This window comes from Pseudoalteromonas sp. G5_S1_54_S4 (genome assembly GCF_054968565.1).
This window is the reverse complement of record NZ_JBQKUL010000008.1, coordinates 1-57,671: the sequence shown is the minus strand read 5'-3', so window position 1 is coordinate 57,671 and position 57,671 is coordinate 1. Positions and strand designations below refer to the sequence as shown.

The window sequence follows — 57,671 nt, the reverse complement described above, 5'->3', positions numbered from 1 at the left end:
CTGAATCTCAACAGTTTTACCTTCGGGGCCAAATACTACGGTATGAATAGACTGGTAGCCGTTTTGTTTTGGGGTCGCAACGTAATCGTCAAATTCTTTATTTAAATGGCGCCAATTAGTGTGCACTATGCCTAGGGCGCCGTAGCAATCTTGTAATCGTTCAACCACAATTCGCATCGCGCGTATGTCAAACAGCTGATCAAACTCGTAGTTCTTTTTCGCCATTTTTTTATAAATGCTGTAGATATGTTTTGGCCTGCCGTATACCTCAGCTTTAATACCCGCTTCATGTAGGCGCTGTTTTACTTGCTCAACCATATCAGCCATATACGCTTCACGGGCAAGGCGCTTATCATCAAGTTGTTTAGCTATATTTTTATAAATATCTGGGTGTAAATAGCGAAAGGCTAAATCCTCTAGCTCCCACTTTAATTGGCCAATACCAAGGCGATTAGCAAGCGGTGCAAATATATCCGCAGTCTCTTTGGCTGCAATCACTCGCTCTTCTTCAGCGGCATCTTTTACGTTGCGTAAATGGCACACCTGTTCGGCTAATTTAATCACCACGGCACGCACATCTTCCACCATAGCAAGCAACATACGGCGAATATTATCGACCTGCACGGTACCATTGCCTTGATGAGCTAACGTACTTATGGTGGCCATTTGCGACACACCCGTTAATAACACCGCAACATGATTTCCTAAATGCTCTTCGACAGCGTCAATGCTCACTACATCATTTAAATAATAAGGGGTTAAATAGGCGGTGGCTAACGAGTCAGCATCTAAATTTAGCTCAACCAAAATCTCCACCATCTCTATGGCGGTATTTTGGCGTTCGCTATTATCGCAAGTTTGGCAAAGTTGCTGTGCTTTATTGAGTAAGCTAATTTTTTCCTGAGACAAATCAAGAGATTCTACGCGTGAAAAAAAATCACCCGCTTTGTCATGTTGATGAGATTGACGTGTCGCTACCATAATGCGCTTTACCTCCGTTGAAATAACGCCATAGTTTCGATATGCCCCGTATGAGGGAACATATTCATTAGCCCTATTTTATTAAGTTCAAAGCCGGCTTGCGAAATAATAGCGCTGTCACGGGCTAAAGTAACAGGGTCGCAAGAGACATATAAAATCGCTTTAAACTGCGTTAATGGAAGCTGCTCTAAAACTGCCATAGCACCAGTGCGAGAGGGGTCGAGTACTAAAATATCTAACTCTTTATTAAACCACGGCGCTTTTTTAATACTCGTGGTTAAATCAAAACAATGAAATTGAGTATTTGTAATAGAGTTAGTGTGCGCATTTTGCGTCGCTAATGCAACCGCCGAAGTAACGCCTTCAATTCCTGTTACTGTTTTAGCCTGCTTTGCTAACACTAAAGAGAAGTTACCAATACCACAAAATAAATCCAGTACATTTTCGTCACCTTGTAATGCTAACCAGCTCGCCGCTTGAATTAACATTGCCTGATTTACATTCGCATTGACCTGAATAAAGTTATTTAGTCCAAATTCAAATTTTATATCTAACTGATCAAGCTTATAAAATGGCATCGCTAAATGGGCATGATCAATCATATCGCTATCACTTTGCCACACTAATTGCCAATGATGCGCCGAGACACTTTGCTCAACAAACGCTTTATCTGTGGGCGAAATGGCTTTTGTATGACGAATAACAATAAAGTGTTGCTCATCTGCAGCGCATAACTGCAAATGACTTATACTGTGCAGCGCCTTATTATGATTAATTATGTTATCAAATACGTTAAATACCTCTGCAAATACGTCACTTAATACTGGGCACTGATTAATGCTAACAATACTTTTAGAGCCACGCGCTCTATAGCCTACCCGCATTTTTTTTGCTGCTTTGTCGAACATTACGGCAATGCGGGCACTACGTCGGTAATGCGTTGCTTGGCTTAGCAGCGGAGCTTGCCAGTTCAAATCAGTTAATTTTGCAAACTTGGCAAATAATTGATTTACCGCTGCTTGCTTTTCAATGACTTGTTGTGTGGCATCTAAATGCTGTAACTGGCAACCACCGCATTGGCTGTAGTGTTCACAAATGGGTGTAGTGCGATATTCACTGGCTTTGAGTATTTTAAGCGTGTCAGCTTGGCTGTAACGCGCTTTATCATCAACTAACTTGGCTTTTACTCGCTCACCAGGTAATGCCCCACTGACAAAACACACTTTATTATTATGCTTAGCAATACCACGTCCGTGGTGATCCATAGCCGTAATATCAAGTTCAAGTGATTGCTGTTGAAGTGGTTTTTTCTTTGCTTTAAATATTTGTGCCATTAGGCATTACCTTAAAAGGTTGATGAATCACGTCTCTACCTAGATACTTTGAGAATAACTATGAGTATGTATATACTCACATTCAATAAAAATGATAATAATGCTCAGATTATGACCAAACTAGGCTTGCGCGATTCTGTTTTAACACTCACCCTGATCCCTACAGTGATCATCGGGCTATTACTAGGTGGTTATTTTACAATAAATCGTTACATTGAGCTTGATGAAATTTTATATCAACAAGGCACAACGATTGCTGAACCTCTGGCTATTGCACTTGAACAACCTTTACTGGAAAAAAATAAAAAACTGCTTAATCGCATTATTCGCTATACACACAATAAACACTCCCCTTCGATTAAATCGATTGCCATCTTTAATGATAACAACCAACTTATTATAACCAGTAATTATCATCGCTCATTCGACACTTTAATTGAGCAAACGCAATTAAATGGCTTTAAAGCCACCTATGTTCAGCAAAGTGAAGACTTAGTAACCTTTTTCACCCCTATCATTAACCATACAACCCCCAATAGCGACTGGAATACTTCTGAGTTTCAAACCTCGTTAGGCACCGTTGTGATTCAGCTTAACCGCGACAAAGCTGTTATTGGCCAACAACGTGCATTATTGGTCAGCGGTATTATTATTATTCTCGCCTTAGTGTTAGCGGCTATTTTAGCGCTAAGACTTAGTCGTATGTTTATGACCCCGCTTAATAAGTTAGTACTTGCTACCGACAGATTGATTGAAGGTAAAAGACAAACCGGATTAACTGAACCCATGAGTGGCGAGTTTGAGTTATTACGTGAGGGGCTCAATACCATCTCGCATTCTATGGTGATGCAAAAAGATGAAATGCAAAAAAATATTGATCAGGCAACCAGCGATTACCGCGAAACGCTTGAACAATACGAAACACAAAATATCCAGCTCACCATGGCTAAAAAAGAAGCGCAGGATGCTAACCGCGTTAAATCTGACTTTTTAGCTAAAATGAGTCATGAGTTACGCACACCACTTAACGGGGTTATTGGATTTACCCGCCAGCTTTATAAAACGCCTCTGAATAAAAACCAAAAAGATTACCTTGATACCATTGAGCTTTCGGCTAACAGCTTAATGACTATTATTAGCGACATATTAGATTTCTCCAAGTTAGAAGCAGGAGCCATGGAGCTTGAGTCTATTCAGTTTCAACTGCGCGATAGCGTAAACGAAGTAATGACCTTACTGGCACCTAGCGCACACGACAAACAACTTGAGCTTTCTATTTTTATTAATCCTCAGGTGCCCGATCATTTAACTGGCGACCCCACACGGTTTAAGCAAGTGCTGATTAACTTGTTAAGTAACGCGATTAAATTTACTGAAAAGGGCGCGATAAAAGTTGATATTAGCCATCGTTTACTTGATGAAGAGCGCACCTCTGTCTTAGTGTCAGTCGCAGATACTGGGGTAGGTATTCCAGCAGATAAACAAGACGCGCTATTCACCGCCTTTGGTCAAGCCGACTCCAGTATTACCCGCAAATTTGGCGGTACCGGCTTAGGGCTTATTATTACTAAACATATCGTTGAAGCAATGAGCGGCCGTATTACCTTAAATTCAGCCCCTGGTAGCGGTACTTGTTTTACCTTTAATGGCGTATTTAGATTACCAAATCATGTATTTATCAACGATTTGCCTACCCAGTCATTAATTGGTAAACGTGTTCTTTATTTAGAGCCGCATAAGCATACCCATCATGCTGTTGCCTCATTATTACAAGAGTGGAAAGTCAATGTCACTCCTTGCTATAACGAAACCGAATTTTTAGAGTGCATAAAAAATTCAGAGATCAATTTTGATATTTGTCTTATTGGCCACATGGCATCAGTTGACGATATGCAGCGTTTAAAAAGCTATGTAAAAGCGGTTAGAGAATCAACCGATTATTTATATTTAATGCTCAATACCGTATCGCACAACATGCGCGAAGCCTTCATCGGCAGCGGCGCTGACGCCTGTTTGAGTAAACCTCTTAATCACCGAAAGCTATGTGAGCTATTAGCTGCGCCTTATCGACTCGACCACCCGGCACATAATATAGAACAGCATGAACAAACCCTGCTGCCGCTAAAGGTGTTAGTGGTGGATGATAATGACGCTAATTTAAAATTAATTTACACCCTACTCAACGAGCAAGTTGAATTAATTGATACCGCACATAATGGGTCACAAGCGTATAGTTTAAGCAAAAGCCATAAATATGATGTGATTTTTATGGATATTCAAATGCCGATAATGGATGGTATTACAGCCTGTAAACTCATTAAAGAGTCATCTTTGAATGAAGATACCCCTATTATTGCCGTGACGGCGCATGCACTTAATAGTGAAAAAGAACAGTTATTAAAAGATGGTTTTGAAGGTTATTTAACTAAGCCTATCGATGAAGATATGCTAAACCAGATTATTTGCGATCATAGCCCGCAATTACCAGTGAGTCGTGATAAGTCAAAAAGCACATTTGAACATAGCCCTGCCCCTTTTGATAGCACTCGCCTTGATTGGACGCTGGCATTGCAACGTGCAGGCGGTAAAGCAGAATTAGCCAATGAAATGCTTAATATGTTACTGCTAAGCGTGCCCGAAACCCTGAACTTACTAAATCAAGCAATAACCAGCGAAGATTGCCCTCAAGTACTTAGCGTTATCCATAAATTTCATGGCGCATGCTGCTATACAGGTGTACCAAAATTAAAAACATTGGCTGAAACGATCGAAACATCACTTAAAAATGAATGTACGCTTGAGAATATTGAGCCCGAGTTATTTGAGTTGCAAGACGAGCTTGAAAACTTACTTGTTGATGCCAACATTGATATCACTAATAAATAAGCTCGTCTTTAATATCGTTAATTATAACTCTAAGCGCGAGCTTCAAGCATTAAGCGTTTCATATCACGAACCGCTTTATCTAAACCGTCAATGGCTGCGCGGGCAATAATAGCGTGGCCAATGTTTAGCTCATAAATCTCTGGCATCGCTGCAATTGGTTTTACATTGTGATAATGCAGACCATGGCCAGCATTAACAATTAAACCAATACTGGCTGCATATTTCACCCCTTGGCGAATGTGCTCAAGCTCTTTGGCGGTGTCTTCATCGTTGGTGGCATCTGCGTAAGCCCCAGTGTGAATTTCAACATAAGGTGCACCACACGCTTTTGCTGCATCTAACTGCGCTTTATCAGCATCAATAAACAGTGATACTTTAATTCCAGCTTGGGTTAATGTTTTAGTCGCAGCGGCTATTTTATCGATATTTCCTGCCACATCTAAGCCCCCTTCAGTGGTAAGCTCTTCACGTTTTTCAGGCACTAAGCATACATATTCAGGTTTAACCTCAAGTGCAATAGCAATCATTTCATCGGTTACTGCGGTTTCAAGGTTCATACGTGTTTGAATGGTTTTAGCCATTACATACACATCGCGGTCTTGAATGTGTCTGCGGTCTTCGCGTAAATGAATAGTAATGCCATCAGCACCGGCATGCTCTGCAACACTGGCTGCATGGGCAGGATCAGGATAAGAAGTGCCTCGTGCTTGGCGAAGCGTTGCAATATGATCTACGTTCACGCCTAGAAGAATATCTTTCATTTTTGTACCTGTGAAATTTGTTTATTGAGAGGCCGTAAATAATTCACGACTTTTTAATGGCTTGTTGCCCAACAATGGTTTTAATAAATAACGACTTAATTGCTTTGCCATATATAACACATCCGCTTGGCTAAAGTCATGATTTGCTATGGCATTGAGTTGTGAACCAGTAAACCCAGAACGCGAGTCGTGTTGCACCGCAAAGCCCACTTCTGCAAAGTAGCTATACGTTTGCGTGTCATCAATTGGCTCACCATCCGCATCAAAACTAAAATCAACCCCATAACCTAGTAGCTCTAGCAATTGAAACTCATAAGAGCGAAGCACTGCTTGCATGTCAGTCCCGCTATTAAGGTTTTCTAGGTGAGTTTTATAAAGTTGAAAAACCTGATCAATGGGTTCATTAATCGGCACAATTCGGTTGGTTAATTCATTTAAATAAAAGCCACAGTAAAGCTTATCACCGGTTAAAAATAACGGATTACCATGAAGCTCAAATTTATTGATGTACTTTAAATCGTATTTGCCATTGTAATGGACGAGTAAGGCTTGAAATGGTTGGAGTTGGGCTTTGTATTTAGTGGCCTGGCGGCCACTAACTCGTGCGAGCATTCTAAGCTGGCCAACGCCTTCTACTAGCATATCGAGCATTACTTGCGAGTCGCTATATGGACGCCGATGTAATAAATAAGCTTTATAGAAATCGCTGTCCATAAATTATGCTGCGTATAAAATGTTAATCTTCACCGTAACCTAAGCTTCTTAAGGCACGCTCATCGTCAGCCCAGCCCGATTTAACTTTAACCCACAGTTCTAAAAACACTTTATTTTCAAGCATTTCCTCTAAGTCTTTACGCGCTTCACGGCCGATTACTTTTAGCTTTTCGCCTTTGTTACCAATTACCATGCGCTTTTGCGTTTCACGCTCAACTAGTATCAGGCCATTAATATGCCAAATACCGTTTTCTTGCCATTTAAACTGCTCTATTTCCACAGTCACTGAATACGGTAACTCTTCACCCATAAAGCGCATTAGCTTTTCACGGATCACTTCAGCAGCCATAAAGCGCATTGAGCGGTCAGTAACGTAGTCGTCTGGAAAATAAAATTCGCACGGCGGTAAGCGTTTAGTCACTTCATCTTTGATCAGGTTAATGTTTTTACCCTGAGTCGCAGATACAGGCATAATGCCTATAAAATCAAACTTATCGCCTAACCACTTCATATGTGGCAGTACAAGGTCGCGATCTTTCACTTGGTCAATTTTGTTAATAACTAACAATACCGGCTTGCCACTTTGGCTCACTTTGTTAAGTACCATCTCGTCATCGGCATTCCAATGAGTGCCTTCAACCACAAAAATGATCAGCTCAACATCACCAATTGAGCTAGACGCTGCACGGTTCATTAAACGGTTAATAGCACGCTTTTCTTCAACGTGCAGGCCTGGGGTATCGACGTACACCGCTTGGTGCTTACCCTCAGTATGAATACCCATAATACGGTGGCGCGTGGTTTGTGGCTTACGTGAGGTAATACTGACTTTTTGCTCAATAATTTCATTAAGCAGTGTTGATTTACCCACATTAGGACGGCCAACAATCGCAACCATGCCACAAAATGTGTCTATTTCGCCTTCATGAGGCTGTATTAAGGTATCAAGATTCATTTTTAAGTATCTTCAATGCTTTTTCGGCCGCTTTTTGTTCGGCTTTACGCCGTGAGCTGCCAACAGAAATAATGCTATCCATTCCATCAACGATACATTCAACCGTGAATGTTTGATTGTGTGCCTGACCTTTAGTATCAACTACGGTGTAGCCTGGTAATGATAGCTTACGAGCTTGCAAATACTCTTGCAGCAGGGTCTTAGGATCTTTTTGGTTAAGCCCTGGTGAAATAGCATCTAAACGTGATTCATACCACGCTAAAATAAGCTCGCCGCAGCGATCTATGTCTGAATCTAAAAATACAGCGCCAATAATAGCTTCAACTGCATCCCCTAGGGTTGACTCGCGTCTAAAACCACCACTTTTTAGCTCGCCTGGGCCTAAACGTAGGTAATCACCTAGCTCAAACTCAAGGCCAAATTCAGCTAACGTCTGGCCGCGAACTAAAGTCGAACGCATGCGGCTTAAATCGCCTTCACGTGCTTTAGGAAATTTAGCGTACAAGGCATTGGCAATGACAAAGCTCAAAATTGAGTCGCCCAAAAATTCGAGTCGCTCGTTGTGTTGACCTTTATGGCTGCGGTGCGTCATTGCTTGCTCAAGTAGGCCTTGATCAGCAAATGTGTAGCCAATTCTTTTGTATAACTCTGTTACATTTTTTTTCATTGTTACTGAATATTACCTAGGCGTTCAAAACGAACACCAGTTGGAACCCATCCTGGTAAAATGTCATCTGGGCCATTATCAAATTCAAAACTCATCCATATAAAGACAGCTTTACCCACCAAGTTTTCTTTTGGTACAAAGCCCCAAAAGCGACTATCTTGGCTGTTATCGCGATTGTCACCCATCATAAAGTAATGATCAGCAGGCACCACCCATTCATCCGCAGGAGTGCCCAATTGCTGGTAGTAACGCCCTTTTCGTTCAGGCGATTTTGGGTTAATTAAAATATCATGGCTAGACGTAGTTAAATCTTCATTTAAACGCGCTAAAGCCATTGGGCCTTGCATAAATTCATCATCATTAATTAATTTAAAATCAATTTTATTGAATTCGTTGCAAAGAAACGCGCCTTTTTGAACTTCGCCTTCTTCACATTTTGGTTGAATATATAAACGCTTATCGCGGTAAACAATTTTATCGCCAGGTAAGCCTATAGCACGTTTAATATAATCAACTCTTTCATCTAATGGGTATTTAAAAACAACAATATCGCCACGCTCTGGTTCGCTCACATCCACTAACTGGCTGCGCCATACTGGGTCTTTAATTCCATAAGAATACTTTTGCACTAAAATAAAATCGCCTACTAATAAGGTTGGCATCATTGAACCCGATGGGATCTGAAACGGCTCAAAAATAAACGATCTAAAAATAGTGATAGCAGCAATCATCGGAAAAATCGACTTTGCTGTTTCAGTAATGACTGGCTCAGGCGCAATCAATGCTGCTGTTTCTTCATCAAGTTGGCCACCGGCAGAAGTTTGTGCAATTGCCAAACGCTCCTGCCTTTTAGGGGCAAACATTAAGTGATCTATTAACCATATTAGGCCTGAGCCTAAGGTTAATAACACCAATAAAACTGAAAAGTAGCCAGCCATTTATTATCCTTTATTTTTATTTACCAACTTTTAAAATGGCTAAGAACGCTTCTTGAGGCACTTCAACGTTACCAAGTTGCTTCATTCGCTTTTTACCATCTTTTTGTTTTTGAAGTAATTTTTTCTTACGACTCACGTCACCACCGTAACACTTCGCGATTACGTTTTTACGTAGTTGCTTTACAGTTGTACGGGCGATTACATGCTGACCAATTGCTGCCTGAATCGCAATATCAAACATTTGACGCGGTATAAGCTCTTTTAACGCATCAGCAAGCTGACGACCACGAGACTGCGCGCTTTCGCGGTGTACAATAATAGCTAGAGCATCGACGCGCTCGCCATTAATAAGTATATCTACACGTACCATGTCTGAGGTTTGGAAGTGCTTAAAGTTATAATCAAGCGACGCAAAACCACGACTGGTTGATTTTAACTTATCAAAGAAATCCATTACCACTTCAGCCATTGGCAGTTCATACGTTACTGCAACTTGCTTACCGTGATAGCTCATTTTAGTTTGCATACCGCGCTTATCAACACATAAGGTGATTACGCTGCCTAAGTACTCTTGTGGAACTAAAATATTAGCTTCTACTACTGGCTCACGTATTTCTAAAATATCGTTTACGGCTGGTAGGTCAGACGGGTTATCTATTTGTGTAGTGCCCTCTTTAGTCACTACTTCATAAATAACCGTTGGTGCTGTGGTGATTAAGTCAATGTCGTATTCACGCTCTAAACGCTCTTGAATAATTTCCATGTGCAGCATACCTAAGAAGCCACAACGGAAACCAAACCCTAACGCGGTTGAATTTTCTGGTTCAAAGAATAACGACGCATCGTTTAAGCTTAGTTTGTTAAGTGCATCACGGAACGACTCGTAATCATCTGACGCAATTGGGAACATGCCCGCGTAGACTTGTGGTTTAATTTTCTGAAAACCAGGTAAGCGCAGTGGTGCCGCATTTTTTTGATGAGTAATAGTATCGCCTACTGGTGCACCGTGTATTTCTTTAATACCGGCAATAACAAACCCTACTTCACCTGTGCGTAAAACACCGGTGTTAGTTTGTTTAGGCGTAAAAATACCCACATGATCTGCGGTATGTACGTTCTCGTTTGACATGATTTTAATTTTGTCGCCAGCGCGTAATTCACCATGCTTAATACGCACTAGCGATACAACGCCTTGGTACGGGTCAAACCAAGAATCGATAATTAGCGCTTGTAATGGCGCGTCTTTATCACCAACTGGTGGCGGTACATCTTTAACGATCATTTCAAGTACTTCAGCAATACCTACACCTGTTTTGGCGCTACATTGCACGGCATCAAGGGCATCAATACCAATAATGTCTTCAATTTCTTCGGCTACACGTAATGGATCAGCTTGCGGTAAATCAATTTTATTAAGTACCGGTATAACTTCTAAGTCCATTTCAATGGCGGTGTAACAGTTTGCTAATGTTTGCGCTTCTACGCCTTGACCAGCATCAACAACGAGCAGTGCCCCTTCACAAGCCGCTAACGAACGCGATACTTCATAGGTAAAGTCAACGTGCCCAGGGGTGTCGATAAAGTTAAGCTGGTAAGTTTCACCATCATTCGCTTTATAATTTAAGGTTACACTTTGTGCCTTGATGGTAATGCCACGTTCACGTTCAATATCCATTGAATCCAGAACTTGCTTCTGCATTTCACGGTCGGTTAAACCACCACAAACTTGGATCAAACGGTCAGAAAGGGTCGATTTACCATGGTCAATGTGGGCGATGATCGAAAAATTACGGATATGCTTCATAAACTGGATTCTAAACTTCTATTTTAAAGGACTAAGGTCATATGCCTAAATAACTTGAAAATACTTGCTGTGTATTTTCAAGTTACTGTGGCATAAAAACGCAATTTTACATTTAATTGGCGTCAATCACCATCTATTTGAGTTAAAGGGAGGCTAATTGGATGAATTTTTATCACTTTTATCTCATGTCTTAATGATTTCACCCATGTTTTAGCAATTAAAAAGCCGGTGATCCCACCCAATATCGCGGCTAAAATTTGCCAGCCTTCGGCCAATAATATTAATTCACTGGTTATTAAGGCAAAGATTAAACTCAAAAATAAGGGGAGCATGTAAACGGCAAAAGCATGTTTTACAACATGGCTATCATCCAGTGACAAGGTCACTTTTTGTCCAACTTCTAATTGCGTTTCGAATTTATAGGGCAAGGTTTTTTTGGCGGTACCAAATAACTTGCTAAACACCTGTGAGCCACAACGTCCATTACAGCCTTCACAGGCTTGTTTTTGTTGGGCTTCTAAATGCGCAACGTAGCCACTAAGGGCCACGACGGTTAACGTTTGTTCTATCATAATTTAGATTCTATAATGCCCGTGATACCGACTCTGCAATCGCTTTAGCACTCGTTGTTGGGATATTCCCCACCACAGACACATCAAAATTTCCGCCGTTGTGCACATATATAGTGGTTGCACCCGAGGTCAGTGCTCCGCTTAAACGCTTGCCCGGTAGTGGTCGTTGTACAAATACTGATACCTCAACGAATCCATCAGAAAATAAATAGTAGTCTGTTAATTCATTGTTTAAGTCGAGCTTATGTCTATCTGACTTGAGTAGTTCAAACCCTTCAGGTAGCCAACCAATAGTCCAATTCATAGCATTTGCTTTGCTCTGTTCAGCAATTGAATTAGCCGGTAATGGGGTTGGAAAATTACGATTAAGTACTTCTAATAATAAGCTTGCCGGTTGCTCAGTTACACTGATATGGGTAAGTTGAAATTGCTCAAGTGCTTCGCCTTGATGATTAACATAAGCGGCTTTTAATAATAACGAAGACTCAGTATCAATCCAAATCCAATAGTTATATTTGTCATCGTTTTTAGATTCAATTCGAACCAGCTGAGCAGGACGCCCCGCAATACGGCCTTTACCACCAAGCACAAAATCATAATGCGCACTTAGGCGATTAATATCTTTAAATAAAACTTCTGGGATGGGACCTGCAATTGAGTCGGTTGTTAACGAGTAAGGTTCTGATTGTGGCTCAAAGTAGGTAACTTGGTCGTCAATACGGATCATTTCAAGGCCAGCGCCATTAAGCAAACTTAAATGCTCAAGCTCTATATCACCTTGTTTAGCATGCACCCAGCGGTAGGGCTCCATACTTTTACCTTTAACAACAACAAAAGAGGCGTCGAAATTACGAGTGTGAACTGCACTGGCCATTTCAAGCAGTAAATCTTTAGCGGGGTTTGTGTCATTGGCAAAAGTGTTAAAACTTAACACCAATGACATAATAAAAGTGATTACTTTCATCTAATTAGTTTTTTTCCTCTGGCGATGTTTCATCTGTTTTAGCTGTTTTTAACGAATGAGCAACACGCGCTTGACGCTGATGTTCAAGTACTAATGCGCCAATGCGTTGCTGTTGAAGCTCGCGCAAGCCTTGCTCTGCGTTATCAAGTGCTGGTGCTGATGAGTAGCTTACTGGCGACGCCATGCCGGTTAACGGCGTGGTTTGCAGTAAAGGAATTTCATTTTGTGGAGCATCTTCACCTTGCGGTAAGGTGTTCACGCCAACAATAGTAAACATTGCTACACTTGCTGCAATTGCCAATTGGGCAACCGGTTTACGCCAATTAAACGCCACTACTTTGTTGTCTGTTTCGGTGCTTGAAGGGGTTGCCACACTGTCAGACTGGCTAAAGTCTGCATAAACGGGCTCACTCTCAAGTGCTAATGAAATGCGATCGCTAATATCAAAATCCATATTATTGTTATTTTCTTTAGCTCGCATTGCATCACCGATTAACGCGTAACGGCCAAACGTAGCAACATCATCTGATGCAATAGCGGCATCATTTAAAGTTTGCTCACCGTCAAGTAATGCTGATAACGATTCGTTATCTAAGCGGTTAACGTGTGCTTTTGTCATACTAAGACTCGCCTATCAATGGGTTTAATTTATTATCAATTGCTTCACGGGCACGAAAAATACGCGAACGTACCGTCCCGACTGGGCAATCCATCACCACGGCTATTTCTTCATAGCTCATACCCTCAATTTCTCTAAGAGTAATCGCGGTTTTTAGATCTTCAGGCAAACTATCAATCGTATTAAAAATAACAGCGCGTACTTCTTCGCTTAATAGTAAATTTTCAGGTGACGCGTTAGAACGCATTGAATCTGCACCTTCATAAAACTCGGCATCGTCAGCATCTATATCATTTGCTGGCGGTTTACGCCCTTGAGCCACTAAATAATTTTTAGCACAATTAACGGCGATACGGTAAAGCCAAGTATAAAAAGCACTGTCACCACGAAAGTTTGGAAGGGCACGGTACGCTTTAATAAACGCCTCTTGTGCTACATCAGCAATGTCACCTTGATTTGATACATAACGTGAGATCAAACCGGCAATCTTGTTCTGATACTTCTTAACTAATAGGTTAAAGGCGTTTTTATCTCCCTGCTGAACCCTTTTCACTAACGCTAAATCTAATTCCTGCTCGCTCATTCGAGCCGGTACTCCTCTGATTGATTCTTGCTTATTATTCATAGTGTCGCCATTGTTCACACCTACTCTGACCCTTAGATGAATAAAAAGTTCTGACTCATATTGTTTTTTTATAAAATAGCTACAAATTACGCGTTTATACGCTAAAACCACTTAGTAGTAGTTCAACAAATATGGTACAACTATAAGTATTAAAAATAAATATTGCTCTATCTGAGCATTGTAACCGCAAAGTACCTCACAGATGAACCAAAATAAACATCACATTACCGATGTCGCTATTATTGGTAGCGGCGCAGCAGGCTTATCACTTGCTTTATCTTTGGCTAATTACTGTAACGTTACCGTGATCAGTAAAGGTGAATTAACCGAAGGTTCTACTCTTTATGCCCAAGGCGGAATTGCCGCTGTTTTTGATAAAAAAAATGACAGTATAGAGTCTCACGTTGAAGATACCTTAGATGCCGGTGGCGGTTTGTGTGACAGAGAAGCTGTTCATTACACTGCCAGTAATGCGCATGACTGCCTACAATGGTTGATTGATCAAGGCGTACCTTTTGATATGGAATTTGATAGTAAAGGTAAAGAGCGCTTTCATTTAACCCGCGAAGGGGGTCATAGCCATCGACGCATTTTGCATGCTGCCGATGCCACTGGCAAAGCAGTGCAAACAACGCTGATTAGCCAAGTTCAAGCGCACAACAATATCACCTTGTTAGAGCATTACAATGCGATTGATTTAATTACTGATAAAAATATCGGTAAAACGGGGTCACATGTTCACGGTATGCATGTGTGGAATAAAAAAGCCAAAAAAGTAGAAACTATTGGCGCAAAATTTGTTGCCCTAGCAACGGGTGGCGCAAGTAAAGTGTACCTTTACACCTCTAACCCTGATGTTTCTAGTGGTGATGGCATTGCAATGGCGTGGCGTGCAGGGTGTCGTGTTGCTAACATGGAATTTAATCAATTTCATCCAACCAGTCTTTACCACCCGGAATTACAAAACTTTTTAATTACCGAAGCAATGCGTGGTGAAGGTGCGTATTTAAAACGCCCTGATGGCACTCGCTTTATGAAAGAGTTTGATGAACGAGAAGAACTCGCTCCGCGCGATATTGTAGCGCGCGCTATCGACTTTGAAATGAAACGCCTTGGCGCAAATTGCGTATATTTAGATATTAGCCATAAAGACAAAGATTTTATTATTGAACACTTCCCTACTATCTACGCTAAATGCTTGAGTGTAGGACTTGATATTACCAAAGAGGCAATCCCTGTCGTTCCCGCAGCACATTACACCTGTGGTGGCGTAATGACCGACTTTAACGGCAAAACGGATTTAGCAAATTTATACGCTGTGGGTGAAGTGGCTTATACCGGCCTGCATGGCGCTAACCGCATGGCAAGTAACTCATTATTAGAGTGCATTGTATTTGCCCATGCAGCAGCAAAAGACATTTTAAGTAAAATAGAAACCGCTCCTGCACTGGTTGAGTTACCTAGTTGGGATGAAAGCCGCGTATCTAACTCAGATGAAGAAATCGTGATCACCCATAACTGGCATGAGCTACGATTATTTATGTGGGATTATGTGGGGATTGTACGCTCAACCAAACGCCTTGAACGTGCGCTGCATCGTGTTGAACTGCTACAACAGGAAATACACGATTATTACGCAAACTTTAGAGTGAGTAATAACTTACTTGAGTTACGTAACTTAGTTCAAGTAGCCGAGCTTATAATTAGAAGTGCAATGGAACGTAAAGAAAGTCGTGGACTACACTTTACCATTGATTATCCAGAGCAAAATGAGAACCCAACGCCCACTATTTTGACCCCTCCGCGTAATTAATTGCTTCAAGCGTTGCCCGTTTTAAACGCGAATAGCTTTGTTCATCAACACTATTGGCTGAAATAATCAGCCAATAGTTTTTACTAAAACCATTAATATACAACCACACACTCTGACCAAGTAACCGGCTTTGTTTACTAATTACACCTTGAATTTGCCTGCCAGAGCCTTCAAAGCGAAATTGATTCGGCTCTAAAAGTATAATGCCCTGCTGTGGCTGAGCAGCGACGATTTTTCGCCAAACGATAATGCCAGCAACACTATTAAGTGCAATACAAAAAAGAGTTGCCGCCACCGAGTCCATAAATAGGCACAACACTAAAGTCAGCACACAAAAAAAGATCACAATCGGTTTGTGGTCTGTTTTATTATTTGTAACAGTAAATCTATACACGAACTCGGTCTAAAATTAGCTGAACCATGCTATTTAGCTCAGCGTCTTTACATTTTTCATGGCCCATAAACCAAGCGAATAAATCTGGGTCTTCTTGGGTTAATAGACGCTGAAAAGCCGCCTGCTGTTTAGCATCTAACGAGTCATAAGCTTCTTCAACAAACGGCATAAACAAAACATCTAGCTCTAACATGCCACGGCGACAAGCCCAACGGATACGTGCTTTACTATGTATTTCAACCATTTTAAACCTCATATTTAATTAACTCGAGTTTACCAAATACCCATTAATTTAACAGCACTAAGTTATAAAAAACATCGTCCGTTAGTCGCTGTACCATACGCTTTAACTACGTTATTATGTGCACTCATTTGTTATTGCAAAGAAGGTGTTTATGTCTCTGGTTTATGCATGTCCTTTATCACATCAGGTTATTAGCCTCTCAGGCGCAGATAAATTATCGTACCTACACGGACAAATCACTCAAGATCTAAATAAACTTAACAACAGCACCTTTTTGTGGGCAGGTCACTGTAGTGCAAAAGGGAAGTTATGGGGTGTATTTAAGCTATTTTCTTATCAGCAAAATTACTATTTAACAGGCTCAAGTGCTGAAGTAGAACGCTCTCTTGCTGAATTAAAAAAATATGCTGTATTTGCAAAAGTTGAAATTAATAAAGCATCAGAGCGATTAATTGGTCTACTTGGCGATGACTTAACAGACTTACTCACACAATTGGATATTCACTTTAGCGATGACGCCACAGCCTGCGACTTCGCCCATGGCAAAGCACTGAAACTGGCACCAAACCGCGTTTTACTAATGGTTGACAGCCAATTTTGCCTACCTGACGACGTGTCGACCCTCGACAACGACGCCCTATGGCAACAAGCGTCTATACTCGCTGGTGAACCGCAATTAAGTGTTGATGCAATTGATGAATACGTACCGCAAATGGTTAACCTGCAAGCCATTAACGGCATTAGCTTTAAAAAGGGTTGCTACACAGGCCAAGAAACCGTTGCACGTATGAAGTACCTAGGCAAAAACAAACGCGCCATGTATATCGTTTCAGGACAAAGCGAAGGACGACTTGATGAGCCTGATATTGAAACCCAATTAGGTGAAAACTGGCGCCGTGCAGGTAAACTTATTGCGCAAAGCTATAATGAACAAACACAGACTTTAACTGGTTTGGTCGTGTTGCCAAACGATACTGATATCGATCAGACTCTTCGTGCAAAACACACCCCTTCGGTAGAGCTAAACATTCTGCCTCTACCTTACTCTCTTGAAGATGAATAATAGGAATGACTATGATCGTTGCAGCAAATAAAGTGGTAAAAATGCATTACTCTGTTTTAGATAATGACGGCAATACCATTGATAACTCATTTGGCGGTGAGCCATTAATTTTTATCGTTGGTACAGGCTACCTGATCTCAGGGCTTGAAAATGCGCTGCAAGGCAAGCAAGCTGGCGATACACTAAGTGTAAAAGTAGAACCAGAAGAAGGTTACGGTGAGCGTCATGATCACTTAATGCAAGCCGTACCAAAATCAATGTTTGAAGGTATGGAAATTGAAGTGGGCATGCAATTTCGTGCAACCACCGATGACGGCGACCAATCAGTAATGATCATCGATATTCAAGACGAAGAAGTCATTGTTGATGGTAACAACCCACTTGCCGGCATTACGCTTAACTTTGATGTAGAAATTTTAGAAGTACGCGATGCAACAGCCGAAGAGCTTGAGCATGGCCACGTACATGGCGAAGGCGGTTGTGGTCACGAGCACTAAGCCCTAATGCAGTAATAAAAAAAGCGCCTGAGGCGCTTTTTTTACAGCATATTATTATGCGTACGTAATTTAACTTGAGGCTCTGCTGCTGGTACTTCGCCAGGAGTTATTTTATCTTCAAGCGCAGCAACTAACCCCTCTTGGTCATTCGTGCCTAAGCGATATTGAGTGCCATCTTTAAGCGTTAATTGCACGGCACTAAAGCCTGATACTGAATAAATCCAACCATCATGCGTAATGCGAATACCAATACCGTGACGGTATGAGTTTTGTACTGCTTTTACGCCAACTATGTCCTCTAGTGCTAATTTTTGACCCGCAACGCCTGGACCAAATGCCCAGCTAATATGGGCTTCATCAACTTTAATGGTTAAACCATGAAATAAAAAACCCACCAGTAATAAAATACCTGCAAATACCATTAACGGCACATCGGCACCCATTAAATTCCATGCAAGTGCAACAAAACCACTGATCCACGCTAATACTACAAATATAAATACCGCATACTGCTTATGCTGATACATAACACTCTCAATTAAAAAGTTAAAAAAATTAAAAACTGTACACTAAGGTTGCACTGAGCTCTGAATCGTATTTAAGCTTATCTTCTTCAGGCTTAGAGTTATAACGGTACATATACGCAAATTTAAGCGATACCGCGCCAACCACTTGGCTAATTAATGCCGTTTCTGACTTTAACCGAGAGTTAAGCCCAGACAATGACTGCTCTATACTAATATCCTGATTAAATCGGGTGCGCTTAGATACTAATCGCTCCCATTGCATGGCAATACGTAACAAGTAACCCATTTTGTCTTTATCGTCTTCGCTTATTGTTGACTCATCATCAGCAACGGAGCGATATAAACCAGGGCCAATATCTATATCTACTTTGTTTTTAACCCCTTGATAAATACGTGCACCATAGCCGGTTGCCACCGTACTTTTAAAATCAAGACCGCTAAATTCATCCTCTTCATAATCGCCATAAATAAAGAAAGACGAATTTTTAACACCAACTTTATAGTTACCCTGCGCAGAAACAAACACGCGATTAGCCGTAACATCCGACTGGCCCGTTTCTTCATTTTCGTCACGTTTGTATAAGGAATCTATTTTGAATTGATTACGCCAGTTTTCAAAATCTTGGTAAAGATTACCTTTGAGTTTAAAACTGGTTGAGTTGGTATTACCTTTACTTAAAATAAAACCAAACTCGGTATCACCATAAAGTACTTCGCCTTTGTGTAGCTCATGAATTTCTTCATCAGAGAGCTCCCCATATTGATGAAAATCTTCAAAGGGATCCACTGCCCAGCTGTAGGAGCTAAATAATAAAAGCAGTAATACAACGTACTTTCGCAAAATACATTCTCTTGCAAATGGTAATAATGAAAAGGGGCCGAAAAAGTTATTCACTTTCTTTCCATAAAATATGGCAAAAAGGCGCGTCTTTATCACGGCTAATTAAAATTTTCGCAAATAATACGTCTTCATTATCAAACTCAAGGCCTACTAATACTTGAATAAAATGCTCAGGTTCAATTCCTAAGGCAACAAAGTCTTGCCACTGTTCATCAGGCTCATCTTCTTCAATAAAGCCTAGCTCTTCACGGTGCAGGTTAAATTCTTCAACATCTTTATCGCTTAAATTATTGGGAGCCAGCTCTAAAAAAATATCATAAGCTTGATGAGTTGCTTCTTCTACCGTAAATAAACGTGGACCTGACATGAATGGTTAACCTCTGAGCTTTTAAGTGGGTATCATAATATCAAAAGTTGTTGGGGTTTTGATAAAAAAAACACGTTAAATACTGACTTTTTTATTTATTCCTAATACTTATAGATAGATTAACGATTAGTTAGCATAAGGCGTTACCCTTAAAAATTAAGTTAATCGTTAAAGATAACAGACCCCATTTGCTTTAAAAAATTCAGTTTGTTTTTATTCATCTTCATCCACTTTACTTAACATCAATAAAAACATAAGCTCAAGCAACAGGTCAGAGGAGTGCACAATGATAAAATTAGAAAAAAAACAGGGTATCGCTACAGTTACATTGCATCGCGAAGAAAAACAAAATGCCTTAAGCTTTGCTATGTTTGTTGAGCTTAATAAAGTGATTAAAAATATAAAAAAAGACGCCAGTATTCGTGCGGTTGTATTAACCGGTGAGGGTGAACACTTTTGTGCAGGACTCGATATCAATGCGGTTATGGCCTCACCATTCAACATTATAAAACTCCTATTTAAATGGCTTCCTGGTAATCAAAATTTAGCGCAAAAAGTAGTACTTGGTTGGCAATCATTGAGTGTGCCTGTTATTGCAAAAATAAACGGAAATTGCCTTGGGGGTGGATTGCAAATAGCACTGGGTGCCGATTACCGGATTGTTCACCACGATGCCAAACTCGCCATTATGGAAGCGCGCTGGGGGTTATGCCCAGATATGGGCGCTAATGTTATGCTTTCAGGCTTAGTAAAACGCGACCAAGCGCTTTGGTTAGCAAGTCACGCAAATCCAATAAACGCACAATATGCTTTTGAACTAGGTTTAGTAACCAAAACAACCGACGATACAGATAAAGCAACTAAAGAGATGCTTGATACACTGCTAGCGCGCTCACCTGACACATTAGCTGCAATAAAGCGTGTAACTCAACAAAGCTATAAAGCCCCTGCTCGAAAAATACTCGCCAAAGAAACATGGAGCCAAATTCGCTTATTAATCAACCCCAATACTAAAAAAGCCATTGCTAAAGCAAAAGGTAAAACTGATATTGAGTTTGCAAACGCCAAACGCTGGTAATACTAAGGCACAATGCACAAAACTGCGTTATTTGTTAAAGTGATAATCCTCTATTTTATTGAGTCATCGCCATGAAATACTTTTTAAGTAGCGCTATCATTTTGCTTTGTTTGGGAGCGGGCAAACTTATTATGCACTTTATTGATGTCAGTTTCCCTGCGCCACTGTTAGCAATGGTTATTTTACTGGTACTGCTTTTATCAGGCATTGTTAAAGAGCAACAACTTACCCCATGTGCCTCGCCTATTTTAAATGTAATGCCTATTTTCTTTATTCCTGCAGGCGTTGGCTTTATTGAACACTTGGGACTTATAAAAACCCATTGGCCATTTTTAACCACCGTGATGATTATAGTGCCCTTTAGTAGCTTAATTTTAGTAGCCAGTATCGTTGGTCACTTTAAAGGCACTGAAAACAATGAATGAGCAAATCAGTGCAATAACGCCAAGTCTTTGGTGGTTAACTATCCCTTTTATAATCGCTCTTTTTTTAGGGCTAAAAATGCTCAATGTGAGAGTGAGTCACAGCATATTAAAATCCCTCACAAACCCCGTATTTTTAAGTATTGCAATAATTGCCTTATTATTAGTTAATCTAGATTTGCCTTATGCGAAATTTTCCTCTCATAGCCAACTACTTAGTTGGTTACTCGAGCCTGCAATCGTTGCGTTAGCCCTGCCCTTATATCAGCAGTTTATGCATATTCGAAAAAACTTTTTACTCATTTTAGTCACCTGCAGTATTGGCATTATTAACGCCACACTGGTGGCTTTTGTATTAAGTGTTTTATTTGCTGTCCCATCGCAGCTCAGCGCTTCAGTTGCCGCACTCAGCGTTACGACACCTATTGCATTACTTGTCACCGATTCACTTGGGGGGATCAGCTCGTTGGCTGCTGCCATGGTTATTTTTATTGGTTTACTTGGGGCTTTGTTTGGCTTTTTATTACTAAAACTAATTAAAATATTTAACTTTGAGGCACAAGGCATTGCAATGGGAACGGCTTGTCACGCTATAGGTACAGCCGCTGCAATTGCCGAGCACCCAAAAATAGGGGCGTTTTCATCAGTGGCTATGGCATTGAGTGCGTTATTAACTGCGGTGATAGTACCACTATTATATCCATTTTTAGTGAGCACTTTGTTATAGTAAGTTGATAACAATCTAACTAAAACTAGAGCCCACCATGATCAGTTCCGAAATTCAGCAATTTGAAAAATACTACGCCCTACTTACCGAGTATTTAGTCACCTATAGTATGCAAATAGTCGGCGCTATTTTTATACTATTGGTTGGCCTGTGGGTGGCGAAAAAGCTCGCTGAAGGTGTTGCCAATTTAATGACGCGGCATAACGTTGATATCACCTTAACCAACTTTGTCAGTAATGTAGTGAAAGTACTGCTAATCATTATGGTGATCATTATTGCGCTGGGTAAAATTGGTATTAGTGTGACCCCATTTGTTGCTGCAATAGGTGCAGCCTCATTGGGTGCAGGCTTAGCGTTACAAGGCATGCTTTCTAATTATGGCGCGGGGCTTGCTATTATTGCTACACGGCCATTTGTGGTCGGCGATACCATAGAAGTAAAAGGTGTTAGCGGCCAAGTAAAAGTAATTGAGCTGGGGCACACCGTATTAATTAATGAAGAAAAAGTAGAAATAACCATTCCCAACAAACATATTGTTGGCGAAATTCTGCACAACTCATTTAATTATTCACTGGTAAAAGGTGAAATAGATATTGCCTACAGTGCCTGCAGTGATACAGCAATCAACCTAATTGAAAACGTGCTCATACAGCATGAACTCGTCGCTAAAAAACCCAATGCACAAATTGGCATAGAGCGCTTTGCTGATAGCGGCGTTACTATTAGCTATCGCTATTGGGTACCCACCACTAAAATTATTGAAACTAAGCTTGCTATTAATGGCAGCGTGTATAAAGCAATTAACGATGCCAATATTGAAATTCCGTTTCCACAACGCATTGTTACACTTAATAAAAATAACTAGCACTTCTCATGTGATTAACGCAAAAAGTTAAGTGCACTAATAACTGTAAAAATGAGCCAATTATGCAGCAACCGCCTTTTTATCTAGGTGAATGGCAAGTAACCCCTGCCAGTAACACCCTTCAACGCGCTGAAGAACAAAAACAGCTAGAGCCCAAAGCCATGGATGTTTTGCTGTACTTGTGTCAAAACCAAGCAGAGATTGTCAGTAGCGACGCGTTATTAACTCACTGCTGGGCAAACACAGAAACCGGCGATAATCCTCTGCATAAAACTATCACTCAACTTCGAAAAGCCCTGGGTGATAAGGCAAGCGCTCCGCAATACATAGAAACCATACGTAAACGGGGTTATAGGGTTATTGCAACGGTTGAGTTTCCATTGGCTGATGACCTCCCCAGCCAAGTTAACACATGGCAAGGCGGCTCTCCTTTTTTAGGTTTGAGTGCATATAACCCAACCGATACCCACTTATTTTTTGGTCGTAATCACGCCATCAGCACGTTACTAGAGAGCGTATCAAGCCAAATAAAATTACAGCGCGCATTTTGTTTAATCCTTGGCCCTAGTGGCACGGGTAAATCATCATTAGTTAATGCGGGTATATTGCCAAAGCTACTCGACGAGCGAGGCTATAACGGCATTAGAGTAATGTCGTACACCCAACTAGACTTTGCAGATGTAGCTCAAAATAGGCTGTATTTAGATCTCGCCTCAGCCATGCTCGATTGGGATATTAACGACATTCCAGTATTTACAGGGTTAAGCGCACAAACGCTGGCGCAGCAGCTAGAACATGACATAGATAATGTTATTAGTTGTTTAAAAAATACAATTGCAAATACTCAAACAGCAGCAAAAACGCCGCTATTGTTTTTGTTTATAGACCGCTTAGAAGTGCTACTTTCCTCACCGCTATTTAGTAACGACACCCGAAGTCATTTTTTATCTGTTATTGAGCGTTTAGCGACCTCTAAAGCGGTGATTGTATTTAGTGCCTGTCGTAACGATTTTTACCCTTTAGTGGTTGAGCAGCCAAGCCTTATGGCCGGCAAAGCTCATGGCGCGCATTACGATTTAACCCCGCCAAATCGCCATGAACTACAACAAATTATTCGCTTGCCAGCGTTAACCGCTAATTTAACGTTTTCGCAAGACCCACACACCAAAACCCCGCTGGATGAAATACTTTGCGCCGATACCGCCAACAATCCAGATGCACTGCCCATGCTGCAATACACACTGCAAGAGCTGTATTTACAGCGCAGTGATAATAATGAGTTATTGCACAGTGTATATGAAAAACTCGGCGGTATTGAGGGTGCCATTGGTAAAAAAGCCGAAGAGGTATTTATAGGGCTTTCTAAAGCGCAACAGCAGCAACTAAAAAGCGTGTTATCGCAATTAGTAACGCTAAACCCAGATGGTAAAACCATTACGAGTCGCGCAGCCCGCTTACAAGCGTTAACCAACACCAGTCAAAAAGAGCTGGTTCAAGCCATGGTCGATAGCCGCTTATTTGTATCGCATTTACAAAACCAAGAAGCCTACTTTAGCCTTGCCCACGAGGCATTATTACGCCAATGGCCACGTGCTAAACAGTGGATTAATGACCATAAAGATGCCCTTGCTATAAAAAGCCGCTTACACCACCACACGCAACAATGGCTTAATGAGCACAAAAGTAACGCCTACCTGTTAGCGCCGGGTAAACCACTGCAAGAAGCCGTTACCTTATTAAACGACAACATATTCGAACTAGACGATGACGAACGCGCGCTTATAACCAGCTCTCTTAAACACAGTAAAGCAAAAACAACCATAAAACGCGGCACCGTCGCTCTGCTTTGTTTACTTACCTGTGTTGCCCTATTTATGAGCGTTACTAGCTTTCAAGCGCAGCAACTTGCACAGCAAAAACGCCAAGAAGCCGAAAGCTTACTAGGATTTATGGTCGGTGATTTTGCCGATAAATTACGCAGCGTTAAGCGTATGGACTTACTTGATGGCATTAGTAATAAAGCACTTGAGTATTTTACCAATCAAGTTGATGAGCCAAGCTCGCTATTTAACTTTAGCAGTCAACAAGGAGAATTTAAAAGTCGCTTTCAGTACGCGCAAACTCTTGAGGCCATGGGAGAAGTGGCCTATTCTCGCGGGAAAACCATTGAGGCCTTCACCGCCTTTGAAAACGCCCGCATTCGCCTTGAAGCACTATTAAAAATACAACCAGATAATTTAGAGCTATTAACGCTTGCCGGTGCCAATGCCTTTTGGCTCGGTCAGCTTCATTATGATAAAAGTGATTACGCTGCTACTGAACCATTATTTAAAAAATATCATGCCTACAGTGAGAAAATGTATTCATTAGCACCAAATAGTTTTAACTCGATTATGGAGTTATCGTATTCGCATAATTCGCTGGGATCTTTGTATTTAAAGCAATTTAACTACACTGGCGCGAAACAACGCTTTACAGAGTCGCTCGCCCTTAAAAATGAAGCCCTTGAGCTTAAACCCAATAACAAAAATTTATTGCGCGATAAAGCAGACACCATTAGTTGGCTTGCAAAAACTGAAGAAAGGCTTGGTAACTTTAATGCCGCATTAACCATGTATGAAAATGCATCTAATGAGTTAAAAAGTTTATTAATTGAATATCCAGATGATGCCAGTTTATCAAGCAGTTTAGCTTATACTTATATTCAACAAAGCTACCTTTTGAGCTACCTGCCAAATAAACAACCAGCCTACAAAAAAGCACAGCAAGCCACAAAAACAGTTAATACCGCACGATTGCAAGATCCAAAAAGTAAAGACATTCAACATTCTTATTATCGTTTTTTAGCCCACCAGCTAATGCTTTCACCTAATAAAAACATTGATAACCGAGTTAAGGATATTATTAACTTTTTGAAAGTGCAGGACTTTAAAAATAACTTTGCAATTAATACTCAATTGATCCTTATACAGTACTTTATTGATAGACAGTCACCACTTAAAGCATATGAGTTTTTAACAGCCCTTGAAAATGATACAAGCTACCAACAGTACATAGCTAATAAAGCAAAGAGTGGTGATAATGTAGACTTTACGAATATAAATTTACTTAAAGCTAAATTAGCTGAAAATACCGTACAGCGAGAGCAATTTTGCTTAAATGCGCTTAAAGCCATTGCTGAAACAGTAAAAATAAACCAAAGCGTTCACGTAACGCACCCGCTGTTACAGGCATACACCTGCTTAAATAGAGCAAACGAAATCCCCAAAATAAAAGCAAGTCTAGTTAAATTAGGCATTACTCACTTTAAACTATAACCACGAATACAAAAGGAAATAATATGGATAGCTCTCAAGAACAAATTAACTTTACTGTAAATATTGAATTAGACAGTAACGACAACGCCAATTTTACATACTTTAAAGATAACAAAGAAGTCTCTGGCGGTGGCGTTGTCAGAACTGAAACCGCAGGTATTTATAGCTTAAATGAAGCAACACTTGCTAAAGGTTTTTTATTCACCGGAGCCACTATCACTGATAAAGAAGGCGACTGTGCTGGTGATTTTAAATCAGAAATCAATGATGATGGCCAATCAATCACCATCACAGACACAGATGAAAATAATGGCACTGTGTGTTTAATATTTAATGTTGAGTGCAATGGTAAAGCCTATGAAAGCGCCGACCCACAAATTGAAAATAAAGACAAAAATTAATCAACAACGCTTAATATTTAATTTTTGTTTTCCAAATTGCACAGGCCTTTAACGCCTGCGCATAATAAAAAATACTATTAATCAAAAACTTAAAAGCAGAAGATTACCGAAAGGTTTAATTGCACTTTTTTATGTAAATTTGTAGACATCAAAAACGTCTGTATCATGCTAAGGCTAAAACGTGTCTAAACAAATTAATAAAAAAGAGACTCCAGCGGTTAAAAACGATAAAGCACTCCCCTTCGATTGCGCTTTATCGAGTCCTTTTTCTCATACCCAATTTGGCGCTTTAATTGAATTATTTAACGGCACCGCCGAAGGCATTTTTGTACTTAATGAGCACGGTGGTTTTGAGTTTGCAAACCCAAAAGCAGCACAGCTATTAGGTTACTCTCAGCAATCTCTAATAGGCGAAAATTTACTGTCGTTTTTACACGGTGCAGACCTTGATAAATATAAACAGACGTTATTAAATTGGATAGACATTAAAGATACTTCCCTTAGCTTTGGCCCAAATGAAATAAAAATAAATAAAGCGAATGGTGATATTATTGAAGCAGACTTATCAATATCTAGCATGCCAAAAAGTATTGCATCGGCGCAAAAATTATACGTTTGCATACTTCATGATCTCAGTACGCATAAAGCGATGTACAACCGTTTAAAAATACAAGCTTCAACCGATCACTTAACTGGGCTCGCTAATCGTTTAGCTTTAGATGAGTCACTAAAAAAATACTGGCAAGAAAGTATTCAAAGCCAACAACCTCTAACCAGCATATTGATTGATGTAGATCACTTTAAAAAATTCAACGACACCTATGGGCATATTAAAGGTGATAAATGCTTACAAAAAATTGCAAAAATGCTTTTGCATTGTATCCCGTCAAGAGAGTGTTTGGCAGCGAGATATGGCGGTGAGGAGTTTGCTATTATTTTACCGCGTTGCGATATAAAAAGTGCAACGATTGTTGCCAAGCATGTACAACAACAAATTAATGCGATGACATTTACAGATATAGGCCTGCCACCAGAGGTTAAAGTTAGTGTGAGCCAAGGGATTGCCTGTGAGCACAATAGTCAATACCGTACCTACGAGGCGCTGTTGTACGCCGCAGACACGGCTTTGTACCGCGCAAAAACCGAAGGTAGAAATAAAATAAGTACTGTTGTTTAAAGTTTAAATTAAAGGCCATTCCATGGCGCTATATCTACCCTAAAAGCCACTAAATTGAGTTACTTTACTGGCGTTTAGATTAATTTTAAATGCTGTAGATAAGAGATTAATCTTTATATAAAAATTACAGTAGTAACAAACTACCTAATCCTAAAAAGGTTACAAAGCCGACAATATCAGTGACTGTGGTTAAAATAACTGAGCCTGATAATGCAGGGTCAATTTTCATTTTATCTAAAATAGACGGGATCACTACGCCCGCCAATGATGCAGCCACTAAATTCAGCAGTATTGCCACAGTAATGGTTATACTAAGCATAATATCGTTAAACCATAGGAAAGTTAGCAAGCCAATCACTAAAGCCCATACCAAGCCATTTACCGCGCCCACACGCAGCTCTTTTTTAAGCAGTGCCTTACGGTTGGAGTCGGTAACCTGACCAAGCGCAAGACCACGCACTATAACCGTTAAGGTTTGGCTTCCGGCAATACCCCCCATTGAAGCGACAATCGGCATCAATACAGCTAAAGCAACCACTTGTTCTATGGTGGCGCCAAATAAACCAATAAACCACGAGGCTAAAAATGCGGTTGCTAAGTTGATACCTAGCCAAATACCTCGGTTTTTAGCACTTTTGCGAACACTAGCAAATAGGTCTTCGTCTTCTCGTAAACCACCAGCCTTTGCTGTGGCTTCGTCAGCGATTTCCTGACGTAATTCATAAGCTGATGCAATGGTTAATCGCCCTATTAGTTTGTTATCGGCATTAACCACGGGCATGGCCATTTGTTCACTATGAATAACCACTTCAGCGGCTTCATATAAATCATGGTCTGCATGCAATGAGGTAAAGTCATGATTAGCTAAGGTCATTAAACTCTCATTATCATGCGCTTTTATCAGGTCATTAACTGCCACTTCGCCTATTAAGCTGCCTTTGCGGCTCACTAAATAAATCACTTCGCTGTACTGCGGTAACCCTTTGTGGAGTAACTTTTTAGCGCCGCCGGCTGTGAGTTTGTCTGACACCTTTAAAAAGTCAAAGCCAATCCAGTGACCTAGTTGCTCAGGCGTATATTGTTGCGCCAGCTCGTATTGTTTGGTTTGTGCTTCATCAAGCTGCTTTTTTGCATAATCAATAAAGCGCTGCGGGATCACTTCTTCTAACTCAAGCAGCTCTTCAACGTTAACTTCGTCTAATAATTTAAAACCGTCACTGTCATCTAGGGTTTGCAGTAACCATAAACAGCTATCTTCACTTAAATTAACGAAAATTTCGTGTTGCGTGTCTTCATCTAGTAAATGCCAAATTTCAAGGCGCTGCTCTTTAGGAATAGCTTCAAATAATAAGGATAAGTGTTCCGTTGATAAGGTTTGCTGAGCATCAATAAGTAATTTATTTTTGCGCTCAGTGGTATCACACTGCAATAAGTCGTTTATGAGTTGTGGTAACTGATCAACCGGATACTCTATCATTTAAAAACCCTAAAATAGTCTTTCACTATAAATTTACTGTAATAAGTAAGCACTTATTAATGAGAATAGCTAATAGTGTACATTAGACACGCATAAAAATATTAAAAAATCGCTGTGTTGTTAAATATTTATGGTTGTAGCGTGCTATTAACTATCGCGCTTTAGCTAAAAATAAAGCCAAAAAAAGCCGTAACTAAACACGTTACGGCTTGATAAAAAATTAATAACTCAAGCTATTTATATTTTAAATTGCCCCACTAGGTCACCCAAGTTCTCACCGCGTCCCGCTAAGTGCTTACTAACTGAAGAAGTGGTTTTACTCGACTGCGTTAATTCATTAACAATTTCTTGAATAGCATACACGTTACGGTTAATTTCTTCTGTCACGCTGCTTTGCTCTGTTGCCGCTGTGGCAATTTGTGTACTCATATCATTAATGGTGGTCACGGACGTAGTTACCGCACCTAAGCTTTCAGATATAGCCCGTGAAGACTCAACTGAGCGGTTACAGCTTTGTTGACTCGCATGCATTGCATCAACCGCTGCCGTTACTAAATTATGTAACTCGCTTAGCATTTCGTTAATTTCTAATGTGCTATCTTGAGTACGGCTTGCTAAGCTTCTTACTTCATCAGCCACCACCGCAAACCCACGTCCTTGCTCACCTGCGCGTGCCGCTTCAATAGCCGCATTTAATGCCAGTAAGTTTGTTTGTTCAGCAATGCCACCAATTACACTTAATACGCTATTAATTTTTTTAGATTGCTCACTCAACGAGTTAACCTGCTCCGCGGCTTGATTAATTTCGCTCATTAAGTTTGATACTTCGCTCAGTGAAACATCTACACAATCTTGCGCGTTGGCCACTTCTTTTGTCGCTGCCTGCGTTGATACCGCAACTTGCGTGGTATTTTGCGCTACCTCATGCGAGGTTGCTGACATTTCGGTAATCGCTGTTGCCACTAAATCGGTTTCATGGTTATGCTTTAATAACTTGTCTTCTATGAGTAATGTTTGCGTATTAATGTCTGAAGAAGCCGTTTTAACGTCACTTGTTACATCAACCACTCCGGCAATAATACTGTGTAGCTTACTCACAAATACATTGAAAGATTCACCTAACTGACCAATTTCATCATGGGTATCTATTTCTAAACGTCGGGTTAAATCTCCCTCCCCTTTGGCAATATCATCTAAGCTTTGCACCATACGTTTAATTGGTTTTAGCATATTGTTAGAAGCATACAACGCACCGGCTGTTGCTAAACCAAGCAGTAGAAGTGATATTAAAACCAAAGTGGTCATTTTTTCGCTTAAATGGCGCTCCATGGTTGTTTGATATTTTACCAGTTCGGCTTCAATATCATCCATATATGTGCCAGTGCCTATCATCCAATTAGTACCTGGGATCATGGCTGCATAACCAATTTTTTCGACTAAGCCGCTAGTATTGGGCTTTTGAAAATGATAAGTAAACGAGCCACCGCCTTTACGCGCTTGCTCAAGTAAGCCAACCACTATTTTTTTACCGTTAGGGTCGGTCATGCCTATTTTATTTTGCCCTTCTATCGCATCACCCAGTAATGCATGAAAAACACTAATACCATCGGTATCATAAATAAAGTAGTAACCATCTTCACCAAAGGTTAAATCTCGCAACGCATCTTTAGCGTCTTGTTCATTTCCTTGCGCTAATTGGTATTGCACTACTTTAGAGCCGATTTCTATTTCTGTTCTTAATAGAGTTTGTTTATCAGCAATTAATTTAGTTTTGAACTCATTAAAGTTTTGCTGTTGATTTTGCATCTCTAAATAATAAGAACCTGCCATAAAACTGATTAGTAATACAATCAAAGGTAAAACAGCCAGCAGTAGCAATTTGGTTTTTAAGCTTAAATTACCCATTATTTCTCCAATTAACATTATAAGCTATCAAGCTTTTTATTTTGCAGCCACTTAGCAACTACGTTTCCATTGTTTGTATTACTGACAACAGCGCTACACTTGTATATAAATTAAGCACAAACAGGGTTGTTGCGCAATTTAATACACTCGTATGTTAGTAAAACATACTAAAATCAACTTTATAACTAGACGATAGTATAAAAGCAGTAATAAATAACTGATTTTTCTCATGCTATAAATTCTTACTAGTGCACAGCTTATTACCTTACGATTAAATCTTAACTAACCTCAGTAACACTATTTTAGCTTTAATGAAAATTAAATATTGGGCATCACACAAAGGCCTTGCTTTCTGAGTTAAAACACAAATAATGAAGCAACTAACTACTGGGTAAGAATGAGGAAAATGAGTTATATACTAACCACCCAATGCGCAGACGATATAGGTTTAATCGCCAAAATTACCGGACTGTGTAATGAGCATAATTTAAATATTATTCGTAATAACGAATTTGTAGATAAAGATGCGCAGCGCTTTTTTATGCGCACAGAGCTTACAGGCGAACCACATACTGAGTTTTTGTCACAACTGCGCGATGTATTACCTGCTGGCGCAAAAGTGGCACTGCACGGCGAAGAAAAAACCAAAGTGGTACTATTAGCTACAAAAGAAGCTCATTGTTTGGGCGGCATGTTACTTAAGCAATTTGAACAAGCCCTAAACATAGAGATACTAGCCGTTATCGCCAATTACCCTACTTTAGAGCCTCTAGTGAAAGGGTTTGATATTCCTTTTCATGTGGTTTCTCATGAAGGACTTACGCGCAGTGAGCACGACGAAAAAGTCGGTGACTTAATTGCCAGCTATAACCCAGACATTATTGGCCTAGCTAAATATATGCGTATTTTAAGCCCTGAATTTGTAGGTCGTTTTGAGGGTAAAATCATTAATATTCATCACTCATTTTTACCTGCTTTTATTGGTGCAAAACCATATCATCAGGCGTTTGAACGTGGTGTGAAAATTATTGGTGCCACGGCTCACTTTGTTAATAATGAGCTAGACGAAGGCCCTATTATTTTACAAGACGTATCGAGTGTGACCCATGCGAATACAGCTGAGATGATGGCTAAAATGGGTAAAGATGTAGAGAAAACGGTGTTTTGTAAAGCACTGCAACTAGCATCAGAACATAAGCTGTTTATTAATGACAATAAAACCGTCGTATTTTCATAATTAGCTTTACATAGCTATTAAAAATGCCAGCTAATAAGCTGGCATTTTTTATAAGTAAATATTAAACCTTACCTAATTAGGGTGTGTAATACGTTGGTGCCCCAGGGCCTACTGGCATACCTAAAACAAATACCCATAAATAAAACAGTACCACCCAGCCAACAAAGAAAATTAAGCTGTATGGCAACATAGTGGCTACCAAAGTACCTATTCCCATGTCTTTTTTGTATTTAGTGGCAACCGCGAGGATTAAACCAAAGTAACTCATCATCGGAGTAATTAAGTTAGTTACTGAATCACCAATACGGTAAGCCGCTTGAATTGTCTCGGGGGCATAACCTATAAGCATCAGCATAGGAACAAATATAGGTGCTGTTACTGCCCACTGCGCTGACGATGAGCCTAAAGTTAAGTTAACTAACGCACACATTAAAATAAACAGTACAAATACTTCCGGTCCAGTTAAGCTAAGTGCTTGTAGTAATGCGGCACCATTAATCGCTAAAATCGTACCTAAGTTAGTCCATTTAAAAAATGCCACAAACTGTGCAGCAAAAAACACTAATACAATGTACATGCCCATAGAGCTCATACTTTTGCTCATGGCATTGATCACGTCTTTATCATTTTTCATGGTGCCAACCACGCGACCATATACAAAACCAGGAATACCAAAGGTGACAAAAATAAACACCACAATCCCTTTTAAAAACGGAGAGTGAGCAACCAGCCCCGTTTCAGGGTTACGTAAAATACCGTCTGCGGGTACAACCGTCCACGCGAGTAGTAATGAAACAACAAGTAATGAGAATCCAGCCCATTTTAAGCCCGACTTTTCTTTGTCAGTTAAACCGGCAATGTTGTTTTGAGCTAAATCTTCACTGGCTTCGTCTGGGTTATATTTGCCTAATCGCGGCTCTACAATTTTCTCAGTAACTAGCGTGCCTAATATGGCAATTAAAAATACCGATATCATCATGAAATACCAGTTTGCTTCTGCGCCTACTTGGTAAGTTGGGTCAATCATTTGTGCAGCTGGCGTGGTAATACCGGCTAGTAACGGATCGATAGTACCCAATAATAAATTAGCACTGTAACCACCAGATACCCCAGCAAATGCCGCAGCAAGACCGGCAAGCGGATGACGACCTAAGCTATGAAATATCATTGCCGCTAGCGGAATCAATACCACATAGCCAAGCTCAGAAGCTGTATTGGATAATATAGCGGCAAACACCACCATAAAGGTCACTAAGCGTTTTGATGCCCCCATTACCATGCCACGCATAGCGGCAGACAATAGCCCTGAATGCTCAGCTACACTCACACCTAATAGCGCAACTAATACCGTCCCTAATGGCGCAAAGCTAGTAAAGTTAGTCACCAGCCCCGTTACAATACGCTGTAAGCCCTCAGCACTGAGTAAGCTAACCACTTCAATTACACCATCTGGATCGCGCCCAGCAGAGCCCTCAGGACGAGGATCGATGGCACTTAGTCCAAACCAATCGGCTACGCCACTAAATAAAATAATGGCAATACAAAACAGCGCGAATAAGGTAATTGGATGGGGAAGCATGTTCCCTAAAAATTCTACTGTGGCTAAAAATCGATTAAACCAGCCGCCCTTTGCGACCTGATTTTCATCTTGGGATGTGTGTGGTGAGTCTATTGAGTCTGACATACCATGCTCTCTTAATTACAAAATGCCCGTAACCTAGCATTATTTTCTGAGCAGGTCATGTAATAAAGATGAATGACTTGTTATGTCATGGTAATTAACTAATTGGTTTGTTGTAATGAGGTTGCAAAAAAGAGGCTCTCGCCTCTTATTTAGTCTGCTTAGGCTTGCTCTATGGGTTCTAGTTGTAGTTTTGCAGCAATTAAAACAGCTTGAGTTCGGTTATAAACACCGAGTTTTCTAAATATGGCAGTAATGTGTGCTTTGACTGTGGCTTCTGAAATGTGAAGTTCGTACGCAATTTGTTTATTCAGTAAACCTTCGTGCAAATATTGTAAAACGCGGTATTGCTGTGGAGTAAGTGATGCCACTTGTGCGGCAATTTCTCTATCTGCGCCTTCGATTTCAGCCACTTTACTTTTTAGCTCGGTTGGCAGCCAAGTATCGCCTTCAAGTATTTGGTTAATTGCGTTGGCAATATCGTCAGATGATGAAGACTTAGGAATAAACCCCATTGCCCCATAACCCATAACTTTCGAAACAATATTTACATCTTCACTACCCGAAACCACCGCAATAGGTAAGCTTGGGTAATCTTCACGTATACGGATCAAGCCGTATAAGTCACCGTTACCTGGCATGTGTAAATCTAGTAGTAATATATCAAGATCTTCTTGTTCGCTTAACACCTGCAATGTGCTATCAAAATCCGCTGATTCAAATACTTCCAAACCCGCAAACTTTGCACTCAAAGCGCCCTTTAGTGCTTCACGAAATAACGGATGATCGTCCGCTATTAAAAACTGACTCATTGTTCACTCCCAAAAATTCGGCTGCTGTCCAATAGACAACAGCCGATATACTACGTTTAGAATCAACTTCTAATCAAGCTTTTAACGCGAAATTAACGATTTAATCGATTTTCTACTAGCTCATCAACCACTGACGGATCAGCAAGTGTTGAGGTATCACCAAGCTGCTGGTACTCATTTGCCGCGATTTTACGTAAAATACGACGCATAATTTTGCCAGAACGTGTTTTTGGTAAACCTGGCGACCATTGAATCATATCGGGTGATGCTATTGGGCTTAGCTCTTTACGTACCCAATTACGGATCTCTTTGGTCAGCTCATCACTCACAGTAACGCCTTCATTAGGAGTTATGTAAACGTAAATACCTTGGCCTTTAATATCATGTGGGTAACCTACCACTGCCGCTTCAGCTACAGCTTCATGAGCAACTAATGCGCTTTCAATTTCAGCAGTACCTAAACGGTGCCCAGACACATTAAGTACGTCATCAACGCGTCCTGTGATCCAGTAATCTCCGTCTTCATCGCGACGACAACCGTCACCAGTAAAGTACACACCAGGATAAGCGCTAAAGTAGGTTTGTTCAAAGCGCTCATGGTCGCCATACACTGTTCGTGCTTGTGAAGGCCAGCTATCTAAAATCACAAGGTTACCGTCAACCGCACCTTCTAATGTATTGCCTTCAGCATCAAATAACGCCGGTGCAATACCAAAGAATGGACGAGTTGCAGAGCCAGGTTTCATATCGGTTGCACCTGGTAATGGCGCAATCATGATGCCACCGGTTTCAGTTTGCCACCAAGTATCTACAATTGGACAATTAGATTTACCAATTTTTTCATAGTACCAGGTCCATGCTTCTGGATTGATTGGCTCACCCACAGAACCTAAAATGCGCAAGCTGTCGCGATGTGAGCTGGCAATCGGCTCTTCGCCTTTGGCCATCAATGCACGAATGGCAGTAGGTGCTGTGTATAAAATTGTCACGTTATGTTTATCAACCACTTCACCCATACGACCAGCAGTTGGGTAAGTTGGTACGCCTTCAAATACGACTTGTGTACACCCATTAACGAGCGGTCCATAAGCAATATAACTGTGACCTGTGATCCAGCCAACATCAGCACTACACCAAAAAATATCATCTTCTTTTAAGTCAAAAACATATTCATGAGTCATTGATGAATACACTAAATAACCACCGGTGGTATGTACCACACCTTTAGGCTGACCCGTAGAACCTGAGGTATATAAAATAAACAATGGGTCTTCAGCGTTCATGCGCTCAGGCTCACACTCGGGTGCTTCATCAGCAACTAAGTCATGCCACCAAATATCATGGCTATGCCAATCAACATCGCCAGAGGTCAGTTTATGAACAACTACATGCTCAACGGTAGTTACCGAATCTTGTAACACTGCTTCATCAACATTGGCTTTAAGCGGTACACAGTTACCCGCACGTCGACCTTCATCTGATGTGATCACCACCTTAGCGCCTGAATCATTAATACGATCTGCAATAGCCGATGGTGAAAAGCCACCGAATATAACAGAATGAATCGCACCTATACGGGCACAAGCTTGCATTGCATAAATAGCTTGTGGGCTCATTGGCATATAAATGGCAACACGGTCACCTTTTTTTACACCCAATTTTTTTAAGCCATTGGCAAATTTAGCGACTTCGTCATGTAGTTGTTGATAGGTAATATTTTCACTTTGCGAAGGATCATCGCCTTCCCAAATAAGCGCTACTTTATCTGCTTTTGTTTTTAAGTGGCGGTCGATACAGTTGTAAGATGCATTAAGGTAGCCATCTTCATACCATTTGATATTAATATGGCCTTTATCAAATGAAGTGTTTTTTACTTTTGAATAAGGAGTAAACCAGTCAAGACGCTTACCGTGCTCAGCCCAAAACCCTTCAGGGTCCTCAATAGACTGTTTATACATCGTATTATATTTTTCATTATCGACGAGCGCTGCGTTTTTAATGTGCGCAGGAACTGGATAGATACTTTGTGACATATTAGTCTCCAATTTATATTACTTGCCTTAGGCTTTTCATCAAGGATTACTCAGCAGTGCACTATTAAATATTAGACATTAGTTGTATCTGAGTTCAAACAACGATTATCTTATCTATAATCCTCATGGCTACACCCTATTTACATAAAAAACATACTATTAAATAAAAGTATATGAACACTCAATAATTATTAAACCTTAGTCTAATAGACTAATAGTTGATTGAGTAAATTGTGTACATATACAACAGTAGCTTGAATATTTAAAAACTTTGATTGTTTATTAATAATTCGTATTTACTAACAAATTAGATTAAAGATAATTAAATTCAATCTGTTAGTACTATATAAGTAACACACATTAATACATATCATAAGCAAACAACATACAACAAGTAGCCTATAAAAGGACGCAACAATGAAATTTACTCCAATTAAAACACTGGCAGCTAGTGCTGTACTATGTGCACTTTCTAGCACAGCTTATGCTGCAAAAATAGGTGATACAGAATTTACCTACGGTGGATACATTAAACTCGACGCAATGTGGAGTGACTACTCAGCAGGCGCTCCTGCGGGCACCAGTGTTGGCCGTGATTTTTATGTGCCAAGTACACTAACCGTTGGTAACGATAATAGTTCAGACGCCGTATTTGATATGCACGCTCGTGAGTCACGTTTTAATTTTGGAACTGCTACCTTATTAGATAACGGTAAAACGGTTAAAACTAAAATAGAGCTAGACTTTTTATTGTCAGCTCCTGGCGGCAACGAGCGTGTGTCTAATTCATACTCTCCGCGCATTCGCCATGCATTTATCTCATATGATGGCTGGTTATTTGGTCAAACATGGTCAAACTTTCAAAACGTCGGTGCATTACCAGAAGCACTTGATTTTGTTGGTCCTGCAGAAGGCACGGTGTTTGTTCGTCAATCTCAAATTAAATACACTACGGGTGCATGGTCATTCTCGTTAGAGAACCCAGAAAGCACAATTACTACAGCCGGCGGTGGCATGGCCGTAACTGATGATGCCTCATTACCTGACTTTACCGCACGCTACACCCATAATGCTGATTGGGGTAACTTTGTAGTAACAGCCCTTGCTCGTCAACTGACCTACAAAGTAGGTGGTGTTGATGCCGATGAAACCTCATTTGGTGTTAGTGCATCGGGTATGGTGAAGCTTGGTGAAGACAATCTAAAATTTATGCTTACCCAAGGTAAAGGACTAGGTCGTTATGTGGGTCTAAACGTAGCACGTGGTGCGGTTCTTAATGGTGATGACCTAGATGCGATTGATTCAACATCTGGTTTTATTGCGTATCAACATAAGTGGAACAGCCAGTGGCGCTCTACTTTCTTATATTCGTTCTTGTCTGCTGATAATGATGAAAACCTACTTGCAATGTATGGCGACCCTACAGAATCAAGCCAAAGCTACAGCGCAAATATTTTATACTCACCGGTTAAACGTCTAACCTTTGGCGCTGAATTTAAACATGCAGAACGCGAGCTTGAAAGTGGCGTAGATGGCGATCTAGATCGTTTACAATTTTCTGTAAAGTATGCGTTTTAATTTCCTAACCAATTAAAATACTGATTTACTTCCTGAGCGGCTTCGGCCGCTTTTTTTGTTTTTAACCAGAGCTCAAGTTAACCAAATCCATGCGCTTTACTTAAAAAATATTAAAGACGTGTAAAATACCCAGCAAACGCAATTGCAAATCACTCTCATTTAGATTAAATTACCACCCACATTTAATCTTATGGGAAACATGATGCTGTACAAACATAAAAACTCTGCATTTAAACTGAGTCTACTTACTTCACTGGTTTTATCTGGGCATGCTGTTGCAAACGACACGCAAGACGACCTACCTTTAGAAAAAATTGCCGTTTATGGGCAACATCATAAAAATTATATTACCGAAGAAGCACAGTCAGCGACTAAGCTAGGTTTAACCATTAAAGAAACTCCGCAATCAATTTCTGTTGTCTCACGCGCGTTGATGGATGACTTTTCACTTGATGATATTAATGCGGTATTAGAAAGCACCCCAGGCGTAACAGTGGAACAAATAGAAACCGATCGTACTTACTTTAAAGCCCGTGGTTTTGAAATAACTAACTTTTTAATCGATGGCTTAGGCACACCGCAAACCTCTGGTTCAATTCAAGGGACACTTGATACTGCAATTTACGACCGTGTTGAAATTGTACGTGGTGCCAATGGCATGATGACCGGTGCAGGTAACCCATCGGCTACTGTAAATATGGTGCTAAAAAAACCAACCTACACAACGCAAGCTCATGCATCCGCTTCTTATGGTTCGTGGAATAATAAACGTGTAGATATTGATTTTTCCACACCGATTAACGATGAACACGCTGTTCGTGCTGTATTTACTAAGCAAGATAAAGAGTCATACCTAGACCGTTACGAAACCGATAAAACCGTTGCCTACCTTGCCTATGAGGGTAAGCTGACTGACGATACACTACTGAGCATTAACTACGTAAACGAACAAAAAGATGCCGACAGTCCTTTATGGGGCGCGTTACCACTTTATTACACTGATGGCTCAGCAACTAACTATGATGACTCAACTAGCACAGCTGCAGATTGGTCGTATTGGGATAATAGTGCTGAACGTGTTTATGTAACACTTGAGCAAAACTTATCAGCGACTTGGGTCGCTAAAGCGCGTTATGCCCACATAAAAAATGAACAAAATTCAGAGCTGTTTTATGTGTATGGCACACCAGATAAAGAAACTGGTTTAGGTTTAACGGGCTATGCGAGTCGTTATGATTACAAAGACACCCAAGATTTGTTTGACTTATATGCCAGCGGTAAATTTGAGTTATTTTCACTAGAGCACGACTTATCATTCGGTATTAGCCAAGCAAACATGGACTTTAATGACCAATCGCTTTATGACTACAGCACAGGAAATGGTTTCCCTGCGATGCCTGATTTAGCGACTTGGGATGGTGTTATCCCTGAGGCAACACTGGTTGATTCGCCTAACGGCAGTGATGTACAAAATACACAAAGATCTGCCTATATTTCAACTCGTATTAAACTAGCAGAGCCATTAAGCATTTTGGCAGGCGTTCGCTATACCGATTGGGAAACTAAAGGTACTGCTTATAGTGTCGTGCAAACCCGCGATGACTCAGAGGTTATTCCTTACATTGGTACGGTGTACGATTTTACTGAGTCGTTATCAGCGTATGCTAGCTACACCGAAACGTTTGTGCCACAAAAAGAGTTAGACATTAACGCTGAGCAACTGGCTCCGGTTATTGGTAAAAGTGCTGAAGTTGGTTTAAAAGCACAACTTTTAGATGAGCAAGTATTTGTAACACTGGCCTATTTTGATGCTAAGCAAGATGGACTTGCTGTTGCACTTCCGGGCTCCCTTCCAAGCGATACGCGTTATTACGCTGCAGATGGTATTAACAGTGATGGTTTCGAAATTGAATTAAGCGGTCGCTTAACTGATGATTTAAGTGCCAGCATCAGCTTTAGTAATCTAAGTATTGATGGTGACGAACTCGTTAAAGATTACACCCCAGAAAACCAATTAAAAATGGCAGCCACTTATCAAGTGCCATTTATTGATGGTTTAACCTTAGGTGCTAATTACCGCTGGCAAGATTCTATTAGCCGTGTGCAAGTAAAAGATCCAGCAGGCAACGCATTGGCAACTACAAAACAAGATGCTTATGGCTTATTAGATTTAATGGCCACCTACGAAATTACTCAAAACGTCGGTGTTACCTTTAATGTTAATAACAGTACTGATGAAAAGTACATAAACAGCCTTTATTGGGAGCAAGGTTACTACGGGGCACCGCGTAACTACTCATTGTCAGTTAACTGGCAGCTATAAAGCTAACTAGGCTTTAAGTCACTTTATAGCAAACAATAAAAAAGCGCTAACCTAATGGTTAGCGCTTTTTTTAAGCTCGGGTCAAATCAAGCTTTAAAACAAATGGGCTTAAAGGTCGCCTTCATCACCTAATACGTCTTCGCCATCTTCTGGCTCAACCGTTGCTTTTAGCAATAGCATCTCTCGTAATTTACCTTCAATTTCATCTGCAATTTCAGGGTTTTCTTTAAGGAACTTAATCGAATTAGACTTACCTTGGCCAACTTTGTTGCCATTGTAACTGTACCAAGCACCCGCTTTTTCAACAATTTTGTGCTTAACACCTAAATCAATCAGCTCGCCCTGCTTAGAAATACCTTCGCCATACATAATGATAAATTCAGCTTGTTTGAACGGCGGTGCAACTTTGTTTTTCACAATTTTAACGCGCGTTTCATTACCAACAACTTCATCGCCTTCTTTTACCGAACCAATACGGCGAATATCAATACGTACAGAGGCGTAAAATTTCAGGGCATTACCACCAGTTGTTGTTTCAGGGTTACCAAACATTACACCAATTTTCATACGGATTTGGTTAATGAAAATACATAGTGTGTTTGAACGCTTAATGTTACCTGTAAGCTTACGTAATGCTTGTGACATTAAACGTGCTTGTAGACCCATGTGTGAATCACCCATGTCGCCTTCAATCTCAGCTTTTGGTGTCAATGCTGCAACCGAATCGACAATCACTACATCAACCGCGCTTGAACGCACTAACATGTCACAAATTTCCAGTGCTTGCTCACCTGTATCTGGTTGAGATACCAGTAACTCATCAATGTTAACACCTAGTTTTTGTGCATAAATTGGATCAAGAGCATGCTCAGCATCAACAAAGGCACAGGTTTTACCTTCTTTTTGAGCTTCAGCGATAACTTGCAATGTTAGCGTTGTTTTACCTGATGACTCTGGGCCATATACTTCAACAATACGCCCCATCGGCAAGCCGCCTATGCCTAAGGCAATATCAATACCTAGCGAGCCTGTTGATACAGCGTCAATGTTTAACGCTTTATTGTCACCCAATTTCATGATTGAGCCTTTACCAAATTGACGTTCAATTTGTGATAAAGCTGCTTCCAACGCTTTTTGTTTGTTATCGTTCATTTTCTTCTCCAAATCCAGCTAATGCAGACAAGTATACTGTATGAAATCACAGTATCAAGCTAATTTTATTATTTTATCTTCTCTATTATGATTTTTAAAGAAAATACAATAGCTTGCAGCCTAACTTGCGCCCTGTTACCATTAAATACTTGTTCAAACGTCCAGTGTTTACCGTTAATTTGCAGTCCAAACCACACGAGCCCTACCAGTTTGCCCTCAGTAGCACCACCGGGTCCTGCAATCCCTGAAATAGCAATGCCAATATCAGCATTTGCAGCCTTACAAGCGCCTGCTGCCATCTCAATGACTGTTTGTTCGCTCACCGCGCCAAATTCCTCTAGGGTATCATGCTTCACATTGAGTAATTCATGCTTTGCGTTATTGCTATAAGTGACAAATGCACGGTCAATATATGCAGAGCTTCCGGGGGTATCGGTAAGCGAATAACTCACTCCACCACCAGTACATGATTCAGCGGTAGTGATCCATAAGCGTTTATCCGTTAAAATAGCGCCTAATTGCGCAGCAAGTGTCTTAATCTCTTGATGTAATTCCATATTCAGCCTTTGGGTAAATACATGTCGTTTGATCTTTATGCACCGCACACTATAAAACAACAAACCCCTATGATGCAGCAGTATCTAAAAATAAAATCAGAGCATCGCGATATTTTATTGTTTTATCGGATGGGGGATTTTTACGAACTCTTTTTTGACGACGCAAAACGCGCCGCGCAATTGCTCGATATTTCACAAACACACCGTGGCAAAGCAGGGGGCGATCCTATTCCTATGGCGGGCGTGCCTTATCATGCGGTAGAAAACTACTTAGCCCGCTTAGTACAAATGGGCGAGTCGGTGGCTATTTGTGAACAAGTGGGTGACCCTGCCACCAGCAAAGGCCCTGTTGAGCGCAAAGTAGTCCGTATTGTAACCCCAGGTACTATTTCTGACGAAGCCTTACTACAAGAGCGCCAAGACAACTTACTAACCAGTGTTTGGCAAAATAAAAAAGGTCAATACGGTGTTGCGTATCTTGATATCAACTCAGGACGCTTCAATGTTGTTGAAGTAAACACTGATGAAGCATTTAGCTCAACGCTACAACGCTTAGCGCCCGCTGAATTACTGCATAGCGAACACTTTGAAAATATTCACTTAATTGAACACATTAAAGGGGCAAGACGTCGCCCTGATTGGGAGTTTGACCTTGATACCGCGCAACACTTACTGTGCGAGCAGTTTGGTACCAAAGATTTAGTTGGTTTTGGTGTCGATAAAGCACATAGCGCCTTGGTAGCGGCAGGCTGTTTAATGCAGTACGTAAAAGATACCCAGCGTATTGCATTACCACACATTCGCGCAATCACTCTTGAGCATAACGAACATGCGGTTATTTTGGATGCGCCAACCCGTAAAAACCTTGAGTTAACGGTTAATTTATCCGGCGGCTTTGAAAACACCTTAGCCCAAGTGCTTGATAAAACAGCAACGGCGATGGGCTCGCGATTACTTAAACGTCGCATTCATACTCCTATTCGTAATAAAGATGAACTCAACTCACGACTTAATGCTATTACTGCTATTTTAGATGCACAATTATGTGGTGAACTGCATGACGCGCTCAAAGAGATTGGTGATATAGAACGTGTAATTGCTCGTTTGGCATTACATACCGCTCGCCCACGTGATTTAACACGGCTTCGTAGTGCGCTTCAAGCATTAGCACCGCTGCATAGCTTATTAAACGATGCCACAGATGCGCGTATTTCTCATATTATTGCCCATTCTAAAGAGCTCCCCGAGCTTCAAGCCCTACTTGAGCGAGCAGTGATTGATAACCCACCAGTGTTAATTCGTGATGGCGGTGTTATTGCGCCAGGGTATAACAGCGAACTTGATGAGTGGCGTAATTTAAGCCAAGGTGCCACCGATGTGCTTGAACAGCTAGAGCAGCGCGAACGTGAACGCACGGGTATTAGTACACTTAAAATTGGTTATAACAGAGTGCATGGCTTTTTTATTGAAGTGAGCCGCGCCAACTCGCACTTAGTGCCTGCAGATTACATTCGTCGTCAAACATTAAAAAATAACGAACGCTATATAATCCCAGAACTAAAAGAACACGAAGACAAAGTCCTCGGCAGCCAATCAAAAGCGCTGGCCCTTGAAAAACAATTATACGAACAGTTATTTGAATTTATAGCTCCGCATATTGAGCAGCTACAAATAATGGCCTCAGTAATTGCCGATCTAGATGTACTGAACAATTTAGCAGAGCGTGCTCAAACACTTAATTATGCCAAGCCTGAGCTTTGCGATAACGATAATATCAGCATTAAACAAGGCCGCCACCCTGTGGTAGAGCAGGTAATGAAAGACCCGTTTATTGCCAACCCTGTGGAGCTAAATAACCAGCGTAAAATGTTGATTATTACCGGCCCTAACATGGGCGGTAAATCAACCTACATGCGCCAAACTGCGCTTATTGTGCTTATGGCACATATTGGCTGTTACGTTCCTGCCGATAGCGCTAAAATTGGTAATATCGATAGAATATTTACCCGCATTGGCGCCAGTGACGACTTAGCATCTGGGCGCTCTACCTTTATGGTTGAAATGACAGAAACTGCGGCAATTTTAAATAATGCCACCGCACAATCATTAGTATTAATGGATGAAATAGGCCGAGGAACCAGTACTTACGATGGTTTATCACTGGCATACGCGACAGCTGATCATCTTGCTTCAAAAATAGCAGCTAAAACTCTGTTCGCAACCCATTACTTTGAACTCACAGAGCTTGCAGAACAAACACCTGGATTGGTTAATGTGCACTTAGATGCCATTGAACACAACGATACCATTGCCTTTATGCACACGGTATTAGATGGTGCCGCAAGTAAAAGTTTTGGTTTGCAAGTGGCAGCTCTGGCTGGCGTACCTAAAGCGGTTATTGCCCAAGCAAAACAAAAGCTAAGCTTGCTTGAAAATCATCAAAGTGTCACAACAGTCACCACAGAGCAACAGGTTTTACCGTTTGATAGTGAACCGCAAATAATTCAGCCTAATGAGCTTGAGCAACAAATGAGCGCAATAGACCCTGATAACCTATCTCCGCGTCAGGCGCATGAACTGCTTTATAAATTAAAAGCACTGCTTTAAACGCAAACAGCCCGACTAAAGAGTCGGGCTGTATTCATTTTTTTGTGTGTTTAGATTAAGCGAACTGTTCAAATAAGCTTTCGGTACTTAATCCTTCTTGCTGCAAGATATCTTTTAACCGACGTAGCGCCTCAACCTGTATTTGGCGAACTCGCTCACGGGTTAACCCAATTTCACGGCCCACATCTTCAAGTGTTGAAGGCTCATAACCGAGTAAACCAAACCGGCGTGCCAGTACTTCGCGCTGCTTAGGGTTCAATTCACCTAACCAGTCAATAATATGCGTATTCATATCATTGTTTTGCACTTCACCTTCGGGGCCTACATTTTTTTCATCAGCTATCACATCTAATAATGCACTGTCATTCTCGCCACCAATGGGCATATCTACAGAGGCTATTTTTTCATTTAGGCGTAGCATTTTGGTGACGTCTTCGACCGGTCTATCTAAGCTTTCTGCAATTTCTTCTGCGGTAGGCTCATGATCAAGCTTTTGCGTTAGCTCACGTGCTGTACGTAAATAAACGTTAAGCTCTTTAACTACATGAATAGGCAAACGAATAGTACGCGTTTGATTCATTATCGCTCGCTCAATGGTTTGACGTATCCACCATGTAGCATAAGTAGAAAATCGAAAACCACGTTCAGGATCAAACTTTTCAACCGCTCTAATGAGTCCTAAGTTGCCTTCTTCAATTAAATCGAGTAGAGCAAGCCCACGATTGTTATACCTGCGCGCAATTTTCACAACCAAGCGTAAGTTACTTTCGATCATGCGTTTACGGGAAGCTTCACAGCCTTTAAGCGATTTTCGTGCAAAAAAAACTTCTTCTTCGGCACTTAATAGAGGGGAAAAACCAATTTCGCCTAGGTATAACTGAGTGGCGTCGAGGTTTTTAGTGACTTCTTCTTTAACAAATACGTCTTCATCTTCCACGTCATCAAGTAGTTGCGTTGGCTCTTCAACTTTTGAATCGTCAAACTTATCATCAGTGGGGGTTTTCTCAGCTTTTGCTACATCAGCCATAAGACTTCTCCTGAGCAAGCTATCAATAACTTTATGATTAAGGTCTGTAGTCGTTTTATAAGCTTTTGCTGTATTAGCCATGAGCCTTCTCCAGAACTGTCAATCAACACCTTTAGTTCAGGGTAGGTATTTAGCAGGGTTAACAGCTTTTCCTCGATAACGAATTTCAAAGCGAAGTGCCGTTACTGAAGACTCTGAATTACCAATTTCTGCTATTTTTTGTCCCGCCTTCACTATTTGCTTTTCTTTCACAAGTAACGTTGAGTTATGTGCATAAGCACTTAGGTAATCATCATTATGTTTCAATATAATTAAATTACCGTAACCTCTAAGTGCACTACCCGCGTAAACTACTGTTCCTTTTGCAGCGGCGAGTACGGCAGTACCCTTTCTATTAGCAATCTGTAGGCCTTTATAACCATTTTCCTTGTTAGAAAAGCGTTTTGTTATTTTACCTTTAGCAGGCCAAAACCAACTCAACTTTCTGTTTGTAGAACCTTGAGGCTTGCTAATTTTTTGGTTAGCTTGTTTTTGAACATACCTACGTTTTTTCGGCTTATCAAGCTCTTTATTTAATTTTTTGTTATTTTTTTGTAAATGGGATGACTTTTTAGCTGGGTGTTTTTGATTCGTTTTTGCTGTAATCCTTGGCTTACTTGGTTCTAAAAGAGAAACAACCTGACCAGGAACAATAGTGTAAGGTGATGGAATTGAATTGTTTTTTGCAAGCTCTCTGAAATCTTTTCCGGCACTAAAAGCAATCGAGTAAAGTGTATCGCCTTTTTGTACTGTGTATTTTCCGCCGTTAATATTAATCCGTGAAGGATAGTCATTAATATTATTATTTAAACTGCTTACCGGAGCGGGAACATGGCGAGACGAGCATGCACAGAGCAAAACACTAATAAATAAAGCAACATAACAGCGTATTTGTTTATTCAATGTGTTTTGCCCTCTGTTTTAATATCATTATATTATGGCGATTATCGCAACAATAGGTACGCAACAGCGATTAAAGCAACCACTACCCAGCCAAGTACTTCAATATATTGGCGTAATTTTTGTTCCATTTTAACTCCGCCCCATTTCATTAAAGCAGATACTAAAAAGAAACGCGCGCCACGCCCAATACCTGAGGCAATAATAAAAGGTAAAAACGCCATTTGTAATACACCAGCGCCAATGGTAAACACTTTATAAGGAATAGGCGAAAACCCCGCTATAAATACCACCCAAACACCGTAATTTTTGAACCATGCAAGCGCCGTATTAAATTTATCTTGCCATTGCATTTGCGCAATAAAGGGCTCTACAACCGGTTCAAACAACCAAAATCCAAGTAAGTAACCCAGCACGCCGCCAAGCACAGAGGCAACCGTAGCAAAACTTGCAAATCGCCATGCCTTACTTGGTTGCGCTAGCGACATCGGCGCTAACATTACATCGGGCGGGACCGGGAAAAAAACCGATTCGGCAAAGCTCATTCCTGCTAAATAACGTTCTGCGTGGCGGTGTTTAGCCCACACTAGCGCCATATCGTATAACTTGGTAAACAACTTCAAAATGAATTCCTATTCAATATCACCAGGGACTAAAGGTACAAATCTTACTGGCGCAATTACATGCTCTGTAAAGCTATCGCCTTGGCGAATAACCATGGTTAAATTTTGTTCTGCCTCACCAATAGGGGCCAGTAATACGCCTCCATCTGCAAGTTGTGCGAGTAACTCGGGGGGAATGGTGGTTGCCGCAGCGGTCACAATAATGCCATTAAATGGCGCTTGTGACTGCCAGCCTTGCCAACCATCGCCATGTTTCATGGTGACATTGTACAAATCGAGCTGGTGTAATCGGCGTTTAGCTTGCCATTGCAAAGCTTTAATACGCTCTACCGAATATACCTTATCAAAGGTTTTAGCTAAAACCGCAGTTTGATAGCCCGACCCGGTGCCTATTTCTAACACCTTATGTTGCACACCGGCTAATCGCATTAGCTCGGTCATGCGCGCAACAATATAGGGCTGAGAAATAGTTTGCCCTTGTCCTATAGGTAGCGCGGTATTTTGATACGCCTTGTGTTTGAGTACATCATCAATAAAGATATGCCGAGGAATTTGCGCAATCGCCTTTAAAACCTCCTTATCTTCTACGCCCTCTCGTTGTAATAGGTCTGAAAGCGCTTGTGCACTGCGGGTATAATTAGCCAGCACGGTTAATCTCCAACTCGGCTAACCACTCTCCCACAGCTTTGATACTGTCTTTAGCGGTCATATCAACGCTCAATGGGGTGACTGATGCATAGCCATTATTTACAGCATAAAAGTCAGTGCCTTCACCGGCATCGCTTTCTGTACCCAAAGAACCATACCAAAAAATATCGCGTCCCCAAGGATCGGTTTGCTTGGTCATGGTTTCTGCTTTGTGACGAGCCCCTAAACGAGTTACCTGAACCCCTTTTAGCTCACTTAAAGGAATATCTGGCACATTAATATTGATGATCTGATCTTTAGGCAGTGGATGCGAAGCAAGCCCTTTAATAATATTGACCGTAACGGCTGCTGCCGTTTCAAAGTGTTCACCATGGTGAGAGCACAAAGACACCGCAATTGCTGGTAAACCCAGATGACGACCTTCAGTCGCCGCAGCAACCGTACCAGAGTAAAGTGTATCGTCACCTAAATTGCCGCCGTGGTTAATACCGGCTACCACTAAATCGGGCTTTTCATCCATTAATTGATTCACACCTAAATGCACACAATCCGTTGGCGTGCCATTAACCGACATAAAGCCATTGTCGAGTGTCGTTGCACGCAAAGGATTCATTAACGTCAGTGAATTACTTGCGCCACTGCAATTTCTATCTGGCGCAACCAGCGTTACCTCAGCAATTTGTGTTAATGCTTGGTATAAAACAGCAATACCTTTGGCATTAACACCATCATCATTACTTAATAGAATCTTCATCTGCGTTATCCTTTTCTTTTCGCTCGCGAGGACTGGCGTCAGTATAATCAACCAGTTCGCGCAGTAAAGCCGTTGCAAAGCAGCCTTTGGGTAAACCAAAGCTGAGTTTTAATGTGCGTTCATCAAGTGTTTCTACACTTAGATCTTGGGGGATTAAACGCAGCATTCTGCGCTCGTTTTTAAGCCCTAACTCACCTAAGCCATCACACCATGCTTGATACGGTGCCAACCATGTTTTTTCTTGTTCGGTAAGGCCTTTTTCGCTTTTGCCCACCATGGGCGCCGACATCATAATATCGCCAGAAGCAAGACGTGCAATATTTTCATCGCTGATCGCATCTTCAAAAAACGCATTGCTACCGCTAAGCATAAATACTTCGCGGTGCATGGTTTTAGCAAGGCCATGTTCTGCCACGCGTAAACTAACAATTTGATTAAACACATGTGAACGTGCTGCAGAAATAATAATGCCTCGCAGCTTTTTATCGCGTATGCGCTCACCGGCAAACATTTTTTCAGCCATGACTAAGTTATGCCCATCACGGCCAAAACGCTGCTCACCAAAGTAGTTAGGCACACCAGCACGCACTGCGTTTATACGGCACAAAATATCAAGCGGCTCGGTTACATTGCGCAAGGTAATGGTAAATCTATTTCCTTTATGACAACCGGTGCGTAATTTTCGCTCATGGCGCTGCTGCGATACCACAAACACGCTTTCACTGTTCAGCTCAGTAAAATCAATATGCTTTTTAATCGGTACTTTTACGCTAAACCACTGCGAGCATACTCCATGGCGGTCTTTCATACCGGCATAGCTTACATCACGTGGCGATACACCCGCTTTTTGTGCAATCAGCTTAGCCACATATTGAGTGTTTTCACCCTTTTTAACCACTTGCAAACACACGTGTTCACCACTGCCGGTAAACTCTATACCGAGATCTTCATCAACCATGAAGTCTTCTGCGGTGGTTTTAAAATCGGCTTTAGAAAGCGGCGCGCCGTATAAATAATTTAATTCGCTCATGCGCTTTGTTTACTCATAATGACCACGGCATGGCTTGAAATACCTTCTTTTCGCCCCTCAAACCCGAGCTTTTCAGTGGTTGTGGCTTTAACATTTATCTGTGAGAGCTCAGCATTTAAATCACTGGCAAGATTGGTTCGCATTGCTTGAATGTGCGGCAGCATTTTTGGTGCTTGTGCCACAATGGTGACATCCGCATTGCCCAATACATAGCCCTGTTGCTTGGCTAGGTTCACTACATGGCGAAGTAAAATACGGCTATCGATATTTTCATACTCACTGGCTGTATCTGGAAAGTGCTTACCAATATCACCTAATGCCAATGAGCCTAAAATCGCGTCACATAAAGCATGAATAGCTACATCACCATCTGAGTGCGCTAAAAAGCCTTGAGGGTAATCAATTTTTTCGCCGCAGATGGTTAAAGGCCCTTGGCCTCCAAACTTATGCACGTCAAAACCATGGCCTATTCGTATCATGTTGCACTCTCATTATTTTGTTTTTGCAGTAAAAAGCCTGCTAAGTCTAAATCTTCTGGGGTGGTAATTTTAATATTATCACTGCGCCCTGCCACCAGCTTTACCGGCTTATTTGCCCACTCCATTGCACTGGCTTCATCAGTAATAATTGCCCCATTGGCTAACGCATTTTGCAGTGCTGTTTTGAGCTCGTCATATTTAAAAAGCTGTGGCGTAAGCGCTTGCCATAAATCGTCACGCGGCACAGTGTGCTGTGCATGTGTTTGGCCGCGTTTTATGGTGTCTTTTACTTTACTGGCTAAAATGCCGCCTTCATCGGATTGCACGCATTGTGTTATTAACTGTTTTATATCAGCAATATCCACTAAAGGTCTTGCTGCATCATGCACCAAAACCCAAGTCGGTGGATTGGCAGCTAAAAACAATAAACTGTTTAATACTGAATCTGCACGCTCTTTACCGCCAATAGCACGCACAATGCGAGAGTCTATTAGGGTAAGGTCGTCAAAGTAAGGGTCGGTTTCGCTCAAAGCCACCACTATAGAATTTAACTGCGGTAACTGCGATAACTTAGCGAGCGTGTGCTCTAAAATGGTTTTCCCTGCTAAGGAAATATATTGCTTTGGTGTTGTGTGTTGCATTCTGCTACCAACACCTGCGGCAGGAACAATAGCTGCAATAGTAAATTTATTTGTCATGGTGTTGAGCCGGTAAAACACGAATAAAGGTTTCGTCCGGTTTAATCATTCCTAATTCGTTGCGGGCACGCTCTTCAATACCTTCAAGGCCGAGCTTTAAATCTTCTATATCCGCTTTTAATACTTTATTACGCTTGATCAGCTTTTCGTTTGTTTGTTGATGCGATGCCACCGCATTTTTTAGATGGGTGTAGTCTTGCACACCATTATGGCCAAACCAAAGTCTATACTGAATAAAAAGTGCTAAGCACAACAAGCCAAATTGAAAAAATCGCATTAAACACTCCTTATTTTAATTTTGAATTGTAAGCTTTACGCCAATGGCCGCTTAACATTGCGCCAATTAATATTGGCAGCCAATAACATTTCCCGTAACGATAATACCCGTGGCGTACTGCGCTTTGAAAACTGCCACTGGTGGCCACAACACGCCGCAGCAAGCGTTGCTTTGTTGGGTTTGAGTAATTGCGCACTTTGCTGCTCAAGCCCTTGACCTAAAAAATCAAACCAGCCAAGCTCATTGCAATGAACCTGTGTTTTAGTTACTTGATCAATGCTGTCTATTCTAACCCGAATTTGGCCGTGATTTTGTAATAATACAGGAATAATCAGCCCAACTTTGGCATAGACTTGATAAAAAAGTTCATTCGCTGAAGAATTAACTTCTGGCGGAGTTGGTTTTTGCTTTTCAAGCCACCCACCATTTTGCGCATCGAGCGTAAAAGGCGATGTTGCATTAGCCACCCGTGTTGCGGCACGTTCAATGTAATAAGGCAGGCTTTTTAATTGCCTGCGTAAACGATCACCATTAGGTTCAGCCACTAAGCGCTGCACCTCACGCTGATAAAAGGCATTACATAATTGTGCATAAAGCACTTTTTGTGCATCAGTTTGCCACATTTCAACTTGTTGGTTTGTGTCAAACTGCTTATTTTTACTGACCAATCGCTGTACTCAAAAACACCTTAATAGATGTTTTATAACACAGTAATGCACAGTTTTTAAGCACCGATTGTTAGGGCTTTTCGCCTAATTTCGCAATGCCTGATTCTAAAAATTGCACAACCGTATTACGTTTTTTTCCAATTAATAAACTGCCATCGGCTAAAAACATAAAGTTTTGCCAGTTGCGTTTAAACACATCAAAGCTCGTTTCAATAATATTATCGCGCGCCATACAAAAATAAACGGTGGTGTTAGCCTGCCAGTCTAGGTGGTTTAAAATAGCGTCAGGAAATTGGGGTTCTTCGCATTCCCATGCGTCTTCCCAATTTACTTCTTGGCTAAAGTTTTGCTCTTGCGCGCACCAATCGGTTTTATCAAAAAAGTCAGGATGATCATGTTCACGACTCACCATGGTTGTCCATAGCACTGCAGCACGCTCGCTGGTCATCGGTTTAATATTAGCTGCATCAATATCTGAAACCGGAATATCTTTGTGGCGAAATACCCAGGCTTTTTTGTAATCATCAAGAGAAATATAATTCATAGTATTGGCGTATTCTTTGGCATAATAAAAAGCGAAGGCAAATTATACAAGATAACAGACTATGACTACAGCACTAAAACTGGGTTTATATCAACACTACAAAGGCCCACAATACAAAGTTATGCATGTGGCAACTCACAGCGAAACCAACGAGCAATTGGTTATTTACCAAGCCTTATACGGTGAATACGGCATATGGGCACGCCCACTAAGTATGTTTACTGAAACCGTAGAAAAAGACGGTAAAACGATTGCGCGTTTTGCCTACCTTGGTGAAGCCGATTAACTATGGCATTATAACGCATAATAATTACTGCTCAGACCAGAGGATGACCCGTGCAATTTAATTCAACCGACAACTACATCGCAAGCTCAGCATTAAAACAGGCAGTAAACGCCGCTATTATGCTGCAAAAACCGCTTTTAATTAAAGGCGAGCCGGGCACAGGTAAAACCATGTTGGCTGAAGAGCTGGCAAAAAGTTTAGATACAGAGCTTATTCAGTGGCATATAAAATCAACCACTAAAGCGCAGCAAGGTTTGTACGAGTACGATGCAGTATCGCGTTTACGCGACAGCCAGCTAGGTGATGAGCGCGTTCACAATATTAGTAACTACATAGTTAAAGGTAAGCTGTGGCAAGCCTTCATGTACGCTGAGCTAAACGGAAAACGCCCAGTACTCCTGATTGACGAAATAGACAAAGCCGATATTGAGTTTCCAAACGATTTACTACTCGAACTCGATAAAATGGAATTTCATGTATACGAAACCGGTGAGCGCATTGTGGCCAAAGAGCGCCCTATTGTGATCATCACATCAAACAATGAAAAAGAGCTGCCTGATGCGTTTTTACGCCGCTGCTTTTTCCATTATATTGATTTTCCAAATAGCGACGAAATGCAGCAAATTATTGATGTGCACTACCCGCATGTTAAACAAGATTTAGTTCGCCAAGCACTTGAAGTGTTTTTTAACTTACGCGAAGCCAACGGCCTTAAAAAGAAGCCATCTACCAGCGAGTTACTGGATTGGTTAAAACTATTAATGGCTGAAGACATAGACGCCAAAACCCTGCACGACAAAGCGCAAAAAGGCGGCTTAATGCCGATGTTCGGCGCACTACTTAAAAACGAGCAAGACATAAGCCTAATCGAAAAGCTCGCGTTTATGAGCCGTCGCTAATATGTTGGTACAGTTTTTTTTCACGCTACGCAAATACCGCTTACCCGTGAGTCTGCGCGAACTGCTCGATTTAATAAACGCTTTAAAACAAGGCGTTGTATTTGCTGATGTAGACGCCTTTTATCATTTAGCGCGCACTATTATGGTAAAAGACGAAACCCATTTTGACCGTTTCGATAAAGCCTTTAGCGATTACTTTAGCGGTATTGCCGACTTAGACCTGCTCGAGAGCTTAAAACAGCAACACAACTTACCTGAAGATTGGTTGCGTAAAGAGTTTGAAAAGCACCTAAGCGATGAAGAAAAAGCCCAACTAAAAGCCATGGGCGGGCTCGACGAGCTAATGAAAACCCTAAAAGAGCGTTTAGAAGAACAGCAAAAACGCCACGCTGGCGGCAATAAGTGGGTAGGTACCGGTGGCACCTCACCTTTTGGTGCGTATGGTTATAACCCTGAGGGCGTGCGCATTGGTCAAGACGGCAACCGCAATCGCCAAGCGGTAAAAGTGTGGGATAAGCGCGAATACCGTAATCTAGATTCTGACCGCGAAATTGGCTCTCGTACCATAAAATTGGCCCTTAAAAAGCTGCGCAAATTTGCCCGCACGGGCGCAAGCGACACCCTTGATTTAAACGAGACTATTCGCGCGACCGCCAAACAAGGTGGCATGCTCGATGTAAAAATGGCCCCCGAGCGCCACAACGCCGTAAAAGTCTTGATGCTGTTTGATATTGGCGGTTCAATGGATGACTACATTCATACCTGTGAAGAGCTATTTAGCGCCGCCCACAGCGAGTTTAAACATTTAGAGTTTTACTACTTTCATAACTGTTTATACGAACACGTTTGGCAAGATAACCAACGCCGCCACTCAAACGTTATTGACACCATGACGCTGATCAACAAGTTTACCAGCGACTACAAAGTAATATTTGTTGGCGATGCCACTATGGGCCCATATGAAATTGCCTACCCTGGCGGCTCAGTAGAACATTGGAATGAAGAACCTGGTAGTGCGTGGTTAAACCGAATCACCAATCACTTTGATAAAGTCGCGTGGCTCAACCCACAGCCGGTTGAGCATTGGCCGTACTATCAATCAATTGACTTTATAAAGCAGCTAATGAACAACCGCATGTACCCGCTGAGTTTAGATGGGATAAGTAGCGCGATAAAAGAGCTGAGTTGATAGTTAATATCTATGGCAGCTCAGTGCCATTTGCAGACAGTGGTAACGCCTGTGTAAGCAGCGAAAGCAGTTGACTAAAGAAGCAGTTGACTAAAATTAGTGAAAAAAAGCAGCCATCTGTTCACCGTCTACTCTTAATACGCTGGTTATAAATCTAACTTAGCTACACACATACGCTACAAATAAGCTGGTGCAATTCCAAGTAGTCTTCAAGCTCAGGCTTATCCGTGGACATCCTTGCTTCATATACATCTACAAGGAAGCCTTTGCCTGGAGGGAAAACGTCCTTAGCAACTCCACTACAAATCAAATCCATCCAATAGTCCAGCTTCTCACCTTCCATATAATACTCAGCGAGTTTTGCCATTGCCGCATAGCATTGTTCAGTTGTAGGCCATTTCATAATGATTCCTAGATTTATAACGCCTTTGGCAACGGCGGTGTTTTTGGAAACAAAAAACGTAACAGTTTACGTAGGACCAGCACGAAGTGCGTGGGTACCTAAACTTTTTAACTTTGTGATGTATCTCTCACTACTTAGCCTTTGCTTTACAATGCTGATAAATACACTCTAATAATTCATGAAGCTCACTATTTACTGCTGCTTCTTGATCTGGATTTATATTGTGACCATTGGCAAAACAAATATATAAATCATTTATACTTCCCATTCCTCCAAACTTTTTAAGTACAGTTCGTGCTGATGACGCAGAACGAACATCACTAAGCCTCCAATTGCGAACACCGTATTTGCCTAATAGCTCATTGTAAGATGTGATTGCTTCGTTTAATTCCATAACTCTCAAATACAGTAACGCCCGCAACAGCGGTATTTATGGAGGGGATTGGCTTGTGCTAGCGTAGCGATAAGCACAAGCCAAGCGCCAGAATAAATATCCGGCTGCTTGCGTTTGTTATGGCTTTTTATAGCTGACCAGCCTTAATTTTACCGGCAATATCTAGCAGAATCTGAATCAACCCGCCTTTGAATAAAAACGCGTCAGTGAAGGTGTGCTCTTTTGCCGAACCATAGCTCTCTTTACGATCAAGGGTCACAAAAGAATACCCGCCCCCGCCGTTACCGTCGGCGTTGAAAGCACGCCCAAGCTTTAGTCGCTCACCGTCAATTTCAGTTTTATCATGAAACTGGCCTTTGGGCAGGCCGCCTTCAGCCTCGGTTTTAAAGAATTTGTGCTGCAAGGTATCCAAGTACCACTGTAAGCCGCGCTTGGGGAATTCGATTTGGTAATGCAGCCATTCACTTTCTTGTGTCTCAAGGTCGGTGAAGTAGTCAGCAGTTGCCAATATTAAGTGATCGGCATCAATTAAGAAGTAATAAGTAATATTAGGGTTTCGGTCATCTTGAATGCTGGCAACCACACGGGGGTCTTGGGAAATGGTTAAGGGGTCTATCTCATTAAATTGCTTCATGTTTGTTCCTTAGGACTTATTCAGTGGAATGCGGGTAACAATGCCGTCTTTTTCCAGCTTGCCCAATGTTTGAGGGTTTTTATCGTAGGTGAAGGTTTCCAGTGGGCCATAGTCTTGGCCGGTCTTAGGTTCACCAAAGGGCGTAACCGGGTTATTGGCGGTATTGTCCTTGGTCATACCGTTACCCAAAAACTGTTCGTTAGCACCGAGCTTTTTGTTCATTTGGTGGCGCATATCCAGCAACACAGTCTGATCTTCATCGAAGCCGAGGCTTTTGGCGTGCTTGTTAAATTGCTGTTTATTATTAAGGTCTACACCTTTACGCTTAGCGGTGCCATGAATATGCTCATAGGCTTCGCTGTATTCCGGTGTCATGCAGGGCTCGATGAGGTATTCACGGCCTTCAAATTCATCGGCAATTTCTTTTTGTGAAAACTCGCTTAAATTGCCATAGGTGGGAATAAAACTCACCATATCGCCTTTGGCGTTGGCCTGTTCTTGGTCAATAAGCAATAAGGTGTAATCGGCCTCGGGGTTGTAATCAATACCAACGGCCTTGGTAATCAGTTCAGCGTCCTTATCGGCATGCTCTAGTTGTGTGTAAGTGGTTGTCCAGTAGGTGGCGGTGGTTGCTCCCTCTGGCATATAGCCAATGGTACCGCTATCACCCGCGTATTTGGACTCAATGACACGCACGATAAACTTATCGCTTAATCCCTCATCGACAATACGCGCCTTATCGGCCGTACTGTATGGGGAGCGCGGAAGCTCCTGTTTGGCTTGGCGGCATTCCTGTACTTTTTTTGTGGCCTGCTCCATGCGTTGTAAAGTTTCTTCTTTGTTTTGCGGGGATTGAGGCAGATGGCTGTCGCTAGTGGCGGGCGCGACAGCGCCGCCACCAGAACCACCACTATCGCCAATCAGTACCGTCGGGCAGCCAATGACAATCTTTCCTCCGTGGCCGCAGGAATCGCCCATGCGGGCAGCGGGTTTGCCATTGATCAAGACAGTAGATGTGCCTGAGGCGGCTTTGTCAGGCGGCCCAACGCAGACGGCCATATCGCCGACGCGGGCGGCGGGCATGCCGCCGATAATCACATTGGTCGAACCCTGTACAATTGGGCCGCCCACATGGGGCACCGGGCCGGGTTCAACTTTGGGACAGACGTGCATATCGCCCAATCGGGCAGCGGGTTTACTCATGAAACATTCCTTGTCATTTGAAAGGGCAGGATTATACCGGAATTATCAGGCTGCGAGGCCA

56 protein-coding genes and 1 pseudogene (1 of these 57 running past the window's edge) are annotated in these 57,671 nt (G+C 41.4%); 18 read left to right on the top strand and 39 right to left on the bottom strand.

The genetic code is table 11. From position 1 onward, the window contains the following. A protein-coding gene (gene relA / locus ACTRWE_RS05335; RefSeq protein ID WP_013465627.1) for a GTP diphosphokinase crosses the window boundary here: on the bottom strand, nt 1–981 show its 5' portion. It extends 1,176 nt beyond the left edge of the window; only the first 981 of its 2,157 coding nucleotides appear in the window; it begins with the start codon at nt 979–981; its stop codon lies off the left edge, out of view. A gap of 8 nt (nt 982–989) precedes the next feature. After that, complete coding sequence (gene rlmD, locus ACTRWE_RS05330; RefSeq protein ID WP_462879590.1) at nt 990–2,315, bottom strand: 23S rRNA (uracil(1939)-C(5))-methyltransferase RlmD; 1,326 nt, start codon at nt 2,313–2,315, stop codon at nt 990–992. Nucleotides 2,316–2,426: 111 nt separating this feature from the next. On the opposite strand from rlmD, the gene barA reads away from it, so the two are divergent. Then, a complete protein-coding gene (gene barA, locus ACTRWE_RS05325) occupies nt 2,427–5,201 on the top strand; it encodes a two-component sensor histidine kinase BarA (RefSeq protein ID WP_462879620.1) in 2,775 nt (924 codons plus the stop codon). Between the two features lie 29 nt (nt 5,202–5,230). Here the strand turns inward: barA and pdxJ are convergent, their stop codons facing one another. The 10 genes from pdxJ to rpoE form a co-directional block, all read right to left on the bottom strand. Continuing rightward, nucleotides 5,231–5,962, bottom strand: a complete 732-nt coding sequence (gene pdxJ, locus ACTRWE_RS05320) for a pyridoxine 5'-phosphate synthase (RefSeq protein ID WP_010387803.1) — start codon at nt 5,960–5,962, stop codon at nt 5,231–5,233. Between the two features lie 21 nt (nt 5,963–5,983). After that, complete coding sequence (gene recO / locus ACTRWE_RS05315; protein WP_013465631.1) at nt 5,984–6,676, bottom strand: DNA repair protein RecO; 693 nt, start codon at nt 6,674–6,676, stop codon at nt 5,984–5,986. A 22-nt stretch (nt 6,677–6,698) separates the two neighbouring features. After that, nucleotides 6,699–7,631, bottom strand: coding sequence for a GTPase Era (gene era, locus ACTRWE_RS05310; RefSeq protein WP_008111765.1), 933 nt, complete (start codon nt 7,629–7,631; stop codon nt 6,699–6,701). Next, nucleotides 7,621–8,298, bottom strand: coding sequence for a ribonuclease III (rnc, locus tag ACTRWE_RS05305; RefSeq protein WP_262976004.1), 678 nt, complete (start codon nt 8,296–8,298; stop codon nt 7,621–7,623). Before rnc ends, era begins: the two co-directional genes overlap by 11 nt. Before the next feature lie 2 nt (nt 8,299–8,300). Then, a complete protein-coding gene (gene lepB / locus ACTRWE_RS05300; protein WP_008111762.1) occupies nt 8,301–9,236 on the bottom strand; it encodes a signal peptidase I in 936 nt (311 codons plus the stop codon). A 16-nt stretch (nt 9,237–9,252) separates the two neighbouring features. After that, nucleotides 9,253–11,040, bottom strand: a complete 1,788-nt coding sequence (lepA, locus tag ACTRWE_RS05295; RefSeq protein WP_008111760.1) for a translation elongation factor 4 — start codon at nt 11,038–11,040, stop codon at nt 9,253–9,255. A 122-nt stretch (nt 11,041–11,162) separates the two neighbouring features. Next, nucleotides 11,163–11,612 carry a SoxR reducing system RseC family protein gene (locus ACTRWE_RS05290; protein ID WP_462879589.1) on the bottom strand — a complete coding sequence of 150 codons (450 nt, stop codon included), beginning with the start codon at nt 11,610–11,612 and terminating at the stop codon, nt 11,163–11,165. A 10-nt stretch (nt 11,613–11,622) separates the two neighbouring features. Next, the gene (locus ACTRWE_RS05285) at nt 11,623–12,576 is read right to left on the bottom strand and encodes a MucB/RseB C-terminal domain-containing protein (RefSeq protein ID WP_462879588.1); all 954 of its coding nucleotides are present in this window, start codon (nt 12,574–12,576) and stop codon (nt 11,623–11,625) included. A 4-nt stretch (nt 12,577–12,580) separates the two neighbouring features. Next, the gene (locus ACTRWE_RS05280) at nt 12,581–13,195 is read right to left on the bottom strand and encodes a sigma-E factor negative regulatory protein (RefSeq protein WP_008111755.1); all 615 of its coding nucleotides are present in this window, start codon (nt 13,193–13,195) and stop codon (nt 12,581–12,583) included. Nucleotide 13,196: 1 nt separating this feature from the next. After that, the gene (gene rpoE / locus ACTRWE_RS05275) at nt 13,197–13,778 is read right to left on the bottom strand and encodes an RNA polymerase sigma factor RpoE (RefSeq protein WP_010387792.1); all 582 of its coding nucleotides are present in this window, start codon (nt 13,776–13,778) and stop codon (nt 13,197–13,199) included. Nucleotides 13,779–14,022: 244 nt separating this feature from the next. Between rpoE and nadB the strand changes: the two genes are divergently transcribed. Then, a complete protein-coding gene (gene nadB / locus ACTRWE_RS05270) occupies nt 14,023–15,633 on the top strand; it encodes an L-aspartate oxidase (RefSeq protein ID WP_462879587.1) in 1,611 nt (536 codons plus the stop codon). On the opposite strand, the gene ACTRWE_RS05265 is transcribed toward nadB, so the two are convergent. Together ACTRWE_RS05265 and ACTRWE_RS05260 are read right to left on the bottom strand one after the other, a co-directional pair. Further along, nucleotides 15,608–15,964, bottom strand: coding sequence for a hypothetical protein (locus ACTRWE_RS05265; RefSeq protein ID WP_462879619.1), 357 nt, complete (start codon nt 15,962–15,964; stop codon nt 15,608–15,610). The two genes, nadB and ACTRWE_RS05265, sit on opposite strands and share 26 nt — an antisense overlap. 55 nt (nt 15,965–16,019) lie before the next feature. Next, nucleotides 16,020–16,271: an FAD assembly factor SdhE gene (locus tag ACTRWE_RS05260; protein ID WP_008466496.1), complete on the bottom strand. Its 252-nt coding sequence runs from the start codon at nt 16,269–16,271 to the stop codon at nt 16,020–16,022. Between the two features lie 151 nt (nt 16,272–16,422). On the opposite strand from ACTRWE_RS05260, the gene ygfZ reads away from it, so the two are divergent. Beyond that, a complete protein-coding gene (ygfZ, locus tag ACTRWE_RS05255) occupies nt 16,423–17,334 on the top strand; it encodes a CAF17-like 4Fe-4S cluster assembly/insertion protein YgfZ (protein WP_462879586.1) in 912 nt (303 codons plus the stop codon). Between the two features lie 11 nt (nt 17,335–17,345). Continuing rightward, entirely contained in the window at nt 17,346–17,831 is a 486-nt protein-coding gene (locus ACTRWE_RS05250; RefSeq protein ID WP_008111743.1) for an FKBP-type peptidyl-prolyl cis-trans isomerase, read from the top strand. 41 nt (nt 17,832–17,872) lie between these two features. Here the strand turns inward: ACTRWE_RS05250 and ACTRWE_RS05245 are convergent, their stop codons facing one another. Genes ACTRWE_RS05245 through ACTRWE_RS05235 form a run of 3 tightly spaced genes read right to left on the bottom strand, consistent with a single transcriptional unit; the run spans nt 17,873 to nt 19,566 of the window. Then, on the bottom strand, nt 17,873–18,358 hold the full coding sequence (locus ACTRWE_RS05245; protein WP_462879585.1) for a hypothetical protein: 486 nt from the start codon (nt 18,356–18,358) through the stop codon (nt 17,873–17,875). A gap of 28 nt (nt 18,359–18,386) precedes the next feature. Further along, a complete protein-coding gene (locus ACTRWE_RS05240; RefSeq protein ID WP_013465645.1) occupies nt 18,387–19,199 on the bottom strand; it encodes a DUF481 domain-containing protein in 813 nt (270 codons plus the stop codon). 46 nt (nt 19,200–19,245) lie between these two features. Further along, the gene (locus ACTRWE_RS05235; protein ID WP_138764953.1) at nt 19,246–19,566 is read right to left on the bottom strand and encodes an HI1450 family dsDNA-mimic protein; all 321 of its coding nucleotides are present in this window, start codon (nt 19,564–19,566) and stop codon (nt 19,246–19,248) included. A 286-nt stretch (nt 19,567–19,852) separates the two neighbouring features. Between ACTRWE_RS05235 and ACTRWE_RS05230 the strand changes: the two genes are divergently transcribed. The 7 genes from ACTRWE_RS05230 (at nt 19,853) to ACTRWE_RS05200 (ending at nt 27,553) form a co-directional block, all read left to right on the top strand. After that, nucleotides 19,853–20,644, top strand: a complete 792-nt coding sequence (locus tag ACTRWE_RS05230; protein WP_462879584.1) for a crotonase/enoyl-CoA hydratase family protein — start codon at nt 19,853–19,855, stop codon at nt 20,642–20,644. A gap of 71 nt (nt 20,645–20,715) precedes the next feature. After that, complete coding sequence (locus ACTRWE_RS05225) at nt 20,716–21,069, top strand: CidA/LrgA family protein (protein WP_138764954.1); 354 nt, start codon at nt 20,716–20,718, stop codon at nt 21,067–21,069. Then, entirely contained in the window at nt 21,062–21,793 is a 732-nt protein-coding gene (locus tag ACTRWE_RS05220) for an LrgB family protein (RefSeq protein WP_138764955.1), read from the top strand. Before ACTRWE_RS05225 ends, ACTRWE_RS05220 begins: the two co-directional genes overlap by 8 nt. Nucleotides 21,794–21,830: 37 nt before the next feature. After that, nucleotides 21,831–22,658 (top strand): mechanosensitive ion channel family protein, encoded by an 828-nt coding sequence (locus ACTRWE_RS05215; RefSeq protein WP_138764956.1) that lies wholly within the window; start codon nt 21,831–21,833, stop codon nt 22,656–22,658. 62 nt (nt 22,659–22,720) lie between these two features. Continuing rightward, complete coding sequence (locus tag ACTRWE_RS05210) at nt 22,721–25,975, top strand: nSTAND1 domain-containing NTPase (RefSeq protein ID WP_462879583.1); 3,255 nt, start codon at nt 22,721–22,723, stop codon at nt 25,973–25,975. A 23-nt stretch (nt 25,976–25,998) separates the two neighbouring features. Then, complete coding sequence (locus ACTRWE_RS05205) at nt 25,999–26,376, top strand: DP-EP family protein (RefSeq protein WP_016899671.1); 378 nt, start codon at nt 25,999–26,001, stop codon at nt 26,374–26,376. 181 nt (nt 26,377–26,557) lie between these two features. Continuing rightward, nucleotides 26,558–27,553, top strand: a complete 996-nt coding sequence (locus ACTRWE_RS05200) for a sensor domain-containing diguanylate cyclase (protein ID WP_024602337.1) — start codon at nt 26,558–26,560, stop codon at nt 27,551–27,553. A gap of 124 nt (nt 27,554–27,677) precedes the next feature. Here ACTRWE_RS05200 and ACTRWE_RS05195 read toward each other — a convergent pair whose 3' ends face one another. Both ACTRWE_RS05195 and ACTRWE_RS05190 read right to left on the bottom strand, forming a co-directional pair. Next, entirely contained in the window at nt 27,678–29,030 is a 1,353-nt protein-coding gene (locus tag ACTRWE_RS05195; protein WP_008111553.1) for a magnesium transporter, read from the bottom strand. Nucleotides 29,031–29,267: 237 nt separating this feature from the next. Further along, nucleotides 29,268–30,935: a methyl-accepting chemotaxis protein gene (locus tag ACTRWE_RS05190; RefSeq protein ID WP_462879582.1), complete on the bottom strand. Its 1,668-nt coding sequence runs from the start codon at nt 30,933–30,935 to the stop codon at nt 29,268–29,270. 406 nt (nt 30,936–31,341) lie between these two features. On the opposite strand from ACTRWE_RS05190, the gene purU reads away from it, so the two are divergent. Beyond that, a complete protein-coding gene (gene purU, locus ACTRWE_RS05185) occupies nt 31,342–32,172 on the top strand; it encodes a formyltetrahydrofolate deformylase (protein ID WP_462879581.1) in 831 nt (276 codons plus the stop codon). 76 nt (nt 32,173–32,248) lie between these two features. Here the strand turns inward: purU and ACTRWE_RS05180 are convergent, their stop codons facing one another. The 3 genes from ACTRWE_RS05180 to acs form a co-directional block, all read right to left on the bottom strand. Further along, complete coding sequence (locus ACTRWE_RS05180) at nt 32,249–33,856, bottom strand: AbgT family transporter (protein WP_462879580.1); 1,608 nt, start codon at nt 33,854–33,856, stop codon at nt 32,249–32,251. A gap of 158 nt (nt 33,857–34,014) precedes the next feature. After that, nucleotides 34,015–34,665 (bottom strand): response regulator transcription factor, encoded by a 651-nt coding sequence (locus ACTRWE_RS05175; RefSeq protein ID WP_008111545.1) that lies wholly within the window; start codon nt 34,663–34,665, stop codon nt 34,015–34,017. A gap of 92 nt (nt 34,666–34,757) precedes the next feature. Further along, a complete protein-coding gene (acs, locus tag ACTRWE_RS05170) occupies nt 34,758–36,698 on the bottom strand; it encodes an acetate--CoA ligase (protein ID WP_462879579.1) in 1,941 nt (646 codons plus the stop codon). Nucleotides 36,699–37,115: 417 nt separating this feature from the next. Between acs and ACTRWE_RS05165 the strand changes: the two genes are divergently transcribed. Both ACTRWE_RS05165 and ACTRWE_RS05160 read left to right on the top strand, forming a co-directional pair. Further along, the gene (locus tag ACTRWE_RS05165; protein WP_008111542.1) at nt 37,116–38,276 is read left to right on the top strand and encodes a DcaP family trimeric outer membrane transporter; all 1,161 of its coding nucleotides are present in this window, start codon (nt 37,116–37,118) and stop codon (nt 38,274–38,276) included. A gap of 202 nt (nt 38,277–38,478) precedes the next feature. Further along, nucleotides 38,479–40,599 (top strand): TonB-dependent siderophore receptor, encoded by a 2,121-nt coding sequence (locus ACTRWE_RS05160; protein WP_462879618.1) that lies wholly within the window; start codon nt 38,479–38,481, stop codon nt 40,597–40,599. A 108-nt stretch (nt 40,600–40,707) separates the two neighbouring features. On the opposite strand, the gene recA is transcribed toward ACTRWE_RS05160, so the two are convergent. Together recA and ACTRWE_RS05150 are read right to left on the bottom strand one after the other, a co-directional pair. Beyond that, complete coding sequence (recA, locus tag ACTRWE_RS05155) at nt 40,708–41,751, bottom strand: recombinase RecA (protein ID WP_462879578.1); 1,044 nt, start codon at nt 41,749–41,751, stop codon at nt 40,708–40,710. A 68-nt stretch (nt 41,752–41,819) separates the two neighbouring features. After that, nucleotides 41,820–42,308, bottom strand: coding sequence for a CinA family protein (locus ACTRWE_RS05150; protein WP_008110341.1), 489 nt, complete (start codon nt 42,306–42,308; stop codon nt 41,820–41,822). A gap of 21 nt (nt 42,309–42,329) precedes the next feature. On the opposite strand from ACTRWE_RS05150, the gene mutS reads away from it, so the two are divergent. Further along, nucleotides 42,330–44,915, top strand: coding sequence for a DNA mismatch repair protein MutS (gene mutS / locus ACTRWE_RS05145; protein ID WP_462879577.1), 2,586 nt, complete (start codon nt 42,330–42,332; stop codon nt 44,913–44,915). Nucleotides 44,916–44,970: 55 nt separating this feature from the next. Here the strand turns inward: mutS and rpoS are convergent, their stop codons facing one another. From rpoS to ACTRWE_RS05090, 11 genes are all read right to left on the bottom strand, one after another. Further along, nucleotides 44,971–45,942: an RNA polymerase sigma factor RpoS gene (gene rpoS, locus ACTRWE_RS05140; RefSeq protein WP_028833937.1), complete on the bottom strand. Its 972-nt coding sequence runs from the start codon at nt 45,940–45,942 to the stop codon at nt 44,971–44,973. 117 nt (nt 45,943–46,059) lie between these two features. Beyond that, complete coding sequence (locus ACTRWE_RS05135; RefSeq protein ID WP_462879576.1) at nt 46,060–46,884, bottom strand: peptidoglycan DD-metalloendopeptidase family protein; 825 nt, start codon at nt 46,882–46,884, stop codon at nt 46,060–46,062. Nucleotides 46,885–46,925: 41 nt separating this feature from the next. After that, complete coding sequence (locus ACTRWE_RS05130) at nt 46,926–47,504, bottom strand: YqaA family protein (protein ID WP_462879574.1); 579 nt, start codon at nt 47,502–47,504, stop codon at nt 46,926–46,928. A 9-nt stretch (nt 47,505–47,513) separates the two neighbouring features. Then, nucleotides 47,514–48,152 carry a protein-L-isoaspartate(D-aspartate) O-methyltransferase gene (locus ACTRWE_RS05125; RefSeq protein WP_462879573.1) on the bottom strand — a complete coding sequence of 213 codons (639 nt, stop codon included), beginning with the start codon at nt 48,150–48,152 and terminating at the stop codon, nt 47,514–47,516. After that, nucleotides 48,142–48,906, bottom strand: coding sequence for a 5'/3'-nucleotidase SurE (gene surE / locus ACTRWE_RS05120; protein WP_138563435.1), 765 nt, complete (start codon nt 48,904–48,906; stop codon nt 48,142–48,144). The genes ACTRWE_RS05125 and surE overlap by 11 nt, the downstream gene beginning before the upstream one ends. Then, the gene (truD, locus tag ACTRWE_RS05115; protein ID WP_013465670.1) at nt 48,887–49,936 is read right to left on the bottom strand and encodes a tRNA pseudouridine(13) synthase TruD; all 1,050 of its coding nucleotides are present in this window, start codon (nt 49,934–49,936) and stop codon (nt 48,887–48,889) included. Before truD ends, surE begins: the two co-directional genes overlap by 20 nt. Beyond that, nucleotides 49,933–50,415 carry a 2-C-methyl-D-erythritol 2,4-cyclodiphosphate synthase gene (gene ispF, locus ACTRWE_RS05110; protein WP_138686837.1) on the bottom strand — a complete coding sequence of 161 codons (483 nt, stop codon included), beginning with the start codon at nt 50,413–50,415 and terminating at the stop codon, nt 49,933–49,935. Before ispF ends, truD begins: the two co-directional genes overlap by 4 nt. Next, nucleotides 50,412–51,113: a 2-C-methyl-D-erythritol 4-phosphate cytidylyltransferase gene (gene ispD / locus ACTRWE_RS05105; RefSeq protein ID WP_024602324.1), complete on the bottom strand. Its 702-nt coding sequence runs from the start codon at nt 51,111–51,113 to the stop codon at nt 50,412–50,414. Before ispD ends, ispF begins: the two co-directional genes overlap by 4 nt. Beyond that, a complete protein-coding gene (gene ftsB / locus ACTRWE_RS05100) occupies nt 51,103–51,390 on the bottom strand; it encodes a cell division protein FtsB (RefSeq protein WP_462879572.1) in 288 nt (95 codons plus the stop codon). Before ftsB ends, ispD begins: the two co-directional genes overlap by 11 nt. A gap of 35 nt (nt 51,391–51,425) precedes the next feature. Then, nucleotides 51,426–52,058, bottom strand: a complete 633-nt coding sequence (locus ACTRWE_RS05095) for a hypothetical protein (protein WP_016899656.1) — start codon at nt 52,056–52,058, stop codon at nt 51,426–51,428. Nucleotides 52,059–52,128: 70 nt separating this feature from the next. Then, nucleotides 52,129–52,602 (bottom strand): DUF2947 domain-containing protein, encoded by a 474-nt coding sequence (locus tag ACTRWE_RS05090; RefSeq protein WP_024602323.1) that lies wholly within the window; start codon nt 52,600–52,602, stop codon nt 52,129–52,131. Nucleotides 52,603–52,663: 61 nt separating this feature from the next. On the opposite strand from ACTRWE_RS05090, the gene ACTRWE_RS05085 reads away from it, so the two are divergent. From ACTRWE_RS05085 to ACTRWE_RS05075, 3 genes are read left to right on the top strand one after another with little or no spacing between them, the layout of a single operon-like run. Further along, nucleotides 52,664–52,888 (top strand): DUF1653 domain-containing protein, encoded by a 225-nt coding sequence (locus tag ACTRWE_RS05085; protein WP_008110327.1) that lies wholly within the window; start codon nt 52,664–52,666, stop codon nt 52,886–52,888. A gap of 50 nt (nt 52,889–52,938) precedes the next feature. After that, nucleotides 52,939–53,787, top strand: coding sequence for an AAA family ATPase (locus tag ACTRWE_RS05080; RefSeq protein WP_008464234.1), 849 nt, complete (start codon nt 52,939–52,941; stop codon nt 53,785–53,787). Between the two features lies 1 nt (nt 53,788). Further along, nucleotides 53,789–54,976: a vWA domain-containing protein gene (locus ACTRWE_RS05075; RefSeq protein ID WP_024602322.1), complete on the top strand. Its 1,188-nt coding sequence runs from the start codon at nt 53,789–53,791 to the stop codon at nt 54,974–54,976. A gap of 163 nt (nt 54,977–55,139) precedes the next feature. On the opposite strand, the gene ACTRWE_RS05070 is transcribed toward ACTRWE_RS05075, so the two are convergent. The 4 genes and pseudogenes from ACTRWE_RS05070 to ACTRWE_RS05055 form a co-directional block, all read right to left on the bottom strand. Beyond that, complete coding sequence (locus ACTRWE_RS05070) at nt 55,140–55,379, bottom strand: hypothetical protein (RefSeq protein WP_024602321.1); 240 nt, start codon at nt 55,377–55,379, stop codon at nt 55,140–55,142. A 130-nt stretch (nt 55,380–55,509) separates the two neighbouring features. Continuing rightward, complete coding sequence (locus ACTRWE_RS05065) at nt 55,510–55,773, bottom strand: DUF6966 domain-containing protein (RefSeq protein ID WP_024602320.1); 264 nt, start codon at nt 55,771–55,773, stop codon at nt 55,510–55,512. A gap of 127 nt (nt 55,774–55,900) precedes the next feature. Continuing rightward, nucleotides 55,901–56,407, bottom strand: a complete 507-nt coding sequence (locus ACTRWE_RS05060) for a hypothetical protein (RefSeq protein ID WP_024602319.1) — start codon at nt 56,405–56,407, stop codon at nt 55,901–55,903. Between the two features lie 915 nt (nt 56,408–57,322). Continuing rightward, nucleotides 57,323–57,610 (bottom strand): annotated as a pseudogene (locus ACTRWE_RS05055) (PAAR domain-containing protein); the annotation flags it as partial. Nucleotides 57,611–57,671: the final 61 nt, after the last annotated feature.

Excerpts from the sequence above, each read along its gene's own strand:
- rlmD (WP_462879590.1), bottom strand. The coding sequence starts at position 2,315 with ATGGCACAAATATTTAAAGCAAAGAAAAAACCACTTCAACAGCAATCA.
- barA (WP_462879620.1), top strand. The coding sequence starts at position 2,427 with ATGACCAAACTAGGCTTGCGCGATTCTGTTTTAACACTCACCCTGATC.
- pdxJ (WP_010387803.1), bottom strand. The coding sequence starts at position 5,962 with ATGAAAGATATTCTTCTAGGCGTGAACGTAGATCATATTGCAACGCTT.
- recO (WP_013465631.1), bottom strand. The coding sequence starts at position 6,676 with ATGGACAGCGATTTCTATAAAGCTTATTTATTACATCGGCGTCCATAT.
- era (WP_008111765.1), bottom strand. The coding sequence starts at position 7,631 with ATGAATCTTGATACCTTAATACAGCCTCATGAAGGCGAAATAGACACA.
- rnc (WP_262976004.1), bottom strand. The coding sequence starts at position 8,298 with ATGAAAAAAAATGTAACAGAGTTATACAAAAGAATTGGCTACACATTT.
- lepB (WP_008111762.1), bottom strand. The coding sequence starts at position 9,236 with ATGGCTGGCTACTTTTCAGTTTTATTGGTGTTATTAACCTTAGGCTCA.
- lepA (WP_008111760.1), bottom strand. The coding sequence starts at position 11,040 with ATGAAGCATATCCGTAATTTTTCGATCATCGCCCACATTGACCATGGT.
- ACTRWE_RS05290 (WP_462879589.1), bottom strand. The coding sequence starts at position 11,612 with ATGATAGAACAAACGTTAACCGTCGTGGCCCTTAGTGGCTACGTTGCG.
- ACTRWE_RS05285 (WP_462879588.1), bottom strand. The coding sequence starts at position 12,576 with ATGAAAGTAATCACTTTTATTATGTCATTGGTGTTAAGTTTTAACACT.
- ACTRWE_RS05280 (WP_008111755.1), bottom strand. The coding sequence starts at position 13,195 with ATGACAAAAGCACACGTTAACCGCTTAGATAACGAATCGTTATCAGCA.
- rpoE (WP_010387792.1), bottom strand. The coding sequence starts at position 13,778 with ATGAGCGAGCAGGAATTAGATTTAGCGTTAGTGAAAAGGGTTCAGCAG.
- nadB (WP_462879587.1), top strand. The coding sequence starts at position 14,023 with ATGAACCAAAATAAACATCACATTACCGATGTCGCTATTATTGGTAGC.
- ACTRWE_RS05260 (WP_008466496.1), bottom strand. The coding sequence starts at position 16,271 with ATGGTTGAAATACATAGTAAAGCACGTATCCGTTGGGCTTGTCGCCGT.
- ygfZ (WP_462879586.1), top strand. The coding sequence starts at position 16,423 with ATGTCTCTGGTTTATGCATGTCCTTTATCACATCAGGTTATTAGCCTC.
- ACTRWE_RS05250 (WP_008111743.1), top strand. The coding sequence starts at position 17,346 with ATGATCGTTGCAGCAAATAAAGTGGTAAAAATGCATTACTCTGTTTTA.
- ACTRWE_RS05245 (WP_462879585.1), bottom strand. The coding sequence starts at position 18,358 with ATGTATCAGCATAAGCAGTATGCGGTATTTATATTTGTAGTATTAGCG.
- ACTRWE_RS05235 (WP_138764953.1), bottom strand. The coding sequence starts at position 19,566 with ATGTCAGGTCCACGTTTATTTACGGTAGAAGAAGCAACTCATCAAGCT.
- ACTRWE_RS05230 (WP_462879584.1), top strand. The coding sequence starts at position 19,853 with ATGATAAAATTAGAAAAAAAACAGGGTATCGCTACAGTTACATTGCAT.
- ACTRWE_RS05225 (WP_138764954.1), top strand. The coding sequence starts at position 20,716 with ATGAAATACTTTTTAAGTAGCGCTATCATTTTGCTTTGTTTGGGAGCG.
- ACTRWE_RS05220 (WP_138764955.1), top strand. The coding sequence starts at position 21,062 with ATGAATGAGCAAATCAGTGCAATAACGCCAAGTCTTTGGTGGTTAACT.
- ACTRWE_RS05215 (WP_138764956.1), top strand. The coding sequence starts at position 21,831 with ATGATCAGTTCCGAAATTCAGCAATTTGAAAAATACTACGCCCTACTT.
- ACTRWE_RS05210 (WP_462879583.1), top strand. The coding sequence starts at position 22,721 with ATGCAGCAACCGCCTTTTTATCTAGGTGAATGGCAAGTAACCCCTGCC.
- ACTRWE_RS05205 (WP_016899671.1), top strand. The coding sequence starts at position 25,999 with ATGGATAGCTCTCAAGAACAAATTAACTTTACTGTAAATATTGAATTA.
- ACTRWE_RS05195 (WP_008111553.1), bottom strand. The coding sequence starts at position 29,030 with ATGATAGAGTATCCGGTTGATCAGTTACCACAACTCATAAACGACTTA.
- ACTRWE_RS05190 (WP_462879582.1), bottom strand. The coding sequence starts at position 30,935 with ATGGGTAATTTAAGCTTAAAAACCAAATTGCTACTGCTGGCTGTTTTA.
- purU (WP_462879581.1), top strand. The coding sequence starts at position 31,342 with ATGAGTTATATACTAACCACCCAATGCGCAGACGATATAGGTTTAATC.
- ACTRWE_RS05180 (WP_462879580.1), bottom strand. The coding sequence starts at position 33,856 with ATGTCAGACTCAATAGACTCACCACACACATCCCAAGATGAAAATCAG.
- ACTRWE_RS05175 (WP_008111545.1), bottom strand. The coding sequence starts at position 34,665 with ATGAGTCAGTTTTTAATAGCGGACGATCATCCGTTATTTCGTGAAGCA.
- acs (WP_462879579.1), bottom strand. The coding sequence starts at position 36,698 with ATGTCACAAAGTATCTATCCAGTTCCTGCGCACATTAAAAACGCAGCG.
- ACTRWE_RS05165 (WP_008111542.1), top strand. The coding sequence starts at position 37,116 with ATGAAATTTACTCCAATTAAAACACTGGCAGCTAGTGCTGTACTATGT.
- ACTRWE_RS05160 (WP_462879618.1), top strand. The coding sequence starts at position 38,479 with ATGCTGTACAAACATAAAAACTCTGCATTTAAACTGAGTCTACTTACT.
- recA (WP_462879578.1), bottom strand. The coding sequence starts at position 41,751 with ATGAACGATAACAAACAAAAAGCGTTGGAAGCAGCTTTATCACAAATT.
- ACTRWE_RS05150 (WP_008110341.1), bottom strand. The coding sequence starts at position 42,308 with ATGGAATTACATCAAGAGATTAAGACACTTGCTGCGCAATTAGGCGCT.
- mutS (WP_462879577.1), top strand. The coding sequence starts at position 42,330 with ATGTCGTTTGATCTTTATGCACCGCACACTATAAAACAACAAACCCCT.
- rpoS (WP_028833937.1), bottom strand. The coding sequence starts at position 45,942 with ATGGCTGATGTAGCAAAAGCTGAGAAAACCCCCACTGATGATAAGTTT.
- surE (WP_138563435.1), bottom strand. The coding sequence starts at position 48,906 with ATGAAGATTCTATTAAGTAATGATGATGGTGTTAATGCCAAAGGTATT.
- truD (WP_013465670.1), bottom strand. The coding sequence starts at position 49,936 with ATGAGCGAATTAAATTATTTATACGGCGCGCCGCTTTCTAAAGCCGAT.
- ispF (WP_138686837.1), bottom strand. The coding sequence starts at position 50,415 with ATGATACGAATAGGCCATGGTTTTGACGTGCATAAGTTTGGAGGCCAA.
- ispD (WP_024602324.1), bottom strand. The coding sequence starts at position 51,113 with ATGACAAATAAATTTACTATTGCAGCTATTGTTCCTGCCGCAGGTGTT.
- ftsB (WP_462879572.1), bottom strand. The coding sequence starts at position 51,390 with ATGCGATTTTTTCAATTTGGCTTGTTGTGCTTAGCACTTTTTATTCAG.
- ACTRWE_RS05090 (WP_024602323.1), bottom strand. The coding sequence starts at position 52,602 with ATGAATTATATTTCTCTTGATGATTACAAAAAAGCCTGGGTATTTCGC.
- ACTRWE_RS05085 (WP_008110327.1), top strand. The coding sequence starts at position 52,664 with ATGACTACAGCACTAAAACTGGGTTTATATCAACACTACAAAGGCCCA.
- ACTRWE_RS05075 (WP_024602322.1), top strand. The coding sequence starts at position 53,789 with ATGTTGGTACAGTTTTTTTTCACGCTACGCAAATACCGCTTACCCGTG.
- ACTRWE_RS05070 (WP_024602321.1), bottom strand. The coding sequence starts at position 55,379 with ATGAAATGGCCTACAACTGAACAATGCTATGCGGCAATGGCAAAACTC.
- ACTRWE_RS05065 (WP_024602320.1), bottom strand. The coding sequence starts at position 55,773 with ATGGAATTAAACGAAGCAATCACATCTTACAATGAGCTATTAGGCAAA.
- ACTRWE_RS05060 (WP_024602319.1), bottom strand. The coding sequence starts at position 56,407 with ATGAAGCAATTTAATGAGATAGACCCCTTAACCATTTCCCAAGACCCC.